Raw genomic sequence first — 57671 nt, 5'->3', positions numbered from 1 at the left:
TGCTGCGTCTCACTTAACGGTAGACTTAGCTCATTAATCGCTTGTGCCAAGGTATTAGCTAGCGCTGGCAATTGCGCGCCAAGCTTTACAAAGCCAGTCGGGTCGATATGGATATTACCCATGTTGGCAGGCGATGAAGTTTTTTTAGCGGAAGCTGACATACAACGAGTTATCCAGTTTTGACATGTGAACCGTCTATTTTATCATGCAGTCTGCCTATTGAATAGTTGCAGATTGCGCCAATGTGAGACATCTTATACTATCTGCGCGGCTATTGAGGCGTTATTCTGCTTTGATGGCATTAAACTGACCCTCTATCTGTTGCTCTTTTATTGATTATTTTCAGTGACGCATCCAATTATGATACAAATCTGCGTTTAATGACTTATTTAAAACACCGCCATATCTTGTAAGATGTCTTATTACCAATTAAAAAATTACTCATTAAAAATTAAGCATAAAGAAACTGTGTAAAAAAATTAATACCTACTCTACCCTTTAAAAACAATTCATTTTTTAAGACGACACACCATACGCCTATGACCGAACAGAAACATGCCCCTATGTCCAAAACATCAAATGACGCTAATATAAAAGACACGACTAATATGGTAACACCCATTGCTGAATTGACCGACCAAACGACAGACGGCACGCAAACAACACTAGATACGCCGCATCCCCTCTTTACTGAGGTAAAACAGCACTGCCTTGTCAGCGCTGAGCAATTAAAGCGCTATAGCAATGCCGATGAGCTGCCGACGGACACACGTACCGCGCCAGATTTGGACGTGGGCTTTGGTCAACAGCGTGCGTTAAAAGCGTTGCAGACGGCTTTGGATATCAAAGCCAGTGGCTATCATGTGTTTGCGGCTGGTGAAAATGGCTTGGGCAAACGCACCGTTATCAGCCGCTTACTGACCCGTATCGCTGCCGATGCGCCGACACCTGATGACTGGGTCTATGTACATAATTTCACCGATCCACGCACACCGCTCGCCTTGCGCCTTCCTGCTGGTCAAGCCTCGCTACTGCAGCAGCAAGTTAATAGTCTATGGCAACAGGCCAAAAAACGCCTGAGCCAGCGCTTTCGTAGCGACCAGTATCAAAGCAAGATTGAAGCCATCAAAAACGACACGCATCAAAAAGAAAGTCAGGCTTATGATGTGCTCAATGCTGAGGGTAAGCAATATGATTTGGCATTGACGTTTCGCTCCTTTGATAACAAAGCCGTGTTTGTCCATCCAAGCCAACTGACAACAGAAACCGATCAAGTCGCGACTGAAAACAATAATGCGGATAATAAAGATGCCAAAACATCTATCAACAGTCAAAACACATCAGTAATCGGAGAAAGTAAGAAAACGACTATTTCTAGCAAAGATGCTACTGACGGTAACGACAACGAATATGGCAATAGTGAATACGAAGCTGAGCTAAGTAACTTCGTGCAAAAGAACCATATGCAAAAACGCTTGAGTCAGCTGACCATCGCCTTAGAGCAGTTAGAAGACGAAGCCAATGACGCCATAGAAGCATTACATCGCAATATTGCACGTCGTGCACTGCAACCTTTGTTTACCCCTATTTATGAGCAGTTTGCCAGTCATCCGCTGGTCGTTGATTATCTCAAAGCGGTATTTGCCGACATGGTTACGCATGTCGAGCGCATCGTAAATGGCGATGATGAAGAGTTTGTGACGGCAGTTCTGGCGACGACTCCGAGCCGTTACGCGGTCAATGTCATTGTCAGTCACACACCAGACAGCGGCGCACCCGTTGTCTTTGAAGATTTGCCGACGCATTTGAACTTATTGGGTCATGTTGAGCAAATCACCCAACTGGGCACGGTGACCACCGATGTCAGTATGATTCGAGCGGGCGCCCTGCATCGTGCCAATGGCGGCTATTTATTGTTAGAAGCCAGTCATTTACTTGAGCATCCTTATGCATGGCAGGGTCTTAAGCGCGCACTACAATCGCGTAAAATCAAACTCTCAAGTCTTGAGCAGATGCTAACCTTAACAGGAAGCTTATCATTAGCACCTGCGCCCATTGACCTTGATACTAAGGTGATTTTGCTTGGCGAAGCAGACTTGTATTATGAGCTATTAGAGCTTGAGCCTGAGTTTGATGCGGTATTTAAAGTACGTGCTGACTTTCATGATGATGTGCCTCGCAGCAGTGAGCACGAATTGGCACTGGTCGCAAAAATGGCCGACATTATTGATTATGCCGACCTCTACCCGTTTGATCGTAGTGCACAAGCCGCCCTACTCGAGCATTTAAGCCTGCAAGCAGAAGACCAAGATCGCTTAAGTTTGCACAGTGATTTACTGATTAAGCTATTGCATGAGTCCAACCGTCATGCACGTTTGAGCGGTAACAACATTGTCAATGCTCATCATGTCACGCAAGCCATCGATGATATGGACGAGCGCTCAGGATACCTGCGTGACCTCTATTGGGATGAGCTCAAAAACGGTCAACAGCTTATCCAAACCACAGGCAGCGCTGTCGGACAAGTCAATGCGCTGACAGTGGTCAGCTATGCCGATAGTGAGTTTGGCATGCCCGCCCGCCTGACTGCCGTTATTCAACCAAATATCGGTACGGGTGAGATTCTCGACATTGAGCGCGACGTGGATTTGGGTGGTAGCTTACACGCCAAAGGCATGCTGATTATGACCAGCTATTTGCGCGCCTTATTTAGCCAACATCATGCGCTCAACTTTAGTGCCTCACTTGCTTTTGAGCAAAGCTACGCGCATATCGATGGCGATAGTGCCACCGTTAGCGAAGGCTGTGCGCTATTGTCCGCTTTAGCAAATGTGCCGATTGATCAGTCATTTGCCATTACTGGCTCTATGAACCAATTGGGCGAAGTGCAAGCGGTTGGTGGCATCAATTCCAAAATTGCCGGATTCTTTGATGCATGCCGCGAGCAAGAATTGACTGGGCAGCAAGGCGTGGTCATTCCGATGGCCAATGTTAAACAGCTCATGCTGCGCGACGATATCATTGCCGCTGTCAAAGCAGGCGAATTTCATATTTATGGTGTGCATACTCTAAGTGAAGCACTGACGTTAATGACTGGTCTACCTATCGATACCGTGAATAAAAAAGGTCGCTATCGTAAAGAGACATTGTTTGGCAAAGTCCTAAGCCGTTTGATGTTATGGGATGAAAATCAAGATAACAATGACGATGACATTGACGAAAAAAAATCCAAAAAGAAAGATAAAAAGCAGCAGAAAGCAAAACGTCAGAAAAAAGCAGACAAGAGAAAAAAACAGAAACGTAAAAACAAGAAAGACAATAATGAAGCTGTGATGGATGATGATCCTAGTATCAATCAAAGCATCGATCAGAGTGTGGATACTGATGATACCAAAATGTCCATTAATGCCATATAGGCTGATGTATAGCGAAATTTAGCCATTTAAAACCACTTAATGAATCAATAGGTTAATTGATGGGATGCCCTAGACGCTACGATGCTTTTCTGCGATGATAAACGGCTAGTGACTCGATAAAGATACCTAAAAACTGACTCGTGACTTCATAAAGGTTATCGCTTAATGACTGTACATCCTGCTAATGCCAACCTACTCCAAACTCAAACAGATGCTATTGAGCAAGCCAATAGCGTAGCGGCTGCGGGCAACAATGTCTCAGAAGACAGCAGCGATAATCGCCACGGCGCAGCAACGACGGCGCGGCAGTGGCAAGTGTTATCACAACTACAGCGCAATCGCTGGGTGGGTACCACGCATATTTATGAGCAGTTGATGATGGCAGGCTTTGATATTAGCCTGCGCACGGTACAGCGCGACCTAAATGCGCTGGCGAAACGTTTCCCTATCGAAAAAAACAATGCCAATCCGCAAGGCTGGCGCTGGCGTGATGATGCACCATTACAAAGCTTACCGCACATGAATCTCTCACAAGCGGTTGCCTTTAATATGGTTGAGGCCAATCTGACCCAGCTATTACCGCCTGTTATTTTAGATGAGTTATTTCCGTGGTTTGACCTAGCACGGCGGCAGCTAAAAAACAGCAAAGTCACCCATTCATGGATAGACAGAGTGCGCATCGAGCCTGCCACTCAGCCATTAATCGCCCCACATATTGACTTGGATAGCAAAGACAATATTTACCACGCGCTGTTTTATCAATTACAAATTAAAGCCTGCTATACCCGTAGCAATAAATCGCAAGCCGGTGAATACATCCTAAATCCCATCGCTATCATTCAACGCGGCGTCATCATTTACCTACTGGCAACTCGCACGGATGATCCAGAGACTGTCATTCGCACATTTGCCTTGCATCGATTTGCCAGCGTCGAGATTTTAGAAACTGCCGCAAAGACTCCCGATAATTTTCACCTTGACAGTTATTTGGACGCCGGTGGTATGGGCTTTAGCCATCCATTATTTCGTGAGCTGTCCGATCATGGCAAAAATATGCCTATTGAGCTACAATTCACCAAACAAGCGGGCAAAAGCCTAACTGAAAGCAAGCTTAGCGATGATCAAACGGTTACCTTGAATGACGATGACACACTGACCATTCAGGCAACGGTGAATTTGACCTCCCAGCTGGTCTGGTGGTTGCGCGGTTTTGGCAATGGTCTCTTAAATGCCAAACCTGAGCTGCTATATCAAGCTGTCTTGGATAAAGCCTTGGATAATCAATGACGCGGATAAAGCACACTTTTTAATTTGAACCTTCTTTATTTTGAGTTCTCTTTATCCGGAGCAATACTCAGTTAATATCAAATCATTTAAATCATCAAAAAATAACAAGGAATATTATGTCGACCACTGCCCCGTCACCACTACTATCAGACAGTTTAAAAGGATTAGGTTTGGATGCGGGCACGTTATTTTTTGCGCTCAACTACGAGTTTACCAAGACTGAACCCAAAGGTATGTTGAAGCGTTTTAAAAAGAATGAAGGGGCGATTGATATCGACTTAGCGTGCGCCTTGTATGACGATAACTGTACTATTAGCGATATCGTCTGGTTCAAACAGCTACGCGATAAGGCCGAATCAGTACGCCATCAAGGGGACAGTCTGAACGGCAAAGACCGTGGCGACCAAGCAATGTACCTAGCCCCACTTGACCAAGAGCAAATCAGACTCTACTTGGACAAGATTCCAGCACATATCACCCATATTGCCTTGCTTGCTAACTCTTACCACGGTCATGCTTTTTTTCGAGTCAAAAAAGGTGAGATTCATTTAAGTGATGATGAAGGCAACCGCTGTTTTGAGGTTAATCTAAAGCAACTGCCGCGAGATTGCTCTACGCTTTGGGTCGCCCATTTGCGCCGAGAAGTAGATGATTGGCATCTGACATTGCAAAACCTACCGCTTGCCGCCGAAGACTTAGCCACAGCAGCGCAGCAAGTCGCTCATGAATTGGCACGTGCGCTGCCTATTCCACAAGGCGTGTAACATCAAATCAGGTATAATGGACACAATCTCATGTGATAAAAAAGGGTGCGACGTTCTCTAAACGTTGCACCCTTTTTGTAAACTCTGATTTTTGCAAATTCAAAATAATTACTACGAATATAGTGAGTGAAAAGTAATATCAATATATCACGCACTGCTGATATCCATTTTTCTTACTTGCTATGCCTGAGCAGACAGAGGCTACAAAAAATTGATATCAGCAATACCGTCACATTTTTAAGATATCCTAACTATATTACTTACAAAGCCTCACCGCAATGCGGACAAAAATTCTTTTGCCGCTCATCGACTTCATTTTCACGGCGTTCCAGTTCTTTTTCGCGCAATACCTGTAGTACGATGTTTTGCGCCTGCTCCTTATCTAGCCCAAGCTCACGACGTATTTTCTCTACCATCATCTGGTTCTGTATCAAATCAAAATCGCTATCGACCAGTTGCTCACGAAAGTGCTGCTCTAGCTCTTCACGGCGCTGGTTCAGCTCATTTGCCAAACCCGTGGCTAGAATACCTGCAGGCAATGCGGCCAGACCGACACCCAGTATCGTAATGATCGCGCCCAATATTTTACCGGCATTGGTAATAGGTGTCACATCACCATAACCCACTGTCGTCAGCGTCACTACCGCCCACCACATGGCTTTAGGGATAGACTCAAACTCTTCTGGCTGGGCATGGTTCTCCACCAGATAAATACCACTAGAAGCGGTCACAATCATGATGATTAGAATAAAAATAACGGCTTGAAATGAGCCTTTCTCTTTACTGATTACCACCAATAAAATACGCATCGACGCAAAATAACGCGTTAGTTTAAGAATACGGAAGAGGCGCAAAATACGTAAGAAGCGTAAATCAATTGTGACAAAGAAGTTCAAGAACGCCGGCACAATAGCAACCAAATCAATCAATGCCGAGGGGCTTTTTAGCCATTGCCAACGCTGACGCCAAGTGGTGTGATCGGGCTTCGCTTCGGCAACACTCCACAAACGTAGCAGATACTCAATAGAGAACACTACGATGGAGAAGTTTTCAAACCATGTAAAATAATCTTGATAAGGGTAGTACCAACTGTCTACAGACTCCGCAATCACGGCTGCCACGTTGGTCATGATTAGAAATATCAGAAAATAATCGACGTAGCGGCTAAAAAGCGTGTCATGCTCATCATTTTGCAAAATGTTATAAACGAAAGTACGCAAGCGCCGTATATGTTGGAATTGCATGCGGTCCCTATACGGTGTAACACCGATCTTATGATAATGAAATAAAAGTATTAAAGCCTGATTATCGCGCTAAATGACATAATGAAAAGCAGTATCATTATACAAAATTTACGTAATAAATGTAGACGCAAGCCAGCAACATTAACCCCGTCGTAAGAAAGGTGTATTGTAAAAATCGCTCATCGGCACGTAATTGACGACTGAGATTTTGAGCAGGCAATAAAAAAACACCGCATTCTGGGCAACAAGAATCCACTTGGTTTAATAAAGTCATTGAACGTGCTTGTCCGCAGCGCAGCGGCGAGTTACTACAGTAGCCCAGCATAATACACCCTATCCGTCGTCGTTAATTGTCCCTTTATATTAATTTATACCAGCCGTATAAAACTGACTACTAACTTACAGTAACGAGAACTGTTTAACAAATATGTTTTGATGAACCTGTCATTTACACCATAACCTTTCATTCCCTTAAAATTATTAAGGGTTTTTTAGTTAAAAACCTTACTGTTAAAATGGTTTTAATGCTACAATAGCGTTACAATGTTACAAGGCAATCTATAATGATAACATTGTGTATCAGCACTTAATGCCATCCCTCATTAAATGCTTATCGATAACCTATTATTGCGTTGAGGAATCAAACGATGAAACTACAATCCCTAGTTTTAGCTGCTACAACTTTTTTAGCCATGACCACTGCTTTTGCCGTACCTGCGGGCACATGGTCTGTGGCTGCTGGCGCTCATATGGTCGACCCTAAAAGCAATAACGGCACACTTGCAGATGGTACACTTTCTGTAGAAGTTGATGATGATATCCGTCCAACTATCAGCGGTGAGTACTTCTTTGCTGATAACGTCGGTGTCGAACTGCTAGCGGCGATTCCATTCCATCACGACATCACTCTAACCGATGCTGATGGCAATAAAATTGATGCAAAAACTCAGCATCTCCCACCTACTTTATCTATACAATACCACTTTGATGGCTATAACATGCCAATGAACGTCAAGCCGTTCGTTGGTGTTGGTGTGAACTATACGACTTTTTTCAAAGAAAAAATCTATAGCGACGCTTTTGAGAACTTGAAGCTTGATGACAGCGTGGGCATTGCAGGCCATATTGGTCTTGATATCCCGTTTGCCCCAACTGAATACTTCCGTATTGATGCTCGTTATATGGACATCAAAACAGACGCAAGTGTTGAGTCTAATGGTAATACTGTTGAGCTTGGCGAGGTCGACATCAGCCCTTGGGTATATGGCGTCGCTTTCATTAAACAGTTTTAATTTATAGTCAAAATATCGCCAATAAAAAAGCCAGATTAATCGCTGGTTTTTTTATGCTTAAAATTTAAGCACAAAAAAAGACCATCCGTAGACAGTCTTTTTATTGTTTATACAGGTTAAAAACCAAAAATCTCTACAGTAAAATACGGCGTGGATCAGCAAGCAAGGTCGCAATATATCGGGTGAATACTGCTGCATCTGCACCATTAATCACGCGGTGATCATAAGATAAAGATAATGGCAGCATGAGGCGTGGCTCAAAGCTCTGGCTACTCTCATTCCAACGTGGCTGCATACTGGCTTCAGACACACCCAAGATACCTACTTGTGGCCAATTTACCAATGGTGTAAATGCCGTCCCACCTAAATTACCTTGGCTTGATATGGTAAAGCTTGCGCCTTGTAAATCTTTGGTGCTCAGTTTTTTATCACGGGCTTTGACTGCCAGCTCGCCAATTTCAATCGCGATTTGCTTCAGACCTTTGTCTTGCACATTTTTAATAACGGGAACGATTAAGCCATCATCAGTCGCTACCGCAATGCCCATATTCACACTTTTACGCAGGATAATTTGGCTATTGTCATCGCTTAAGTGACTATTGAAGCGAGGATGCTGGGTCAAGGCATAGGCGGTTGCTTTTACCACAAATGCCAAGATAGTGAAGCCGATACCTTCCGCCTTCATACCGCCTTTTAGCTCACCGCGTAGCTTTTCTGTCTCAGTGATATCGGACAAGTCAAACTGCGTCACTTGTGGTAGATAGGTATTGTAATTGAGCTGCGGTATCGAGACTTTTTGTAGACGGCTCAGATCCTGCACTTCTGTCTCGCCCCAGATTTCTGCATTACTCATATCAGGTAAGCTTGGTAGGCTTGCTCTGGACGCAGTGCCACTACTAGCAGGTGCAGCTTGCTTATTGGTCAGGCTTTGCTTCACATGGGCAAATAAGTCTTCTTTTAAGATACGTTCATTGATTGCAGAACCCGTCACTTGACTGATATCTACACCTAGCTGCCTTGCCAACTTACGCACGGCAGGACCAGCATAAACATCGACCAACTTCTCATTCACCTGAGTTTCAGTCAGCTTGTTGTCCGCTGATTGAGTCGGTGTACTGGTTGACGTCTCTTTTACAGATGCTTGCTTTGGCTCAGCCGCCGCCTGCTTTTGGTCATTTGAGCTGGTTTGTTTGTCGGTTTTTGATTCATTTGCTGATTTATTGGCACTATCCGCCTCTGAGCCACTACTACTAATGACGATAAAATCTTGACCATTGGCAACCATATCACCAGCTTCGACCAGTATTTTCTCAATTTTCCCTGCTTCTGGTGCCGGTACTTCAACCGATGCCTTATCAGACTCAATCAGCAAAATAGATTGGTCAGCGCTAACCATGTCACCGACACTCACCATGATCTCAGAAACTTGCGCTTCATCCACACCTAAATCAGGCAGTGCATGAGTGGTCGCTTTCCCTGAGCTTGGCGCAGAGTCAGCAGCGCTATCGGAGACAGAAGATGCTTGCTCGTCTTCCTGTGCTTTTTCTTTATCGTCGTTTTCGGCATCTACACTATCCGCACTTGCCGCATTATTTTCAGGAGCTTGCTGATCGTCTGCCTCAGCATCATTGCTCTCATTACCGCTGTCTTCACTATCAGTGCCAGTATCACTATCTAACTCAATCAGTACCATGCCTTCACTGACTTGATCGCCAACTGCAACGCTGATTTTAGTGACTGTACCAGCGGCAGAGCTAGGTACTTCGACTGAGGCTTTGTCAGATTCTAATAAAATAATGTTGTCGTCTTTTTCGATGACGTCGCCAACTTCTACCATAATTTCGCTGACTTCGGCGCTATCAACACCCAAATCGGGGGCTTTAATGTCCATGATTTATCTCCTTGTCTTATGGTTATTATTCTTTGACATCACCATCATTGAGTAAAGTCGCATCGGCTTGATCTTCAGAACGGCCTTCACTACTGATTTCGTCATCCTCTTCCCCAACGAACTCAGGAACAGGATGCGGGTTGACATTATCAGGCGCTGGCGCATCTGGGAAATGATCATAATGAGGCTGTTGCTGCCATGCAGGTGGATGATCTACATCGATACCGAAGCTAGAAATGGCATCTTTGACCAAGCGCATTTCGACTTCACCTTCATCAGCCAAGCGTTTTAGCGTCGCTACCACAATGTGAGCGGCATCGACGTTAAAGAAGCTGCGCAATTTCTCACGTGAGTCTGAACGACCATAACCATCTGTTCCTAGCGTGGTATAAGGACGACTGTCAGGTAACCAACCACGAATCTGCTCCGAATAGTTACGCATATAGTCCGTCGCTGCCACTACGATACCTTCGTGCTGGGCCAATTGCTCAGTGACCCAAGGCACCTTTTCTTCATCCATTGGATGCAAGCGATTATAATCATCACAAGCCATACCATCACGAGTTAGCTCGTTAAAGCTGGTCACACTCCAGACGTTGGAGGTGATATTAAACTCATCTTTTAGAATCTGTGCTGCTTTTTGCACTTCACGTAAGATAACGCCCGAACCCAAGAGCTGAACCTGACTTGAGCCATTGTCTTCTAGCAAATACATACCGCGTTTGATACCTTCTTCCACCCCTTCTGGCATGGCAGGCTGCTCATAGTTTTCGTTCATAAGCGTCAAGTAATAATAGACGCGCTCGCCTTCTGCGTACATGCGGCGCAAGCCATCATGCATGATAACGGCCAGCTCATAACCAAAGCAGGGGTCATAGCTGACGCAGTTTGGTACGACGTTGAACAATATCTGCGAATGACCGTCTTGATGCTGCAAGCCTTCGCCATTCAGTGTCGTACGACCAGCGGTCGCACCCAACAAGAAGCCTTGTGCTTGGCAATCCCCTGCCGCCCAAGCCAAATCGCCCACACGTTGGAAACCAAACATAGAATAATAGATATATAGCGGAATCATCGGTAAGGCGTTGATCGAATAACTGGTCGCGAGCGCAATCCAAGCACTCATCGCCCCAGCTTCGTTGATGCCTTCTTCTAGCATGTGACCGTCTTTGGCTTCTTTATAGCCCATCAATGCTTCGCTATCTTCTGGCGTATAGGTTTGACCGATAGCAGAATAAATACCCAACTGACGGAACATACCTTCTAGACCAAAAGTACGTGCTTCGTCAGGGACAATGGGTACTACTCGATCTTGGATGTCTTTGTTTTTTAGCATGGCTGCCAGCAGGCGTACGAACACCATCGTCGTCGATTGCTCTTTGCCATTACTACCTTTTAATACGCGGTCAAAAATGGACAACTCAGGGATATTTAAGGGGATATGCCCACTGCGGCGATTGGGTAAATGACCGCCCAAGGCTTCGCGGCGTCCTTTTAGATATTTCATCTCTGCTGAGTTTTCTTCTGGACGATAAAACGGTAGCGTCTCTAACTGCTCATCCGTAAACGGCAAATCAAAGCGGTCACGAAAATACATCAAGCCATCTTGATCCAGCTTTTTGATCTGATGCGATTTGTTGACCGCTTGTGCTTGATCTGATAAGCCATAGCCTTTTACAGTTTTGGCTAAAATTACGGTTGGCTGACCTTTGGTTTTCATCGCTTCACTAAAGGCGGCGTAGACCTTCACTGGGTCATGCCCACCACGGTTTAGGCGTGCGATATCATCATCAGACAACGCTTTGCCGACTTCTGCTAGCTCAGGGTATTTACCAAAAAACTCTGTACGCACAAATTCAGGATCACGAGCTTCATATAACTGATACTCACCATCAACGACTTCTTCCATGCGGTATTTGAGCGCGCCAGAGTCATCATTGGCTAACAAGGTATCCCAGTTGCCACCCCAAACAACTTTAATAACTCGCCAGCCAGCACCGCGGAACACAGATTCTAACTCTTGAATAATCTTACCATTACCACGGACTGGTCCATCAAGACGCTGTAAGTTACAGTTGACCACCCAAATTAGGTTATCCAGCTTTTCGCGGCCCGCTAGAGAAATAGCCCCTAAGCTTTCTGGCTCATCTGTCTCGCCATCACCCAAGAAAGTCCAAATCTTACGACCTTCATCTTCGAGCAAGCCGCGATTGATCAGATAGTTATGCACGTGCGCATGGTAGATCGACATGATAGGGCCAAGTCCCATTGATACCGTAGGGAACTGCCAATAGTCTGGCATCAAATAAGGATGCGGATAGCTTGATAAACCTTTGCCACCGACTTCACGACGGAAGTTCTCAAGCTGATCCTCTGTCAAGCGACCTTCTAAAAATGAGCGAGCATAGATACCGGGTGCAGAGTGACCTTGATAGTAGATCATATCACCACCGAAGTGATCGCTTGCTGCCCGAAAAAAATGGTTAAAGCCAGTCTCATATAGCGTGGCACTAGAGGCAAATGTCGCTAAGTGACCACCCAAGTCGTCGTCATTCTTATTAGCGCGCATGACCATTGCCAAAGCATTGTAGCGAATCAAGGCACGTATCTTACGCTCCATGCCTAGATCGCCTGGATACATTGGCTCGTCTTCGACGGCAATACTATTAATATAAGCCGTATCCAGTCGATTGAACGGCAGTCCTTCTTGTACCCCCATATTGTATAAGGCTTTTAGCAAAAATTGCGCACGATCCTTGTCTGCGTGTTTGATAACAGACTCAAAGGCGTCCAGCCACTCTTGGGTTTCGGTGCTATCAGCATCCTTGTAATAATTCATCTTTATTCATCCTTTTTTATCAGTCAGCCCTGCACCATGGCAGGGTATTGTTAAATCGACGTGTTATTCAATATAGTAATACGCGAATAGTTTGTTTAATGACTTTCTTATTACTTGTGACAAGATACGCTCAGCCGCCCTACTCTTAGTGCAGCCATATAAGGCTCAGGTGACAATATGACGTAACTACCCTTTAGCATATTGAGGGAAAAGAAGTACAGTAAAATGAAAGGAAAACTCGCGTTCTACGTTCGGTTATCAAATGATAATTACTCTATATTATAGGCGCTTATTGAGTGATTGTTTATAGCGATAAGAAAATGGCAACATGACAAGTATTTCTTAAATAAATAGTGATTATTTTTTTGGAAAAATTTTCAGTTAATACCTAGCTTATAAGTTGTTTTTTATAAATTATCGCTGTAACTGGTCATGATAAAACTGCCATTCATCAGCTTTATATGGTTTTTACTTAATTATTGCTTATTATGTAAATTTACGTAATGTATATATCATTTTGGTGAGTAATACAGCTGGTACTTAAATAAATGTTTATAGCAAGTTTTAGCTTATAGGAACAAGATATGCATAAAGTCCAGTTCACTTCAAATCCAATAAACTTGCAATTATTCAGTAAATATATATATAGAGTGCTGGCGCTTTTGACTATTATGAGTTTGCTATTGATTAGCCATAAAGGCCTTGCGGCAGATCCTAATCCTTTTGAGTCCTCTCCAACTTCTGAATTAGCTAGTTGCCCAGCGAACCACAAGATGTATTACTTAGGGTCTAATCCTCCTACCTCTACTTCTGCTCAATCCGTAGTAGCACTACCCTTGAGCTGGACAGCTGGCAACACCAGTAAGATTTTTACTTTTGCAGACAACAAAATTTTTACCATTGCCTTTCCCATTTTGATAGATGCCAATAATAGTGATGGTACAGTCCCATTTTATGGTTCCAATAATGGCGTTACTTCTGATGCTATTAACTTAGTACACAATTCTACACGGGTGCAGACGGATCACTCTTTAGATCTTAGTGTTAATCGACCCGTCAGTAAGATCGGCTATAAAATACAAGATTTAGACTCAACAATGGTTAATACAATTATTGGGTACGGTAGTTTTTTTGGTATCAGATATCCAATATATGGAGATAGGACTCCTTATATTGAGCAAGTGGATGTTTCAGCTACTAATGGTCAATTAACCTTTAATAATATTTTTCACAATATTAACGCGCAGAGAAACATCGTAACCGCTAAAGAAGGTGAGAATTGCAATGCTGGTCAATGTACTATAGATGCTGCATGGGGATATAAACCCGCAAACAGTGTTGTCACACTACTACATAATAATGCTAAGAGTGAAACTAGCGGAAGCCATGCAACTGGCTACTCTGACTTCTACTTCTGTCTTGCACCGCCCAAAATTATTGTAAAAAAAGCCCTTAACGGTGTACGTATCAATGATACTAATACTAACAAAGATCAGTTTGAGCTTAGTATCAACAGGGGAACAAATGTTGTCAATGCGGTCACTACGACAGGCTCAGGTTCAGCCGTCACTAACAACGATAATCGAAATGCCGTAAGCATAGCTGAAAACACAAGCTATACTATTACTGAACGAGTGATGAATGGAACGATAATTGGCGATATTGCCAATTATGATGCCACCTATACTTGTAATAATGCTACGACAGGTAGTACTACTGTTATGCCTACTACAGCTATGACTTACAACTCAACTGATAAAACACGTTCATTCACTTTATCTAATGCTACTTATGGTGATGAGATCACTTGTACGATTACCAATACACCCAAAGCTTACACCTTCTCGGGTACTGTGTTTAATGACAATGGTGGTATTACCAGTCCTGATCCTCAGCTAATAGGAAGTCCTTATAACAACCCCAATTTTTTTAATGGTATTTTTGATACTAATGAAGCGGGCATAGATGGGATGAATATTGTAAAAGTACGCTTAAGCGATTGCAGTAATAACCCTAGCGCCAACCCTATTATTGCTACTGTTAATACAACAAGCTTAGGGAAGTATAGCTTTTCAGTAACGGCAAAAGATTTAGCAGGTAAGACCGACTTATGTATAGAAGAGCTAGAACCAAACAACTGGCTATATAGTGTCGATACCACGTCCAACATCCGAAAATTCAGCTTTGTTCCTAGTGTATTAACCTATCAAACTGGCGTAAAAATAAACAGTAATACGCTTAACCTTGATTTTGGTAATGTCATTAAAGAAAACACCGCATTAGTCCTAAAAAAAGCTCAATATATAAACAATTGCCCTTCTACCCTCAATTATACCGACCCTGCTATTAATACTTCAAACAATAATGACCCTAGAATAGGCTTTAGCACCGAAAGTATTGATAATATTGACCCAGGGAAATGTATTGCTTACAGGATTACTGCTACCAACCGCGCCAATATTAATATCGATAATTTCGTCATGAAAGATGTGCTACAACAAAAAGGGGTAAGTAATGCCATCGTGACATCTGTGCTTACCAATCCATCATCTGCGTCGGCTGACTACGCTTCTGACAGTGTCGCTATTGGTCAAAACGGTACAGTAAAGACCAAGACTTTTACTTTGGCGCCAAAAACCAAACGCGATTTTTATTTCAACACCAAGTACGGTAGTACTGTGAATGCTCAGTAGCTAATTTCTCTTGTAATTTTAATAGGTTAATGAAACCAATCTCTTAACACATAAAGCCCTATCTCCTCAGATAGGGCTTTTACCGTTTGGCAACCCCAGAATACCATTTGTCGTTTTTATGGTGATTCTTTGTCTATTAATTGTAAAAATATAATAAAGACAGCTTTAGACCTCTATCAGTAACATCGATTCATAACTGACAGCAAGCAAATGGGCTGTTCTTAGTGAAATTAATCGCACACTGATAATAATGATTATAGAAAGGACATAAAATGAAATTCTTCAATTCTCTACGTGCCACCCTATTTATTACCACAATCTCTTTAGGTTTACTAAGTACTGCTCATGCTGATAACGCTCTAAAAATGGAGCTGACTGCCAACAAAGTCATTAAAAATGCTGAAGGCAAGATCAGTTATGTACCAGCCAGCACTGCTCCAGCAGGTACTGTCATTCAGTACAAAGCCACGTATACCAATGCTGTCAATAAAGACATCAATGACTTAGCCGTGACCCTACCTATTCCAGCAAATATGGCTTTCACTGGTGAAGCGTTTCCTGCTAGTGCACAAGCCAGTACCGATGGTAAGAACTATGCTGACATGCCTTTGATGCGCAAGGTTGATGACAAGCTAGTAAAAATCCCTTTATCTGAGTACCGCACGTTACGTTGGGATATAAAGCTATTACCAGCAAATAAATCTGCAGCTGTAGCTCTTAATACAATCGTTAACTAACACGATAACTGATTAAAGCATGCTAATTACAATTCTTGAATCCTAACCTCTATATTTTTTCACTTCGGAGTTATACATGAGATCAAACACTTTTAATTATAGCTTATTGGCAGTAGGTATCGCTGCTGTACTGGGTATCAGTACCACTGCTAACGCAGCCAAAAGTGGCTCAACAACAACAGGCGTAGAAATAACCAACAAAGCAAGCGCTAGCTATAATGTCAGCGGTCAGACTCAGCCTGTCGTTGAATCCAATGAAGTCAAAATCACCGTATCAGAGCAGGTATCATTTTCATTGGTTGCTGAAAATGACGATACCGCTGCGGGTGGTAAGAAAGGCGATGACGTAAATACTAAAGAAGCAGTGGCTCCCAATGGGTTTGCACTGTTTAAGCATACTTTGACCAACACTGGTAACCGTACCGATACTTATACTATAAATCTGACGGGGAATGACCCAAAATATGATTCAGCCAACTCTACCGTCTCCTACGTTATATATAACGCGGATGGGACCGAAAATCGTTCTCTAAATAACGCACCCTATACGATAGCTAATGGTCAGGAATTTCCCTTAGAAAAGGGACAGTATATTAAGTTTACGATCAACGCCAAAACCACTGGCAATAAAGCAGGTAGTACCCAAGATCTAACAATATCTGCTACTAGTAAAGTCTTAGCTGCCAACTCTGCTGCTCCAACGTCAAGCCTTACCAACACGAATAACTCATTCACAAGGCTACCTACCTTTAGTATCGTTAAGACGATTGATAATGCCTTAGATCTTAATAATGATGATGATACTGCCACTTATCGGATCGTAGTGAATAACGATGGTAATACTGCATATAGTGCTGATGCCACTGATATTACTATCACAGATAATCTGCCAGCGGGCTTAGTACTTTCAGAAGCACTAACAGCCACTAATATTACCATTACGGGTCAGGCGACCAAAGGCAACATCGATACTAGCAGTGCAGGTGATAACGGCTTTAATATTACTGGTGTTAATATCCCAGCAGGTCAAAGTATAACCATCCTCTTAAAAGTAAAAAAAGGTGGTACCGGCACGCTTGTCCCTGCCACTGCTATTAACCATGTCAAAGTCACTGATGATCTGGATAACAATCCTGCCACTACTAATACCCTTATCGATAGTACAGATAGTAATGATGAAAACGTTGCTACATTCTATCCTACTGACGATGTGGATAACGTCAATGGTGAAGCCCCAGCTTCTGCAGGTGATGATTCAACTGTAGCGCTACTGACTATCAAACGCGCTTTAACTCTAACTGGTGTAACTACTAGAGAAATCGCTCCTACTTCAGGTACTGCCGGTCAAGTTACCCATCAAACGGTCATTACTAACGATGGTAAAGACGTTGAGGGCGATACTGCTGGCGAGTTGACTTTCACCATCAAAGATAATGACGGCAACACGCCAGATGCAGTTAATATCGTATTTGATACTGTCACCATAACTTATGATGCAGACGGTGTTGGAAGTGGTGCACCTGGATCGCCGATTGCTATCACCCCTACTCTCGTAGGTGGTGTAAACGTATATGATATTAAAACAGCTTTGCCTAACGGCATAGCACCTACTGGTACCGTTACGATTAACTATAAAGTGTCATCGACCAATGCACCATTCTTCACACCAATAAATTCTACTACTCCTACAGTAGAAAATACACTAGTTACCTTAAAGCCGGCTAATGAAGGCGCCCCTGCATCAGCTACAGTAACAGACTCTACGACTGTCCGCGGCTTACTTTTAGTCAAAAAACAAGCGATAGATGCTGATTGTACTGGCACTTCAGTAGGAACATTCGTTACTACAGATATTACTGGCGCATCTCCTGGTGAATGTATTATCTACCAAATCGAAGCTCAAAACACATCTACTTCAGGAGTAGGATTTAATATTACTGACGTAGTGATTTTAGATGAGTTGGCTAAATTCTCAGACGACGCTGACTATGTAGATGGTAGTGCAACAACGACTGCCAGTGCTGGTGGCACCTATACGGCTTCTAACAATGGAACCGCGATTACGACTACGGTTGCTACGTTGGCGCCTCAAGGGACTGCAACCATGAAGTTTAAAGTCAAAATCAAAACCGCTCGCACCCTATAGCTTTTTTTTAAAACTGCAATTACTGACCTAATTTCAATACCTAGATTAAGGTCTATAACTATCTACAGATACTTATAGACCTTCTCTAATCTGAATTTACTTAGGCTCAGAGAATCTAAGCTACTCATTTATGTTTTATTGGATAAGCGACATATGACAGCTCGTTTAATGACATCGTCTAAACACATGCCATTGCGCACCGCTAAGGTCTCTGCGTTGACGTTAGCTATGTTTCTTATGCAATCAAATACTGCTCTAGCAGCACCTAACCCTCTGCTACACTTTATCGAGAACACTGCTAACGCCAGTTATATTGTTAATAATGGTACTAACCTTAATCTAAATAGTACTTCTAACCAAGTAAGTGTCCAGTCGTCTGCTTTTCCTAAGTATGGTATCAACTTAACCCAGCCTGCCACACAAACTGTGGAGACAGACACAACCGTCAGCTGGGTAAACGTACTTTCAAATATTAGCTACAGCGAACAGACCATCGATTTGACGCTAGTCATACCCAACAGTTTATCGAATATTAAAGTCTATCAAGACTTGAATAACAACGGTATTTTCGATAATGAAGATCAAGAAATCAAGTTGGATGAGAATCTAACCACCCAAATTACTTTAGGTCAAAGTGAAAGCATTGAGCTTACGCTACAAGCGCTATCTGACTCTAATGGTAATGACGGTGACACTGCTGATATCAAACTCGGTGCGGTAGTCGTCGAAGATAAATCAGTAATGGCAGCAGCCACTGATAGCCTAGTCATTGTTACCCCAAGTCTTGACTTTAACGCCTTTAACTTTGATGGCAGTAAAAGTACCTCGCAAATTGGTGAGGACGTTTATATCGAAGCCAGCTACGCGCAATGTAATGTTCAGCTAGATAAGCCTGACCAAGTATGGGTCACTATCAATGCACCAATAACGGCCGATACCTATTCACTAAAAGCGATAGAGACCGGCAATAATACTGGTAAATATCGTCTATCAGCCCCTACACAAAATAACGCTAACGCCATTAATGACAATATCATCCAGACCCTAGATGGCGATACTCTGACTGCCACTTTGGATGCTTGTGTTGTACCTTCTGTTGGACTGGATCAACAGCCTAACCCATCAGACCTAACCGCTATCGACCGTAATATTAATGCCACTATTGCCATTAACGATACCTCTCCTAGTCTACAAGTGACTAAAGAGAGTGATGTCAAAACAGCAGAGCTTGGTGACTATGTCAACTACAACATTAGTGTTAAGAACGATGGTAAATCCACTGCTTATGACGTACAACTAAAAGACGCCTTACCACGTGGTTTTGACTATGTCGATGGTAGTGTACGTGTTGGTAAAACTGCTGATACTAATATCAGTCAAACGCAAACTACTGAGTTTAAAGCTGATGGTAAATATCAGGTTTTAAATTTAGGTAACATGACGGTTGGCGAAACTAAGAACATCACTTATCGCGTATTAATCGGTGCCTCATCTTTAGGTGGTGACGGTATCAACCGTGCGACTGCCGTAGCTAATAATAAGCAAGGTCAAAGCTTAGTATCAAGAGAAGCACAGTGGAAAATCGAGGTTGAGCGCGGCGTGATGAATACAGATGGTATCATCGTCGGTAAGGTGTACCACGATATTAACCGTGATGGCATCCAACAAAAAGGTGATGGCGAGCTGGGTGTTGCAGGCGTACGTATTTATATGGAAAACGGTAACTTTATCGTTACCGATCCCGAAGGTAAATATAACTTTTATGGGGTTAGCGCCAAAACTCACGTATTAAAAGTTGATCGCACGACTATTCCTAACGCGACCGAAATGGTTATCCAAAGCAACCGTAACGCTGGCGATGCCGGTAGCCGTTTTGTTGACTTAAAGTATGGTGAGCTGCATCGTGCTGACTTCGCTATTGTCGGTGGTATGGGCGATAGCACTGAGCGCTTGAACGCAGAGCTGGTTGCTCGTAGCAAATCAGTGAGCGCTAAGAATGATTCCCTTGAGCAAGCCGTAAAAACGGAGCTGACCTTAGAGCCCGACTACAACCGCGACTACGATGATAATGTGGAAGCCAGCGGCTGCAACATCAATGGTGATTTAGACCTTGGTAGTAACTGCGACTCTGCTATCGTTAATGAGATGGTCAATCCAGCTGCCAACCGTGTCGAGATGGCTATAACCACAGTAGCACCCCCAGTAGAAAAAGAATTAGAAGAGTATCTAAAAGAAGTCGCTACTAATGACGTCGCTTTTATTAATCTAAGTGAAGGCCAGCAGCTCAGTACTTATAAGCAAATGGTACAAATACAAGCGCCACTGGGTAGCAATTTTACGCTATATGCCAACGGTACAGCCGTATCAGAAGAGAAAATCGGTAAAACTGCTGAGCAAGAAAAGCAGAATGTAACTGCGTTTGATTATTATGCCGTTGATTTACAGCGCGGTAATAACACCCTACGCGGCGTCGCTACTGACGTGAATGGCAAAGTCATCTCTGAACAAACCATTAAAGTGACGACGCCTGATAGCTTGCAAGCTATTAATTATCGTACTCAAGAACAGCTAGTGCCTGCTGATGGCGTGAGCGAATATCAGATAGTTATTAGTCTAAAAGACCGTGACAACCGTCCCTATATTGGTACTACTTCGCTTACGCTTGATACCAATATTGGTCGCATTAGTACTGATGACGGCAGTAAAGATACAGCAGGCACTCAAGTGACTGTGAATGGTGGCGAGCTTTTAGTTTCGATTATCGCGCCAAGTGTACCGGGTAAAGGCGAGCTGGTAATTGACACTGGTAGTAGCAAGCAAGTGATTCCGTTACAGTTCACTGCTAAGCTACGTCCACTAATCGCAGTCGGTATCGTCGAAGGGGCTATCTCACTTAAAGACTTTGATGGCAGTAATATTACCGATGCTCAAGGGGCTTTTGAGCAAGAATTGAATGAGATTGCTGGCGGTGACGATTATTCAGCCACTGGTCGTGCGGCGATGTTCCTAAAAGGCAAAGTACGCGGTGATTATCTATTAACCCTTGCCTATGACAGTGACAAAAAAGGCGAACGCTTATTCCGTGATATCGATCCGGGTGAATACTATCCCGTTTATGGCGATTCATCGGCAAAAGGCTTCGACGCCCAGTCTACTAGCAAGCTCTACGTACGGGTAGATAAAGGTCGCTCATTCGCCATGTACGGTGATCTCAAGACTCAAATAGATAACGACGAAGGTATCGAGCTTGGCCAGTACAACCGTACGTTGACTGGTGCCAAAGCGCAATACGAAGACAACAACACCCGTATCACCACCTTTATCGCTGAAACCAGCTCATCACAACGCGTCAACGAAACTCGTGGGCTTGGCATTTCCGGTCCTTATCCACTGGCTAACGACTTCGATGCGGTACTAGAGAATTCCGAAACCATTGAGGTCATTACTCGCGATGCGAATAACCCTGGACTTATCGTACGCCGTGAGACGCTGACACGATTCGCTGATTATGAAATCGACCCTATCAGCCGCAGTTTATACCTAAAAGCGCCAATTGCCAGTCAAGATTTGGAAGGCAACCCTATTTATCTACGCGTTACCGTAGAAGTAGATGAAGGCGGCGAAAAATATTGGGTGGGCGGTATTGCAGCCAAGCAACAACTGACCACTAAAATCGCTGTCGGTGGCAGCTATGTCAATAGTGATGACCCACTAAATAAAGAAGAGCTCGCGAGTGTTAACAGCGTTATCAAGTTCAACGATAAGCTAAAACTGGTCGCAGAATATGCCAAAAACAAAGCAGAAAATCCAAACTTTCAACCAAGTAACCAGATTAATGCGGATCTCTTAGAAGGCCGCGATGCCAAAGGTGATGCGCTACGTATAGAATTAGATTACGACAATAAATTAAACACCCGTGCCAAAGCTTATTACAACGATGCTGAAGAAGGTTTTGTCACTGGTGCTTCTCCATTAACCGCTGGACGTACGGAATCAGGTGTAGAAGTCACTCACACTCTGAATGATAAAAAGACAGCGCTTAAACTTGAAGGCGTACGTACTGAAGATCATACGACAGAGGCCAGTCGCGAGGGTGTAGAAGCAAGTATTGAGCAGCGTCTCAGTCAGAATATCGTTGGTGAGATTGGTGTGCGCTATTACAAGCAGGATGCAACCGCAGCCTCACGTAATACCCAAGCGGCCACTGATGTGCTAGATATTACTGATGATACAATATTCAATGATGACATTATCAATCAATCAGCACTCAATGGCGTCAGTAACGCTGACAAAGATATCGAGGGAACGACTGCCCGCGCTCGTCTGACAGCGCGTTTGCCAAAACTAAATAACTCTTTGGTATTTGCCGAATATGAGCAAGATATTGACAATAGCGAGCGTAATGCAACCTCTATCGGTGGCGAAACACCACTAGGTAACTTAGGTCGCTTATATGCGCGTCATGACTTAATTAATAGCTTATCAGGTAGCTACGGTTTAGATGATACCGAAGAACGTCAGCGTACCGTCGTAGGCTTCGATGCCACTTATATGAAAGACGGTAAAGTCTACAGCGAATACCGTATGCGTGATGCGATCAGTGCCCGCGAAGCAGAAGCCGCTATCGGTCTAAAAAACAAATGGTATGTGCAAGAAGGTCTGACCTTAAGCACACTATTTGAGCGTGTCGAGTCTCTAGAAGGTGATGAAGACAGTACCGCAACTGCAGCGGGCGTCGGTGTTGAATACCTAGCCAAAGAAAACTACAAAGCTTCAGGGCGTCTAGAAAAACGCTGGGGCGACACCAGTGATACCCTACTCGGTAGCGCTGGCATTGCTTATCGTTACACCGATGACATTACTCTATTAGCAAAAGATATCTACTCGCAAGTGGATTATGACGATGGTCATCGCACTATCAATCGTTTCCAGCTTGGTGCCGCTTACCGTGATTATGATAGCAATCAGCTCGATATGCTTGCCAAGCTTGAGTACCGTTTAGATGATAACGCTACCGGTAACGATCCCTATCAAAAAGATGCGATTGTCTGGTCATGGAGCGGCAACTATCATCCGACGCGCCCATTAACGTTATCAGGTCGCTATGCGGGTAAATATACAGAATATGATGCTGACAATATCGTAAGCGATAACACGGCTCACGCGGTCTATGCACGCGGCTTATATGACATTAGCGAGCGTTGGGATATTGGTCTACAAGCAGGTACTTACTGGAATAAACAAGCGGATGACTTGGCTTATCTGGTTGGTGCAGAAGTTGGCTACAGCCCGATGACTAACCTGTGGTTATCACTCGGCTACAACTTTATGGGCTTTGAAGATGAAGACATCGCTTATGATGACAGCACGCAAGAAGGCGCTTATTTTAGACTACGCTTCAAATTTGATGAAGATTTATTCAAACGTGAAGATCCACGCAAAAATAAACGTTTAACCAGCGATTCTACGTTATAATTTAGCCAAATTATCATAGGCATGGCTTATGATAATTTGCTCGCCGATTTACAGTCCTTTATCGATTAAGGGCTTATAAAGTCAGTGCTAATAAAAACCAATATCCACACTCATTACCTTAACACAAGGTTCGCATTATGTTGTACTCTGCGATCAAAGCTGTAACCAATAAACAGCCTATCTATACTACGCTCGCAGCAGTCTTGCTCCTGACGACTGCTTCATCAGCGCTGGCAGTAGCCAAAGAGGCTCCAGCTATTACTCTACAAGCTTCTAACTATTGCCATGGTAATTTGCAGACACAACCCTCTGCTTATAAATACCAAAGTACGCAGCAACGAGCGCTGAGTTGCCTGTTGACGCAACTACAAGCTTATCAGCAAAAAGACATGACAGCGCAGCAGCAGTATCTAGCGTATAAAGCGCAAGCGTGGATTAACTATGCTATTCATCAAGACAGTATTAATAGCCGCTCACCGGCTGGTACATACGCAGCGCAGTCGGCAGAGACGATATTGCAAGCGCTAAAAAATGATACCGCACAAGACATAAGCCTATATCAGGATATCCCGTCTGAATCTGCTTTGATGCGTCCTGATCTTTGGGCAACTTTGAGTGCTTTAAAAGACAGCGACGGTATTGGTACTGCGCCACGTGAAATGGCATTTAGTGAAGTGGCTTTAATATGGGCAGCAACCAATCAGTGTGAGCGTGGCTCAAAAGAGTCAGGCAGTCACTTCCGCATGGCAGATCGCTGGCTAGAGCAAGCGCGTGAGGCCTATGTGAACGCCCATGATTCGCAAGCTAACGTCGCCTTAGAGAATCTGATCGTGCGTTATTACAAGCAATATGCCCCTTTGGATCCGAGTGAGGATGTTTGCCAAGGGCAAAAACTGTTTTCTATCGCTCAATAACCTAGCAATCGCAAAAATGAGCAAGGTGTTTTTGGCACCAAATGTCGCTCATCTTAGATATTTTCTGACAGCTACTTGTCAATATTTTCGTTATTATTGAACCTAGGCAAACAAAAGACCGTCACAAAAATAGAAATTAAAAAAGCCGACTCATAAATAGTCGGCTTTTTTGTATTAAAATTTCAGTTAACTTTTATAATATCATCCACGTTTAGCACAAAATAAATTAGCGGTTTTTACGTGGTAGCTTTTCTGGTAAATAACAGCGCAGATAAGCAATTGACGCAGTATTTGCTTCTTGCAGATACTTCTCTGTAATGCTCTCATGACGGCGGTAAGAAACCGTAAAGATAGCGTTGATAATACTATAAGTGACCAAAAGAACATCTTGGATATCTTCAAATTTTGGCACTTCATACCGTTCTGCTAAACGTTTATATACCAGTTCAACCACTTGATGATCCATATCTTCACCGAAACTATCACCTTCAAAATCAGGTGTATTCGTACCATAGATCAATTTTGCTTTGGTCTGATCTTCATGAAAGATATGCACACAGCGATCGATAAGTGCTGTTAAATATCCCTGCCATCTGTCGTAATCAACCGTTTCTACAGTTGTCAAAATCTCTAAAATCTCGATAGCATTCAAAAAGCGCAATGCTAAAAATATGGCTTCGATATTCGGAAAGAAATGATAAGCAGATGCTCTTGGAATGCCAGCTTCTTCGCAAACAGCAGCCAAGGTAATATCATTGATAGACTGCGTTTCACTCAGTTTTTTGGCACCCATCAATAGCTTTTGACGGCGCGCGCGACCTTGCTGACTGGTAAATTTAAATTTATTAGGTACCAGCTTCTTTGCCAGTTCCGAATCTACCAGTACATCTTCAATTTTGTCGTCTCTATTTTCACTCATTGTAAGTCTCTTAATGTTGTGCCCTATCTTTATAAATATGGTCTTCATTGGACAGTATTCATTCTAAATTTAAGAACGACTGTTTGTTAGTTGGTAATACGGGCTAATATTACCGCTCTATGCTCAATGAAGAGGCATCATAAACGCTTGTACACTATCAAGCAAGGGACGTGCATGGGTTAAAAAATAATGTATCGATTAACAGTATATTAGGGTTAATAATGAAGTTTTATTTTCGCCCTTATAATACCATGATCGATGACTCTATCGGCATAATCCCACTTTAAATGGTCATTAAAATAGTCAACTCGCTCAACCTGACCGATTGCAAACTTGCTATCAGGCAAAAATTCCTCTGAAACGAACAGCTGATCAATTACTTCTGGCATACCTTGATAAATGTGGGTATATGCCACGTCTTTCATCCAACCATAACGCGCTTGAATGCGAGCGGCGTCGAACAAGGCAACATCACGCATGCTTTTATCATAATTGACTTCGCCAGTCTCGGTCATTAGTTGCGTGGTCACACTACCGGTGACGTCGTTCATATCACCAAGTAAGATTAAGGGCTCACGAGTATGCTTCAAGCGTTCGATGATAAACATTCGAATAGATGCCGCTTCTGCTGCCCGCATACATAAGCTACGAAGCTTGGCACGAATGCGAATATTGGGGTCATCCATATCTTCTAACAAATTGCCGGCTTCATCTCGTAAGAAAAAAGCGCGCTTACTTTTAAGGTGAGCTGTAATAATAGTAATGGGCTGCCCGAATGCATCTACTCGCAATACCAAGGGTGGACGATTAAAACGCTCATAAGGACCAATATCAGGAATATCAATCACCGCCTTTGGCGCCACTTGCTCTAATAAAGTCGTCTCTAATTGCTCAAAGCGACTAATAATACCTACGGCAGGTGTATTTTGCGCCCCTCTACCTTGAGTATAAGCACTCGAACTGTCATTGCTTGCTAGCGGAATAACCACATGTTCGGGCTTAAATCCTAACGATACTGCCAATGCCTCTAGCGCCTCGCTGTCCCATACTTCTTGTACGGCAATAATGTCGGCATGGGCTTTTGCTAATAAGTCGCTGATGCCACGCAATTTACTTTCATACTCTTTATTACTGTACGGCTCAGCATTTTCATAATACATGCGATTAGGATTGGCAAAATTTAGCAAATTGGCAGTAGCGATATAAAATTGTTTATCGCTACCTTTATTGGCAGAGTAACTCATAAAACTCCTAGTGCTATTTGGATAGTATGCATTATTATGAATAAACAACGCAAGCTGTTCATAATAATAGACCGCCTCCACTAAATCTGTAGTGTTTCGTATTATTTTATCCTACTATTTCATAGCTAGAAAAACTGGGTTCATTGATAATGTAGAGAACGCTTGCTCTATTAACGCGCACTCTATCAAAGCCCTTGTACTAAATATTGGTTGATCATACTCGTTTATGAGCCAGTACAAAGGCGGCGCTGCCAATCATAGAAGCGATGACACACAATACTAACAGCTGCACGTATTTGTGCTCTGCGCCAAACACTGGCGCCATCACTGCAATATAGCCACCGTTTTCTAACATATAAATAATACCTGCCATGAGCGCTGATACAAAGCTGACTACAATGGCCCAAGGTTTGACTTCCCAACTTGACCAAATGCTAAAAAATACGACAGGTGCTAAAAACAGGGAAGCGGTACCACTAATAGCGACCGCATCGAATAGGTCTTTGCTGCCAGTTGCAATGAAGGCCAAGCCTGCCAGCAAAAACCCTAGCATAATCAGCCTGCCATTTTTTACAGTTGGTTTGACAAGTTTCATATCAATGGCTATCAATTTTGCGGCACTGGCGTAGGTAGAATCTAAGGTCGATATCGCTGAAATAATCAGCGCGAAGCTAAACAACATCATTACCGCTGGTGAAAATAGAGTGTTCAGCGTTTGCGTCACTTCAGTGACCCCTTCCGCGTTGTTCAGCTGTGCAAACACACCTAGCAAACCAAATAACAAGATGCAAGCCATCGAAATAGGCGCGGCATAGTAAAATGACTTTTTAGTAGTCGCCCTATCTGCTAAAAATCCTCGGTCAGTCATGACAGGATCATGAGCGGGATAGCTCCATATTTGGATAAATGCAACTATCATTAATATCCATCCCTTGTTGTCAGCGGAATTGGAGGAGCTAATGATGGCATTAAAAGAAAACAAGGGATGTGCAAACATGGCAACCGCTAAAACAATAATGGCGAAGATCGTAAATAGCGCTTGAGCCACATCTGTCTTCAGCGCAGTGTGTAGCCCACCAATTGAAGAATAAATTAAGGTAGCGACCGCTATAATCAGTATTAAATAATTCTCATTAAAGCCCACGAACAAGGTTGTGATAAACCCAAACACCAGTAAGTTGCTGAATACCTCGCTCACTAATCGAAAACCAATCACTGCATTATAAAGATGCTCACCAGTTGCCCCAAACTTGACTTGCATGAACGTCTGTATGTTATTAAAACCATGTTGGAATCGTAAGCTATCAACAATATGTGCGCCAGTGATAAAACTAAAATAGTACATCCCATAAGCCAAAGTACCAGCGATACCGTAGAAAAAACCTAAAACGGCCGCATTCATGAGCGACCGTGCAAATATCCAAGTAGTAACCTGAGACAATACCAATGTCCAAAGACTGGGTGGCTGACCTTGTAAAGACTTGCCTTGATAAAATCTGGCGATATCAGGGGCAAGTTCATACGTTTCAGAAGAAGAGTCAGTCATGGTCGCTCTATGGGTTATTGAGACATCGTTAAGATTACCACAACTATCAAAGGTGCAACATGTAAAAAAGCCTCTAGAGCATACTCTAGAGGCTTTTATATAACTGCAATTATCAAGGGTAAGAACTCGGCTATAAAAATACTGTATCGTTAATCAGTCATACTATCGATGATACTGACTAAGCTATCAATACAAATGATGGTACTGATTAAGATGCCGAAATTCTCTATTTCCCAATATTACGATACACGATTCCATGCATCACGTGATGCTCGACGTGCCTCATTCCACTCCATACGTGACTCACCTTTTACTTCATGCCATGAGTTTTCTAAGTCTGCTTCATGATCTTCAAAGCGAGCATCTGCAGGATAACGGGCACGGTTGGCGTAACCGACTGCGTAGGCAGGATGTAAATCACGGTCAAAATCATGGCCTTCTTTATAATAGTCTGCATTCGCATACTCTGCGCGCCAGTAAGCTTCTTCGCGCGTTGGGTCAATAGCTTCAGCGGCCGCATGACCTGCACCGCCACCGACGATAGCGCCAATAGCACCACCAATGAGTGTGCCGAGTGGTCCTGCCATCGTACCGATAGCCGCACCTGCTGCTGCGCCGCCTATGCCGCCTATGCCTGTACCTACTGGATGTGATCCTGGCTCACCAGTGATGATGTCAGCATTTAGGTCATGCTTAGTCTCTTTAGACATGTGCTTTACTTCACTACGATCAATACCGTCATGGTTACTCATAATATTTTCCTTAAATTATTTGTTATATATTAGATTTATGATTGAAAGTTAGCAGTGTTGCTCCATTCATCTAAAGTATAGAAACTTAAGGACAAAGACAGATAGGCAGATTATGTAAACTGTGTCCAAATCTCGATTGTCTTGCGTTACAGCCTGTATCTTTATGACGATTGTGTACACTGGCCTAGGCATTTCAGTAATTTTAAACAAACTTATTAATAAAACAGACTGAATGCAAGAATTGAATCGACGCTTTATTGCCGCTCTTTTTAGACCTTCATTAATGCTCTTTCAAGCGCTTGTTGCCATTTGTGCAGGTGTTGCTCGCGCTCGTCAGCAGACATGCTTGGCTCAAAAATGCGATCGACTTGCCAAGATGCTTTCATAGTGGCCGCATCGTATAACCCCGTTTTTAGACCAGCAAGCAGCGCAGCACCTTTGGCAGTAATTTCTGTATCTCTAGGACGCAGTACGGGGACGCCCAATAAGTCTGCCTGAAACTGCATGAGCAAATCATTATTGGCAGCGCCGCCATCGACCCTCAATTCGGTTAAAGGGTGCGGGCTGTCTTTTTGCATAGCGATTAAGACATCATAGGTTTGATAGGCGACCGCTTCTAACGCCGCTCGGGCGATATGCGCTTTGGTCGTGCCGCGACTCATACCTGTAATACTTGCACTGATGTCCGAGCGCCAATATGGTGCGCCAAGTCCCGTAAATGCAGGGAGCAATACCACGCCTTCGCTACTATCAACCTGCCGCGCTAAGTCTTCGACTTCACCGCTCTGTTGAATCATTCCCAGATTATCACGCAGCCACTGGACGATTGCCCCTGCCATAAATACGCTACCCTCTAGCGCGTAGGTGACTTCTTTTTTGGGCGGCTGTAGCATACGCTTGCCAGACTGCACGATTTGATCAAAGGATAAATTGTCTGGGCGCAGTGTTGCCGATTTGCGTTGCCACGCTATCGTCGTCAACAGCTGATGCTCGCTAAGTTTGGGCTGTTGACCGATATTCATCAGCATAAAACAGCCCGTCCCATAGGTATTTTTGGCCATACCAGCATCGAGGCAGCCTTGGCCAAAAAGTGCCGCTTGCTGATCGCCTAATACCGCCTGAATAGGAATCTGCTTGGCAAACAAGCCTTTTTTAGTCTTACCAAAATCCCCATCAGAGGGCAAAACTTTAGGTAAGATATTCATCGGAATAGCAAAGCGGGCGCACAGCTCCTCTGACCATTCCAGCTTATGAATATCGTATAACAGGGTGCGGGAAGCATTGGTAATATCGATGACATGCTCGCCGCCTGTCAATTTATAGATAAGCCAACTATCAATAGTGCCAACAGCTATCTCACCCTTGCTCGCACGCACGCTAAGCTTTGGATGGTTTTCCAGCAACCATGCGATTTTACTGGCGCTAAAATAAGCATCTAAACGTAACCCGGTGATACCTTGCACTCGATGTGCCATATCATCACCGTCATCCGTCTCATCGCTATGAACACCAGTACTCGCACTTTCAGCTGCAAGGGTTTTGCAATAGTTTGCGGTACGGCGATCTTGCCAAATAATCGCAGGCGCTAAGGGTTTGCCCGTTTTTTTGTCCCACATGACAATAGATTCACGCTGATTGGTGATGGCGATACTAGTCACATCGGTAGCGAGCAGCCCTGCTTGGTTAATGACGTCATGCGCACAGCTAATCTGAGTTTGCCAAATCTGCTGGGCATCTTGCTCCACAAAACCAGCTTTGGGTGTCTGTAATGTGGTTGGCTGTTGCGCCATTTTTATCGGTCGGGCATGATCGTCGTATAATATCGCGCGACTCGAAGTGGTGCCTTGATCTAAAGCCAAAATATATCCTGCCATCACTCATATCCTTTACTGGTCTTATTTATTCTATGGTTGATAGTTTATATCACTCTCATATTTTTATAGTCAGCGGTTTCTTTTTATTTTCAGCGGCTTCTATAACTAAATTAACGCGCTTAATTAAGCACCGATTCATCGGGTTAATAGTCAAAACATGGCGCTCATTATGATTCGTCAGCAATAAAATCGAAATATCAAAGTACAAAAAATCCCTGCAATATCAAGGCACTCACAGCTCAAAAACTCAGTATATGATGACGACAATGTTCTTGTTGGAAAATAAATAATAACGCTATGATAAAAGTCGAAATCATTTCTTTATCACATCAGCACTGATTATACAATAGACGACGGCAAGATACTGAGGCTTGACCCGTCACGGTTGTGGCTCTAAAGTGTGCTTCGTATTACGTACAACAATATTTCAGTTATTATTTATCCTCATCTTTTTTCTCGTATTTTATTCATGTTTTTTGCTTAAAATTTATTCGAGCGCTATTAATTTGCTGGCTGCCGGATAGTTTATAATAGCGTAACGACGCTATTGTGTGATCGATCAAAATGCTGAATATAGCGCGTTGTTTTAAAAAACTTTGCATTCTAATTAATGGCTTATGTGACTTATGAAATTTGCATTATCAACTCTGTCTACTGCTGTGATTACGGTTATGCTCATGGGGATGTCCGTCGCCACCTCAGTAAGCGCTAACGTGGATGACGTTGAGCCACAGAATGACGTGCCAGCAGTCACGGTAACCCAAATCGTTGACGCTGACAATCCATTGCAGACTGGCCATACGGCAGCCGTCCAGACCAATACCATCGCGCCAGCAGATAATAAATCTGTAGTCAATAACACTGCGACGACTATTCATAACCAAAGCATTGAGCTAAAAGGCATTGAGCAGAAAAGCAATTTAACCACACTGATAGATCCCATCACGCACAAAGCGGTTGATAATAGCTACCCTTTAGAAGTCTCTAGCTTTTTAAGTCTTGAGCAGGCGCAAAACATCTTATTACAAGTCTCGCCAAAGCTTGCGGCCAATGAAGCCGCTATTGCTGCCAGTCAATTTCAAACTGATGCCCTCAAGACCATAGACAACCCATTGGTGTTCGCCCGCGTATCGGCCAGTGCCTACCATGTAGAAGAAGACATTGACTTATCATCGCTCAAAAACGGCATCGTCAATGAGATCAATAATGGCGTCGATGACGTTATCCCCGCTCCGCCAACCACAGATTTGCCAAATTTTGGTGAATTGGTCGGTGAACGCCTCCCAAATTCTTATGATTTTAATCGTTCAGGCTCAACGACGGGCGCAGGTATTGGCGTTGTTTGGCCTATTTATACTGCTGGGCGGACAACAGCGTTAACAGGCGCGTCCGATGCCCGCACCCAAGAAGCAGTCGCAGATAGCCTACTCGATAAGAACGAGCTTTATAACACCTTGATTGAGCGCTATTTTAAGGCGCAGCTCGCCATCATTGCCGCCTACTTGCGTGAAGACGCTTATGATACCTTGCAGCAGACCGACCATATGGCGCAGCGCCTGTTTGAAGAAGGTTTTATCTCACGTGTGGATCGCCTAGAAGCGCAGTCTGCCTTAGCCGATGCCAAAAGCGAATCGGTCAATGCCAATAACGATGCTCGCCTTGCGATGATTGCTTTGCAGCGGTTATTGCGTACCGACTATCGTATCAAACCGACGACGCCTTTGTTTGTTTCCAGTCGCCCCCTACCTGATGTGAGCTACTTCCAAGACTTGGCACTTAGCAATCATCCGGGGTTACAAAAAGTCGCCGCCAAACGCGCACAGGCTCAGCAACTGCATGCGCTATCAGATACCGGTTACAAGCCGACCGTCATGCTATACGGCTACGGACAAGTCGAAAAAGATCCCAGTTGGGTCGCTGGTATTTCTGCCACTTGGAAGCTATGGGGCGGACTCGATAAAACAGCATCATTGGCATCAAGCAATGCACAAATACGCCAAGCAGATCTTTCTGAAATTGAAGTCAGTGACAATCTACTACTGCTGGTCGAAAAAAACTGGCACGATGTCAATAATGCCCAGTCACGTTATCAGGCATTACAGAGCAATGTTGACTTGGCAGCAGAAGTATTGCGCTTGCGTCAGTTAGGTCTTCAAGAAGGCGTAAATACAACGGTTGACGTGGTGCAGGCACAAACCCAGTCTCTCAAAGCACGAACTGAACAAGCTCAGGCAGCCAACAGTTATGTGCAAGCGCTTGCCGCCCTTATGCAAAGTTGCGGGACGCCACTGGCCTTTAACGCCTATCTTAATGCAGCAGATATTCAGTTACCTACCTTATATAGTGAATAATAATCTCGTGTGATGAGTAATAGAGCGTTTTGATAAGCGCTTATGCTGATGATGATTAAATGGCTAATGGCTATATTGTTACTGACCTTACGATACTACTAACCCTAGCTCTACTGTGAATAAGCGTTTTATGAAAAAACTGACTTCTAAAGTAACCCATTGGCTACCGCACTTGCTTCAAACATGGCGTATAGCAAACAATTCTAATGTTTGGGCACATTGCGCGAACGTAGGATTTTTTGGTTTTTTATCTATTTTTCCAGCAATGGCCGTGTTTGTACTGCTTTATGGTCTCGCTTTTTCACCTGCTGAGATGCAAGAGCAGATTTCACTTTTACGTCCGTTTATCCCTGAGTCTGTCTATGAGATTCTTAATTCACGCTTAAGCGAGCTGGCTTCGAACACCGCATCCAAACTGACTTTTGGTTTGATTGTATCGACGCTACTAGCCCTGTATGCAGGCTCCAAAGGCATAAAATCCTTAATTATCCTAGTTAATATTGCCTTTCATATCACTCAAGAGCGCAGCTTTATACAGGGCACCATTCGAGCACTTAGTTTAACCTTTGCTGCCGTTGTGGTCTTGATTATAGCCATCTCCTCTATCGCTATTATTCCTTTGGCGGCGGCTTATTTTCCTTTTCCGCAAATCGCTAAGACCATTGCGCTTTGGAGTAGATGGCCGATATTGGCTAGTATTATATTCTTAAGCTTCTTAAGCCTATATCGTTTTGCGCCAAACCGTGACGCCGTAGCGCTAAAAAATCTAGTGCCAGGCGCTGCCTTAGCTACCGTTCTCTGGATTCTATTGTCTGTGTTATTTTCGATTTATGTGCAAAACTTTAATAACTATAGCGCTGAATTTGGTGCACTTTCAGCAGCGGTAGTCATTATGCTGTGGCTTTATTACTCAGCATTTATTGTCGCTTTTGGTGCTATTTTTAATTTTGAAACCATAGAAAACGCCAAGCCTTATGCTATTCGAGTGTACTAGGTCAAAACGAATTTACCCTACCCTTTTCACTCTCAACTTTATTGCTTTAGGAATCTCACTGTCATGACTGAATTTCCAAACGAATCAGACGACTCACGCAAATCAACTGGTTCGACTGATGAGTCAACGCTGTCTCATAATGATCAGCCGTCAGTCGATTCTGCAGAAGACATACCTGACGTGGAACCAGAACAGGCAACGCCTACTTATCGTGATAATCCTAAATCTGATAAGTCGGCCATGATAAAAAAGGCGTTGCTTGCCTTATTCGTGCTGATTGCCTTAGGCGTTATCGCTTATGGTTTGTATAAAAGTAACCAAAGCAGCGAACCTGACATCATTACCCTACAAGGGCAAATGCAAATGCAGCAAACCTCCATCGCTGCAAAAGTACCAGGGCGTATCGCTCAGATTATGGTCACTGAAGGGGATGAGGTGACGGTTGGCCAGCAATTGATTGAGATGGATTCGCCTGAGATTAATGCAAAGATTAATCAGGCTGAGGCTGGTAAGCAGATGGCACAAAGTCAGCTGGACAAAGCCGAAAATGGCGCACGTCCGCAAGAGATTGCCCAAGCAAAGGCGGCGTGGCAAGCCAATAAAGCGGCCTCTGACTTGGCAGAAAATACCTATCAGCGTGTCAATCGCCTTTATGAAGAAGGTCTCATGGCAAGACAGAAGCGCGATGAAGCTTATGCCCAGTATCTTGCAACCCAAGATCAAACCGAGGCCGCACGTTTGCAGTACGACTTGGCAATGGAAGGTGCGCGCAGTGAAGACAAATCTGCCGCTAGCGCCCAAGTGGCGCAAGTCGATGCTCAGTTAGACGAGGCACTGGCTGCAAAAAAAGAAGCCAACTTAAAAAGTCCGATTGCTGGTATCGTGGATAACGTAATAGTCAGTGCCGGTGAAGTTATTGGTCAAGGTGTACCGCTATTAACGTTGGTCAATACCAACGATCAATGGGTGGTACTGAATGTCACTGAAACCTATTTGAACCAGTTTGCCATTGGTCAGCAATTTACCGGTACTATTCCCGCATTATCATCAGCGGACAAGCCTTACAGCAAACAGTTTACTGTCTATGCAACGTCTACATTGTCTGACTTTGCAACGTGGCGACCCACCAATAATGATGATGGCTTTGATGTACGTACCTTTGAGGTCAAGGCGCGACCGAGCAAACCTGATGCGCGGATTCGTTCGGGAATGAGTGTCATCGTCCGTATCAATCCAACCGCTGCCAATCAGAGCCAAGAGTAAGCCATGCGTAAAGCTCAGCTCAGGGATGCTTTTGTACGTAGTGCCGTGTACGAGCGGCGATTTTTAGCCAAAAATCCTTGGGATTTTGCCATGGTGATTTGGATACCCTTGGTCACGGTGCTGCTGATTTGGTGGATTTTTTCGCAAACGCAAATTACCAACTTGCCGATTGGGGTAATTGATCAAGACAATAGCCCGATTGCCAATACCGCTGTGCGCTACCTTGAGGCCAGTCCTGATATCACTGTCAGACAACTTTATCACTCGCCCGCCGCTGCTGAAGCGGCAATCCTGCAACGAGATATTTATGCAGTCGTGATTATCCCTGAGGATTTTTCGCGTAATATTTTGTCTAGCAAACCAGCACCGCTGATTTTACAAGTAAATGCCCAGTATGGTACACACTCGGGTATCATTCAAAAAAGCGTTCAGTCTGTCGCTGGTACCTTATCTGCTGGCGTTGAGATACAGCGGTTGGTTAAACAAGGCATGGCACCCTCGCAAGCGGCGATTGCTTACTCACCAATCAGTATTCAGCGCATCAGTTTGTTTAATGCGGCAACCGATTATCAGCAGTTCTTAGCCTCCACCGTGATTCCTGCGCTGCTTCATATTTTGGCGATGGTTATTGGCGCAACGACGATTGGACGCGAGTTGCGGGATAGACGCATCGGACGCTGGTACACTTTTATTGATACCGGTCGACCCGATTTGACGGCACTCGTAGACAGTGACACAGTCTCTACACTAGACCATAAGCAAAGCCGTAGCGATGCAACCAAACCATTAGCAGCGATCAAAAAAACTCAGCAAGTGAGTATTGCCGTCCTAGTATTTGGCTTATTAGGCAAATATTTTTGGCCGATGTTGGCTTACAGTATTTGGTCCGCATTGGCGCTATGGCTCGCCACGCCGCAACAAGCGGTCGCTCTCGCTTCAATTATTGTCACTTATATCGGTCTAGTATTACTGATGATGCTGTCATTTTGGCTGGGAGCCATATTTACCTTAGGCTCATTTTCGTTGCGCATGGGCTTGTCATCTACAGGCTTTATTTCGGCACCTTCTTACGCTTTTGCAGGCGTCACTTTTCCTTATATCGCCATTAGTGATAGCGCCCAGCACTGGTCAAATGCCCTACCGCTCACCCATTATTTAAAACTACATATCGCCCAATTACAGATGAACGCCCCTGTTGCCATATCGCTGCCAATCATTTACGGACTAACACTAGCGACCATTATTGCTATGGGTCTGACTGCTGTGTTAAGCAAACGCGCACTGGCACATCCTGAACGTTGGGGAGCACGCTAATGTCATCATTACCGAAAAACAAGCCACTAAAGACGCCTGCGCAATCAGCCACGTTGTCATCGTCACAGAGCTTCTTGGGCAGTTTTTTACAGACTCTCAAAGACATCTTTACCGATAAAGGCGTGGTTTTGATGTTGATTATCGCCCCTATTATTTATGGCTTCTTTTATCCATGGCCGTATTCCACTGAAGTAGTCAATCACGTACCCGTTGGTATTATCGATAAAGACAATAGCAACTTATCTCGGACAATTGTCCGTTATGCGAGTGCCAGCCCGCAATTAAATACCCAGCGCTTTGTCAATGAGCAAGATGCCATTGAGGCCATATGGTCGGATCAAATCGCCGGTTACATGGTTATACCCAGTGGCCTTGAACAGCAAGTGCTATCGGGTAAAGCGGCTAGCGTGAGCGTACTGGGTAATGGTGGTTATTTTATTTTAAATAAAAACGTACAGTTAGGATTTTTAAAAGCGGTCAGTACAGTATCCGCTGGCATTGAAGTGAAAAAAAACGTGGCAAAAGGCGCGTATTCGCCTACCGCTGCCAAAAACACCCAAGCCGTACCGCTACAGATTATTCCTTTATATAACCAAACCGAAGGTTATGGTGCTTACGTAGTGCCAGCGGTATCCATTATTATCTTGCAGCAGACGTTACTCATGGCCACTGCGATGCTGATCGGTACTTGGTATGAGCAGCGCCGCCACAGGACTACGATACGCGGCTGGCTTGGACGTATTGCTGCGCTCAGCACGCTAAGCTTTATCATCGGCTGCTTTTATTATGGCTGGGCGTTTGAGCTACATCATTATGCACGCGGACAAAACATGGCTGGCAGTTTGTTATTCTTGCTATTATTTTGTCCGACCGTCGCGACGCTTGGCTGCTTGCTCGGACTATGGTTCCGGCAACGTGAGCGCAGTTTGCAAATTTTAATCTTTAGCTCGCTACCGTTATTTTTTATCAGTGGCTATCCTTGGCCTGCCGACCAACTACCAGAAATACTGCAGTTTGTACGTTGGTTGATACCGACTACCCCCGCTATCAATACCTCTGTGCAGCTTAATCAAATGGGCGCGAGTATCGCTCAAGTCGCTATGAGCTTTTATGCGCTGGCAGGCTTGTGGGCATTTTACTTTGCATTACTGCTGCTATTTCGCTGGCGCACCTCACAAAAAATAAGTGCCTTATAGCTTTATACAGTCAAAATATCCTAAAAACACAACGGTATTGCTGATATCAATTTTTTGCAGCCTCTGTCTGCGCAGGCACAGCAAGCAAGAAAAATGGATATCAGCAATGCATCATGTATCGATATTATCTGCACTATTTTCCTTGTTTGACTGCAACTTACCTCATTTTTATCACCATTTCTAAAATGAGGACACGCCCTAACACATAAAAAAAGCGCCTACATTATAGTTAGGCGCTTTCTTACTTATGAACTCAGTCTTTATTACCGCTTAGAAAACGCGGTTAAGACCATTGAGTGCCGCGACGCGATAAGCCTCTGCCATCGTTGGATAGTTAAAGGTCGTATTAACGAAATACTCAAGAGTATTATTACATTTCATGACCGCCTGCCCAATATGGATAATCTCTGAGGCATGGTTGCCGTAGCAATGAATCCCCAATATCTCAAGGGTCTCACGGTGGAATAGTATCTTTAATACACCTGTGCGCTCACCGATGATCTGAGCACGGGCTAGATGCTTAAAGAAAGCCTGTCCTACTTCATAAGGGACTTGCTCATCCGTTAGCTCCTGCTCGGTCTTACCGATACTAGAGATTTCTGGAATGGTATAAATACCAGTAGGGACGCTCGAGACTGGCTCTGCGTCACTATCACCAACCATAAAGGCTGCCGCACAGCGACCTTGGTCATAAGCGGCAGAAGCCAGAGATGGCCAGCCAATCACATCGCCAGCCGCATAGATATTTTCGATATCAGTACGGTAGGTATCATCCACTTTTAGCTGACCACGACTATTGGCTTCTAAGCCGATAGCTTCTAAGTTTAAGCCTTCCGTATTCCCTGAGCGACCATTGGACCAAAGGATCGCATCAGACTTGATTTTCTTACCACTTTTTAAGTGCAAAATGACACAATCATCGTGAGTTTCAAGATGATCGATCTCTTCATTGTTGCGAATCAGAACGCCAAATTGTCTAAAGTCATGCGCTAGCGCATCACTGATTTCACTGTCTAAGTAGCTGAGTAGCTTGCTCTGATTGTTGATCAAGTCGACTTTATAGCCCAGACCAGTAAAGATAGAGGCGTACTCACAGCCAATGACCCCAGCACCATAGATGATGATTTTTTTGACCACATAATCCATTTGCAGGATTTTATCTGAGTCAAAAACGCGTGGATGATTGAAGTCTAAAATCTCTGGCCGATAAGGACGGCTACCGACCGTAATAATGGCTTTATTAAAAGTAACGGTTTCAAAGACATTTTCGTCGAGTTCGACACGGATGGTATGCGCGTCGGTAAAGCTTGCCCAGCCATGAATCACTTCAATCTGATTGCGCTCATAAAAGCGGGTATGGGTACTGACTTGATTGCGTATCACTTTGCGGGCGTTGGCGAGCACCTTATTTAGCGGTACTTGATGATACTCCATCGCTTTGGTAAACATCGGATCACGGCGAAAGTTAATCAAGTTAAATACCGATTGGCGTAAGGCTTTACTCGGAATCGTGCCGACATGAGTAGAGTTGCCCCCGACTTGCTCACGTGGATCGATGACTACAACTTTTTTGCCTGATTTAGCAAGCTTCATGGCAGCCGCTTCACCAGCGGGACCTGCGCCCAATACCACCGCATCATATTCAAACTGATGCTTATCACCCTTGATACGCTCAGAGTCTTTGGTAAAGCCTGACTTTACATCAATACGAGTATCATCTAGCGGGTTGACTAAGTCAGGATGGTGCATGATGTCATCGTTGACTTGCTCATGCGTTTGTTCGATTTTTTCTTTTTTGTTTTGCCCTTCTGTGCGTTCAGGCGTCGGCGCTGTGCCGCTCTCTTTATTAGACACTTCAGTATGAATGTCTTCACCGATATCATTGGTAGCGTCGTTTGGTTTTTTGCTTCCCATCGTGTCCTCTTTATTTCTTTATTTATCTGTCTTTAGGCTATGAGTGAATCACTGCTTAGATGAGCCATGGTCATGCTGCTAAGGAGTGCCCACCATACGTTGTGATAGGATGTTTTGCAATGTCCAATGCCCTGTCAAGCTTTGCTTGCCTTCATCTATTTGTGGACGCACGCTAATCACATACTCAGTGCCAAGGCTTGGTTTAAAATCATCGATCCAATCATAAGGAATCTGAAACACGCTACCATCTTTGCTCGATTTAGCCAGCAGGCACTGCATCGGTAAGGCCGAAGCACATGCCACACGATTTGGCGTCACGGTAAGCGTTTGCGCTTCACCCAACACGATAGTTGGAATATAACGTGGCTCAGGTACCGGCTCGCGTGCAAATAGTGACGTCTGACAAGCACTAAGCAAAGTAGCCGCGCTTAACAACAGGCTAGTAAGTAATAAAGGTGTCTTTCTAGACTTATAAGGTGAACTCATAATATTCTCTATATGATAAAGGCATGGTTTTAAGTGAAATGGTTTTAGATGAGACTGTCATATATAAAGTGGTACAAATTTTTTTGGTCAACGCTGACGTATGACCAGCCGCTAGCGTTAGCCAATGCGGCGTTTAAGACCCGTCATCTGTAAGATACGCGTGGCAATCTCTTCCACCGACATCTCTGAGACATCTAGGCTCGGAATACCGTGAGTAATATAAATCCCTTGTATCGCCCGTTGCTCTTGCTGGCACTGCTGATAGCTTGAGTAACGACTACCAGCACGGCGCTCTTGACGAATTTTGACCAAACGATCGGTATCAATAAGCAGACCGAACAATTTGTCTTTGTGCTCACGCAATGCTTTTGGCAATTGGTTGTCGTACAAGTCATCTTCGGTCAACGGATAATTGGCCGCACGGATACCGAATTGTAAGGCTAAGTATAATGACGTTGGGGTTTTACCCGAGCGTGACACGCCCACCAAAATGATGTCAGCAGCATTATAATGACGCGTACGTGCGCCATCATCATTATCCAAGGCAAAATGAACCGCGTCGATACGTTCTTTATAAGTCTCAGAGTCGACATCATCGTGTGCATGACCTGAATGTCCGTCTGGCTCTACCCCAGTCTCTTCAGCGACACGCCCAATCAAACCCTCATACATGTCTAGATTACAGCTGGTTGCTGAGTTAATTTTTTCGCGAATCTCAGGGCTGACAATGGTATCGAACACCAAAGGCAGCACACCATCGCGCTGATAAGCCATGTTGATTTGCTCAACGGCATCTTCAGCCCGCTCTAAGCTATCAACATAGGGCAGCACGCGGGTCTCAAAAGGCACTGAAGCAAACTGACTTAAAATAGCGCGTCCAAGGGTCTCAGCCGTAATAGCCGTACCATCAGAGATAAAAAACGCACTTCTTATGGTTTGTGAATTGTCTAAGTTTAACGCATCATGATTTTGAATCGTGGGCTTATCTTGTTCGGATAGATTGCTCGAGTACATAACTTTAACACCTCTTTAACACCTCGGTTAAAACCCTAATAGTGGCCTAGAGTTAGCTTGTCGCTTTTTGCTCGTCTTTTAATCAATATTACTATTTTAATTATTTGTTAGGTTATTTATGCAAGTCATTGCACGCTTCATTATACGCATAATAGCGGCTCAATAGAAATCAATGTTGTCGGCAAACAGTGACACACCCGCGCCTTTACGGTCTGTATTGCGCTGCATGATTTTATTCATCGACTATATAAAACCTAACTTTATATTTTATGGATTGTGTTTTATATTTTATAGATTGTGTCTTATATATAGGTATGAAAAATATAAGTATGAAAACGGTAAAAGCGATTTTGGCCAGCATTTACTCATTTTTAGACATTTAAATAACCATAATGACACCCTGCTATGCTAGTAATATTAAAATTTTAGAGGGATCTCAAAAATAAAATACTCAGGCGGCTGCCATAAATTATGTAGCAATCCCGACAATTTGTATCTTTTTGACGAATTTTTTGGTTCAAGGTCTCGAAATTCTTTAAATATAGGGGTATAATCGACCGTTATAATCTTTACTAAATAACCTTATTTTCTGGAGTTATCATGGCAGCGCAATCTACAGCACTTGTAATCAATCTTGATCAGCTAGGAAAAGACGACATTGAGATGGTCGGTGGCAAGAATGCCTCGCTTGGCGAGATGATCAGCCATTTATCTGATTTGGGTGTCAGCGTTCCAGGCGGCTTTGCCACCACATCAAATGCGTTCAATCGCTTTTTGACAGAAACAGGCTTACTTGACAAAATCAATAGCGAGCTAAAAACATTAGATGTGAATGATGTGAATAAGCTGGCTGCTACGGGTAAAAAAATCCGTACGTGGATTATTGAGCAAGAGCTGCCAAGCGATCTAGAGCAAGAAGTGCGTCAGTCATTCGAAACCATGAGTGGCGGCGAAGACATCGCCGTTGCTGTACGTTCTTCTGCGACTGCCGAAGATTTGCCAGATGCCTCATTTGCCGGTCAGCAAGAGACTTTTTTAAACATTCGCGGCATTGATAACGTCCTAATCGCGATTAAAGAAGTTTTTGCGTCTCTTTATAACGACCGTGCTATCTCTTATCGCGTGCACAAAGGCTTTGAGCATGAAGGCGTCGCTCTATCTGCTGCTGTACAACGCATGGTACGTTCAGAAACTGGCGCCGCTGGTGTGATGTTCACCCTAGATACCGAGAGTGGCTTTGATCAAGTCGTCTTTATCACTTCAAGCTATGGCCTAGGTGAAATGGTCGTACAGGGTGCGGTGAACCCAGATGAATTCTATATCTCTAAGAAATTGCTAGCCAATGGCAAGCCTTCGGTTATTCGCCGTAACCTAGGCAGCAAACATAAGAAAATGATCTATGGTGACGAAGGCAGCACGACTAAATCTGTCAAAACCGTCGATGTCGAAAAACAAGATCGTATGCAGTTCTCATTATCTACCGAAGAGCTGACCTCACTTGCCAAGCAAGCAATGACCATTGAAAAGCATTATGGTCAAGCAATGGACATCGAATGGGCCAAAGATGGCGATACCAATGAAATCTTTATCGTTCAAGCCCGTCCAGAAACCGTAAAAAGCCGCCAAGACAGCAATGTCATGGAACGCTATATCATTAATACAACTGATGCAAAAATCTTGTGTGAAGGCCGCTCAATTGGTCAACGCATTGGTGCGGGCAAAGTACGTATCGTTAGCAACTTAAATGAGATGGACAAAGTCCAAGATGGCGATGTCTTAGTTTCAGATATGACTGATCCTGATTGGGAACCAGTCATGAAGCGTGCCTCTGCCATCATCACCAACCGTGGTGGTCGTACTTGTCACGCCGCTATTATTGCGCGTGAGCTTGGTGTTCCAGCTATCGTTGGTTGTGGTAATGCCACTGAACTGTTGGTTGATGGTCAAGACGTCACCGTTTCTTGTGCTGAGGGTGACACCGGCTTTATCTACGAGAGTCAGATTGATTTTGAAATACAGACCAACTCTGTTGAATCTATGCCAGAGCTTGCCTTTAAGATTATGATGAACGTTGGTAACCCAGATCGCGCCTTCTCTTTCACCCAAATGCCGAACGAAGGTATTGGTCTTGCACGTCTAGAATTCATCATCAACCGTATGATTGGTGTGCATCCAAAAGCCTTGCTAAATATGAACAGCTTGCCACGTGAAATATCACAAGCAATCAATGAGCGTATCGCAGGTTATGCCTCACCAGTTGATTTCTATGTTGATAAATTGGTCGAAGGCATCTCAACGCTAGCTGTAGCATTTATGGATCAGCCCGTTATCGTTCGTATGTCAGATTTTAAGTCAAACGAATACGCTAACTTGTTGGGTGGTAAGTTATACGAGCCATCAGAAGAAAACCCAATGCTTGGTTTCCGTGGTGCTAGCCGCTACGTCTCTGACAACTTCCGCGATTGCTTTGAGCTTGAGTGTAAAGCCCTTAAGCGCGTACGTGACGAGATGGGTCTGACCCACGTCGAGATTATGATTCCATTCGTGCGTACCGTTGATGAAGCCGCTCAAGTGATTGAGTTGCTCGAGAAAAATGGTCTGAAACGTGGTGAAAACGGTCTACGCATTATCATGATGTGTGAGCTACCAACCAACGCGCTATTGGCAGAAGAGTTCTTAGAACACTTCGATGGTTTCTCAATCGGCTCAAACGATTTGACCCAGTTAACGCTTGGTCTTGACCGTGACTCAGGTATCGTCTCGCATCTATTTGATGAGCGTGACCCTGCTGTTAAGAAACTACTGTCTATGGCGATTGATGCTTGCCGCAAAGCTGATAAGTATATCGGTATCTGCGGTCAAGGCCCATCAGACCATCCAGATCTTGCGTTCTGGCTCATGGAGCAAGGTATCAGCTCAGTGTCATTGAACCCTGATTCAGTATTAGATACGTGGTTCTTCTTAGCTGGTGAAGAAGCAAAGTAAGCCGTAACTTAAGTCACAGCGGTAATTCACACAGTCATTGAAGATACAACCATTAGGGTCTATTTGAAAAATCTTGAATAGACCCTAATACTATGTCTTACAGTAGCGACTTAATATATGACTAACTATGCAGGCAATTATGCAGATTTTCCTAGCTCGAAATAACGTACAAGCCGGTCCATACACTTTGGATCAGCTCAATATTATGCTGACATCTGGTGAGGTTTTGCTGGATGATTTGATCTGGCACGACGGCTTAGACCAATGGCAGCGAGTTGGCAATTTAACCAATAACCAACGGGCGTATCGACCTGCCAATATCAGCAGCCCTGAAGTTAATGACTCTATTATCAATAATGTCACCGTGTTTCCCGAAGATGCTGAAACCAGCAGCGCTAAAGACGGAAAAAGCGTGTCATTAGACAGACTATATGGCAAGCCTGAACGTCCAAAAGATAACGCTAAAAATGTGAAAGTAGATATGACAAGCAACCGTCATCATACACCGCATAATAACGTGTCATTAGATAAAACGGCTACCAATAAGAAAAGTACAGCCAAAGACAAAGTCGTTGGCAATGTGGTGCTTGCGCCTATTATGTCGCGCGTATTGGCGACTGCACTCAATGGCTTATTATACCTATTAGCTATCTTTCCACTGGTGTTGGCATTGACCAAAATGGATGTGGATTATAGCAAATTCCAAAATATTCAAGATATGGACACCGCTTATCAATATTCGATGACGCTGATGGAGAGTCTTCCTAGTAGCACATTGATGATATCGCAAGTCATGGTCTTTGGTTTGTTTGCGCTACAATTGATATTTATCACTTTGCGTGGTCAATCATTAGGTAAGCTGATTACGGGTATTCGGGTAGTGGATCAGAACACGCACCGCTTGCCTTCTTTTCTTAAGCTTATCGGTACGCGTACTTTGCTGTTGTTTATCATTTACAACTTATTGTTTTCATTCACCAGCTTCTTAGGCTTTGTGATTGTTGCCATTCATTATTATATGGCGTCTAAAAGCCCGCAAAACATCGGTTGGCATGACAAACTTGCCAAAACCTTAGTGGTAAAAGCGGATAGCAGTCAATTGGTCAAACAACCAAAAGTAAAATAGTCAAAAATATCGCACCTTAAAAACACAGATGCTATGAGAAAAGCAGCGCTTAGCCGTTGCTTTTTTCGTTTATTAGCAGTAGTCGCGTATTAACCTTTGTTTTAGTGCCTGACTACTGCTATAATATGGCGCTTTATAACCTAAGCTTACCCTCTCTCTATGAGACTGAGTTTACCTTATAAATCTCCTTGCTATTAACATAGGGTTAATAGCTACTAATCCGTAAGGAGTCCAAATGAGACATTACGAGCTGGTGTTAATTGTACACCCAGACCAAAGCGACCAAGTGGTCGGCATGGTCGAACGCTATATCAAATTGGTTCAAGACAATGGTGGTGTTATCCATCGTCTAGAAGATTGGGGCCGTCGTCAACTGGCTTACCCGATCAACAAAATCCACAAAGCTCATTACGTTCTTTTCAACGTTGAAACTGACGGTGAGACTTTAGCTGAACTTGAAGAATTATTCCGTTATAACGACGCGATCATTCGTAGCCTAGTTATGCGCCGTGACGACGCTGTCACTGAAGAGTCGCAGTTAGCCAAGAATGCCGATGAAAAACGCGCACGCAAAGCAACTACTCGTCGTCCAGACAGTCGTGAAAACGATAATGACGACAACGACAACAGTGAAGACTAATTAAAGGAGAATACTCATGGCACGTTTCTATCGCCGTCGCAAATTCTGCCGTTTCACTGCTGAAGGCATCACTCACATCGATTATAAAGATGTTGAATTGCTAAAACAGTACATCAGTGATAATGGCAAAATCGTACCAAGCCGCATTACCGGTACGTCTACTAAATACCAGCGTCAGCTGGCGACTGCTATCAAGCAAGCTCGCTATCTTGCGCTACTTCCGTACACTGACAACCATCAGGGTTAACCGTTAACTAGGAGTGACTCATGCAAATTATTTTGTTACAGCGTATCGTCAACCTTGGTAAACTCGGTGAAACTGTCGATGTAAAACCAGGTTACGGACGTAACTTTCTTATCCCTTTGGGCAAAGCACTACCTGCTACTAAAGCTAACATTGAAAAGTTCGAAGCACGTCGTGCTGAGCTTGAAGCTGAAGAAGCTAAAGAAGTCGCTATCGCTCAAGAACGTGCTGATGCATTGACTGATGTTAATGTTATCATGCGTGCTAAATCAGGTGACGAAGGCAAGCTATTTGGCTCTATCGGTACTCGCGATATCGCTGAAGCATTGACTAACTCAGGTCTAGAAGTAGACCGTGCTGAAATCAAGCTACCTGAAGGCACTTTACGTCAAATTGGTGAATATAATGTTGATATTCAACTACACCATGACGTTACTGCTAGCATCTTAGTGACCATTCTTTCTGAAGATGGTGATAACGAAGATTCAGCTGAAGAAGACGAAGCACAAGACGAGAACGAAAACTATTCTGAAGAGTAATCTTCAAAATATCTAGGGCGTGTCTTCATTTCAAAAATGGCGATAAAAATGAGATAAATTGCCGTCAAACAAGAAAAATAGCGTAGATAATATCAGGATATTAACCAGTTATTTGACGATGTTTGGCAAGATTTAGCCATTTTTAGCCCATTTAGATGACTATCGAGTGAATTGAAGACACACCCTAGTTCAAGTCTAAAAAAGAGCCAGTAACTTATGTTGCTGGCTTTTTTTGTCCTTTCCTTTGTTTTCTTAATAGTATAGAGATGAAGCAACCATAACGATGCGATCCTCATACAGCTGATATCTGACTAAAACCCGCATTCAAATCTTCTTTGTCATACCAAAGTCTATGTTGATAGTATTCAGCAACAAATAACCTAAAAACATATACTTAACAATAAGATACTCCCTATGAAAGCCTCTTTATTGTCACTGATTAAGTTGATATTATAATTCTATCTTTTTTATAGATAAGACAGGATCATATGATAAGCACTAACGATAAGTTACTTTGCACACAAGGTAATGACTTTTATTTAGAAGGTGAAACCTATACGGTAGGTCGGATCGTTAATGATAAATACTTTCAATTATTAACGGGTAGCAATGACGATCATTGGTATGCGACTTTAGATGATAAAGGTATTTATGTCAGCTTCGATTCTATGACTGCTCAAAGCAAAAAAGCTTGGTTCGATAAGATAGCTTAATAAAACGCTCATTTATGAGTACATATCATAGCTTTTTACAAGGACTGGTCATCATATATGGCCAGTTTTTTTGGATGAAAATCTAATCTACTACGTTGCTGATAGCTTACAGGTTGAGACCAATCAGCTGCTATCTTTGGCACACTCTGTCCAGCTTCAATCATCTTAGCTGCTGTTATCCAGCCAGCATGACCGACAGCTAGTATTGATGTGTGGTCTTGTACGGCTGAAGCTTTATTTAACCAGCCTTCAACACGGTCAAATAACTCCTGCAAACTTTCCCCATTATCGGGCGCAAAGTCTGCAAAATTATCACACCAGTCATCAATCTCTTGCTTTGCGATTTGCTCCCAAGGTCGGCCATCCCATTCGCCAAAATCAATCTCAGCAAGCTCAGGCGCGACTCGACAGTGAAAACCTCGTTGCACTAATATCTGCCCAACTTTCAATGAGCGTTGTAATGGGCTTACCCAAATGACTTTAGGCAACTGATGCAAACGGGCAAAGCGCTGTATTTTATTAGCCAGACGCTTAATTTTGCGTTTATCGACATTGATATCCGTCTGTCCGATGCAAAACCCATTAGCTGCAATAGGCTTTGGATGACGCCAGATATAAAGAACCATTGATTGATTAGCCTTTTCTAAAGATTTCTTTTGAATTATAAAAAAGGTATAGCCGCTGCCAACCCAGCATATATCGCAACTTCGCTAAGCTGTTGTGTCGCCCCTAGTCCATCACCCGTATAGCCCTCCAGACGCCTACGTAATAAGCGCCGCATATACTCAGTGGCAACTAAAGCCAACACTAAGGCCAATAGCCATTGAGCGATGCCAATCTGCTGTATGGCATTAGGAAATATAACCATCATTAAAACGCCTGCCACCAGTAACCAGCCGCTACTGAACAATCCTTGTAACGCTGTCAGCTGCTGCGCCATAGGTTTGGCCTTGGCATGCTCTATCTCACCGCCATAAGGCAATAGAGCAAGCAGGCTAATACATAGCAAACGTGAAGCCGTATGTCCGATAATCAGTGCGACGATAGCCACCGATAATGACATGCTGGCTAATAAGGAAATCTTTAGCAGTAATGCTGACACCAAACCTAACACGCCATAGGTGCCCAAGCGCGAGTCTTTCATAATAGTCAGCGTGCGCTCGCGAGTCAGACCACCGCCCAAACCATCGCAGCTATCTGCAAGACCATCTTCGTGAAAAGCGCCCGTAAGCTTAATCCCAAAAGCCGTACTCAGTACTGCAGCAACTAGAGGCGTAAATAAAATACTACCGAGCCAAAACACGCCAGCGCAAAGTAACCCAACCAACAAACCGACTGCGGGGAAATGACGGCTGCTCTCGTGTAGCCACTGCGGATTATAGTTTTTGAATGACGGTACAGGCAATCGTGTCAAAAACTGAGTGGCAACCAGTAATAATAGCCATTCATGCTTTATAAATTGCCCAACACTTAGTTTAGACAATGACTGCTGTGAAGGCTCTGGTTGATTTGATAGCTTTTTTGATTCTTGCTTTAGTGGCTTTGACATTAGTTATTTTGCTCACTAATACCCGCCTCACTAAAGCTTGCCATCTCATTGATAATGGCACAAGCTGACTGCAATAGCGGGTATGCAAGCGCGGCCCCACTACCCTCGCCCAAGCGCATACCCATATTGAGTAATGGCTCAGCATTCAGCAGCTTTAATAAATGCGCATGCCCCGGTTCAACCGAATGATGGGCAAAGATAGCATATTGAGCAACACCGGGCGCTAGGCGCTCAGCAGCCAACAACGCGCTACTAGCAATGAAACCATCGATTAATAAAATGCGGCGCTCACTGGCGGCCTGAATCAGCGCCCCTGCCATCATAGCAATCTCAAGCCCGCCTAATGCCGCAAGTATATCAAATGGCGCTTGCACTTCACTGTGCCGCGCTAATACTTGCGTTAAAATATCTGTCTTATGCTGTAGCCCTGCATCATCAAGACCAGTACCACGACCAATACAATCAGCAATTGCTACATTACCCAATCGTGCCAATAAAAGACTCGCCGCTGAAGTATTACCGATACCCATCTCACCGACAATTAATAGGTTGCCAACCATATCCTTTACTACGTTCATACCGTTTTCTAGCGCAGCTAAGCATTCCTGCTCTGTCATGGCAGGTTCTGTTAGCGCATCTCGGCTACCATGACGGACTTTGTAATCGAGCAATTGTGGATGGTCTTTAAAAGGAGAACTGGCAAAGTCTGCATCTACACCAGCGTCGACTACCTTTAGCTCGATATTGTGCTGACGCGCCAAAACGTTGATAGCAGCACCGCCCTGCAAAAAGTTATAAACCATCTGCGCAGTGACCGCACTAGGATACGCGGATGTGCCATGCTTGGTTAGACCGTGATCGGCGGCAAACACTCGAATCTGTGGTTGGGTAATATTCGGTGTAAGCGTCCCTTGGATCATGCCCAATTGCAGTGCCAGTGTCTCTAAGCGACCCAGTGCGCCAAGTGGTTTGGTTTTTAGATCTATAATTTGTTGTAGCTGCTGACGTAGGTCATTGTTTTCTATATTGGCAATAGTGGGCGCAGTAAATGTGATCAAGGCAATCATCCTAAAGGTTATAAATGAAACAGGAGACTATGGTAGCAGATTATCCAATTTATAATGATATGATTGGCCTAATTGCACAATTCCAACTCGCATAATCGTAGAGTATTTCATGAAAATTTTAATCGCCCCTGACTCATTTAAAGAAAGCCTAGAAGCATTGGATGTCTGCCACGCTATCCAGTCTGGATTCAGTCAAGTGTTTCCTGACGCTGACTATAAGCTGCTACCCATGGCAGATGGCGGTGAAGGAACTTCTGCAGTATTGTCTTATGTACTAGGTGGGCGCTGGAAAAACGTGGTGGTGAACGATCCACTCATGCGACCAATTACTGCCAAGTACCTGCTATTAAAAAATGAGACAGCCGTAATTGAAATCGCTCAAGCCTGTGGTCTGCATTTATTAACGACTGAAGAAAGAAATCCATTAATTACGAGTAGTTACGGCGTTGGCGAACTTATTGCGGATGCTTTAGATGAAGGCGTTAAACGCATCATTATCGGTCTGGGCGGTAGTGCCACCAACGATGCCGGTCTTGGTATGTTGATGGCGCTTGGCATGACGTTTCATGATAGTGACGACAATACGTTAGCCCAAGGCGGCGGCGCGCTGGCCAACTTGCAACGATTAGATGCGACAAACTTCCATACTAGTGTGCTGGAGACAGTATTTGAAGTAGCCTGTGATGTCACCAACCCTTTATGTGGCGAGTTGGGTGCCAGTGCAATATTTGGCCCTCAAAAAGGCGCCAGCCCGCAACAAATCAATGATTTGGATAAAGCGCTAACGCATTTTTCGAGTGTATGTGAGCAACATGGCTATCAGAATTACCAAGACATAGCGGGTGCTGGTGCTGCAGGTGGTCTTGGCTATGCGTTAATGAGCTTTTGCCAAGCTGAGTTAAAATCAGGCTTTGATGCAGTGGCAAAAGTTACCAACTTATCACAGCATATTGCAAATGCTGATCTGATTATTACTGGCGAAGGTAAGCTTGACGTGCAGTCTGCTATGGGCAAAGTAGCTAGCGGTATTAGTCAACTCGCCAAGTCTAGTCACAAACCTGTGATTGCTATTTGTGGTAGCGTTGACGGACTCAACCCTGCTCAGACCAGCCAATTCGATGTTGTCATGCCTAGTATTCAAAAATTAGATTCTATTGATAAGGTATTTAAAAACGCTTATAAAAATATCGAAACGACTGCGGTCAATATTGCCGCAGCGATACGCTTGGGTCAAAGTATGAAGTAGCTGTTAATACGTCTCAATTACTACTCGATGATAACCGCAAGCAACAATATAAAGCCAATTTCTTGACTATCAATCAATGGGCGCTACTCATTCCAAAGCGCGCCCATTTAGAGCCCTATCGGTTTAATTGAGGACGTGCTCTAATATCCAACAGCTGACTGCATTGGCATTAGCATAGCGCCTATAATCAATAACGGGATGGCGATTAAGGTTTTCAAAAATGGATACTTGGTCTTTTCCCATCTGGTAAAAACGAAATACAAATTAGCAAAAGGTACAAATAAGTACATGAGTCCCCAAGCAGTCGACTCTTGAAAGGCAATGATAATCAACTTAATCCCGTAAATTATACATATAATTAAAGCGATAAAAAATAAAGCAATTCCTACGATTCCCATACTGCACTCCTCAAAGACATCTTTATGTAAAGTAAACTATCAGATTTATTGCTGAAACATAATAACAGCTGACTTAGAGAATGTATAATAATATTAGACATATGTGCAACAAATTTAATCGAGCTTACTTATCGATATTACTTTTCACTGACTATATATTCTTTGACTTTGGCGTCGTACAGGTTGCAAGCATTAAGCACAAAACAATAGATATTAAGAAATCCGCTAAAAAAGCGGCTTATTCATACTACTGAATGTTAGAAAGTACGGTTAACTTTAGCGATCTGACAAATAAAAAAGGACACAATATTGCTATCATGCCCTCTTTATTCATACCTATATTACAATCAGTCTATTACTCAGCCGCGATGGCTATCATCTCAACCAGTAGTTCAGGACGCGCCAATGCTGACTCGCCACAAGCACGCGCGGGCGGCTGGATACCCTCAAACCAGTTATCCCATACTTCGTTCATTTCGGCAAAGTCCGACATGTCTTTTATCCAGACTGTCACTGATAGCAGTTTTGACTTGTCGCTACCCACTTCTTCTAACAACGTTTGGATCTTTTCCAAACAAGTCAAGGTTTGTGCTTTGATGTCATCTTCCGCATTGCCTACTTGACCACACAAATAAACGGTCTGATTATGAACGACAATTTTACTCATACGCTGATTGCTATGTAGCTTTTTTATCATATTGTATACCTTCAATTTATGAATTTAAGTCTTTGTTGAGCTATTCAGATATGCTGTTAATCTGATATGAGCTTAGTTAGAAAAACGTTGAGCGCTAAAGGGCGCTACATCTACCAGTACCGGCTTGTCATGAATCATCTCTTCAACCAAACGACCTGTCATCGGCCCTAATGTAAAGCCTTGATGACTGTGACCAAACGCAAACCATAGTTTGTCATGCTTGTCTGCAGGCCCAATAACTGGCTTCATATCCGGCATACAAGGACGTGATCCTGCCCACGCTTCGCTCTCAACCGCATCTTCTAATGGTAAGATTTTGCGAGCAAACTTCAATACCGTTTTTAATTGACCGAAGTTCTTTGGTGCATCCATTGTGGTCATCTCAGCACCGGTCGTGATGCGAATCCCTTGCTGCATTGGCCCCATGACAAAGCCTTTATCCATATCAAACATACTGTGATTGATATTGTTTTTATCCGTCACTTTAAAGTGCTGATGATAGCCACGCATCGGGAACAAGGGTAAATTGTAGCCAAGTGGTTTGATCAAGTCATTAGACCAAGGGCCTGCTGCAATCACCAACTTATCACTATAGTAAGTGTCATTATCAGTGATGACTTTCCAACCTTCACCGTCTTGCACGATTTCTTTTACATCACTCTCTTTTATCGTGCCCTGCATGTCTTGGAAGTTTTTCGCATAGGCTTTTACAAGCGAGCTTGGGTTTGACACTTGCCAAGAGTTTTTCCAATGAATTGCACCAACGAAACCTTCAAAATTGGCGCTAGGCTCCATGGCTTTTAATGCTTCAACGTCTAATACGTTATGCTCAACGCCTTGGTTACGAGCATCAATAGCAGAGGCAATCGCTTCTTTAAAGGTCTCCTCCGAGCGATGCAATTGCAACCAACCATCACGAGTAACTAGCTCATCAGCACCAGAGGCGCTAATCATGGTTTGATGCTCGCTGGTGCAATGCTCAATCAACGTCTGCCACTCTGCTTCTATTTTTTTGACAGAGGCGGGCGTAGAGTATTTCCAGTATTGTAAAAGCGCCTGATGATAACGCAAGATAGCTGGGATACGATAGCGAATATCCGTCCCTTGGTTGGGTAATACTCTGATCATCTCAGTCAACTGACGCGGAAATGGATGCGTATGAATCGCTTCGCGCTGGATGAGGCCTGCATTGCCATATGAGGTCTCTGACCCGGGTAGCTTTTTGTCTAACAACAACACCTGCGAACCGTTCTTTTGTAGATGCCACGCAATCGATGTGCCAACCATACCAGCACCAATAACAATAACCTCATAGCGCATAGAATATCCTTTCCTGATAGGTAGTAGAGTCTTGCTTAATAGGGGGTGATAATAACGCGAACCTGACAATTAATAAACCCATATCTAACGGATTTTTTTGTTATCAGATACTTTTGGTTATAGGATTTTATACAAAGTATTTTGGAATGGAATAAGGTTAGTAGTGAGTAGTGAAGAAATCGTCATCGTTTCAAGAAAAAACGTATTTAGATAATCAGTTATACCTTTAATGAAATAGATACCTTCTTATCATTTGATTCGTATTTTTCTCATTAATATAGTCAATTAGACCATATAACTCTAGGTAAAATAGACTTAAAAAATAATTTTAAAGTAATTAGAAAACAACTTCATTTTACGGCTCGTTTTTAGCAAATAGCTGCAACCAGTCACTGAGACCATTAATATCAAAGGCTTTTGCACCATAACCAATACTTAGTAAATCCTCAGGCAGATATTCATCAAACTTCTCGATTATCTTATTGGGTACATTCTCGGAAAGTTCAGTCGCAATTGGCAAAGGTTTATGAGTTAACGCTTGTAAGAATTTCATAACTTGCACTGAATCGGTTTTATTAACACATATCACGCCCGCATACCTCTCAGTAGAGAAATTATGTTGCATCAGCAGGGCTGCTAAGGTGTTGACAATTTTATCACCGCGCCACATAAAGATATAAGTATTACCATCTTGGTCTATAAGTGGTCGATGACGCAGTTGACACCTATCAAAAGTATCAAGGCTTTCTGCGAACAGCTCGCGTGCTATTTTATCAGCGAAATCGACTTTTTTATCACCGACTGCAATACGATAATCGCCACTAATTAATATGTCATACATTTCTTGACGCACTCGGTCATGTATCGACATACCGCCGCTGTCAAAAGCGGGAGGCACACCGCCACCTTTAGCGGCAACGACATAGACGACTTTTTTATCCATATCTATATCTGCTACTTGCCAGCGCCTACCGCCAAAAATAATGTACTGTTTAGGTATGAGCACAGTTGTAACAGGTAGCGTGCCTAGCGTTTTACTACCAGCCACAAGACGATATTCCTCTGGCGTTTTAAACACCGCATAATCATATAGTAGCGTGGTGCAAATATAATCGTAGTCCAATTGATTTTTTTATCTCTCATAAATAAAGACCTAAAATAGTTTGGGAGTGATCTAACGTGACGGATTAAGATATTGTTCATATCCTATCAACGATGGCACCTACTTTATAAATATAATTAGGTAAGTCTAGGATCTTTAGGCACACCACTACTACAGTTGAATTTTTTTAAACCAACAGGTAAGTCATATTTTTTCCAATAGCTCCGAAGCTCAGGAGTTGTCAGTGATTTACCTTGACAGTCCCTAGGGAGCACTGCTTTATCACCCTCACAGACATAATATAAAGTGCCCTTAGGTAAGTTATTTTCTTTCCAAAAAAAGTTTGCTTGCGATTTAGGCACTGGATTGAAACGACGTTCTCCTGTTTTCCAACTTGTTTGAGTTGTACACTCGCTTAACACACCTATATCGTTAGTGAGATATTCAGTCTGTTCTCCTGAAAAGACTCCAGAAGGAGGTAGACATGCCGATAACCAAACTATGTTTGCTGACAACAATGCTAACTTAAATGATTTCACAACTAATTCCCTTTTAATAGTTAACCAGAGATAACTGTACGGTAAAATTGACAGGTATACGGATTGATTCTTAGGATACCAACTGGTATGAGCTCCTCCTTGAAACTTTTTGCCCGACTTTATTTTATCATTGTACGTAGATTTTTTAGTCTGATTCACGCCATTCGTTAAATATCTAAAAAAAAGCACCTCTTAATAAAAGAAGTGCTGTTGTCTTTAGACATAATTTATTTAAACCAAGGATATTCATCATCCTTAAGTACCCGATAGTCACTATCGTATAGGGGTAGATCTCTTTTAGTTATACCATTGTCCAGATAGGCGACGATTTGACCGTCTATTATATCTATAACCAAAGCGGCAGGTCTTTTATCTTCTGCAAAATACTGTCTAAAGATATTAAATATCTCTACATCACCCTCAGGTTGTTCTCTTTGATCTGGATCGTTTTGAGTAACAATGATGTTGCCTCTATAACGCTTGCCCTCTCTTTTAAAGTATATTCGATACCATGCAGGGACTGTTTGTTTGTCAGTATAGACTGATAAATCAAGTTCAGGTTTTGCTATGAACGACATATTCCCATTTATTAAAAACTCAGTATAACCATGTAAGTCAAGCGTAGTGGCTAAATGCCAAGGAAACTTTTGGGTGTTAAACGCCTTCCATCTATCGTACGGAACAGTGCCATCAGCTCTTTGCACTTGAATATGCTCAGGTAGCTTGTCAGTAAAGCCTGCTAAATATTTTTCTTCACTTAATCCCTCAGGATTGAAGTGATTAGCCTCTGCGAAGTACTCCCATGAGATGTCCACTTCTTTAGCCTGAAACTGTGCCACTTCTTCTACTTGTGCCCAGCCAAGGCGCATAGAGACAAAACCACCAGGAGCTAAGGCGAAATGAATCTCCTTAAATTTTTCTGTTTTTAACTTGTTTTCTATATCCATACTTAATTTTCGATTAAACTCTCGTAGAATTATTTCTTTAGGTATTCTCGCTCTGACATGATAGTACTTACCTTCGGTAGGCGACAGCCAAGTTAGATTAATACCGTCAGGTAGCATCGATCCACCACCTGCTTGTGCCCCTGCTGATCGCCAACCGCCATTTGCGTGAGCTGTAAATCCTATTCTTGCGCCATTGTCGTACATCCAAAAGGATTCACCTGCCACCAGCTCTACTGGATAATGACGCGGTGCAAATATAAAGGTTTCCCATGGGGTCTTTTGCTCATTCATAAACTTATCCTTTATAGAGGTGGCTAAGGTTTTGCCCTGCGATGATAGACACGCCGATAATAAGAGAACGACAGCGGAGAGCGCGATTAATAGGATTGATTTCATGTGCTGTCTCTTTAGACTTCATATCGGTTACGATTAATTTGATAAACCTAGCTATCATTTGCTACTTTTGGCACACCGCTACTACAATTAAATTCAGTTGTTCCTACTGGTAGATTGTATTTCTTCCAGTAGCGACGTATCTCAGGTGTGGTCAGTGGTTTACCCTGACAGTCTTTAGGCAGGACTGTTTGAGCACCTTCGCATACATAGTATAAAGTACCCTTAGGCAAATTGTTTCTTATCCAAAATGCATTAGCTTTACTTTTAGCAACGCCATTAAAAGTTATTTCTCCAGTCATAGGATTTATCTCGTCAGTGCATTCGTTGACAATTTGACCTAGATCATTTTTTAGATAGTCTTTTTGCTCGCCAAAGAGTTGACCTGTAGGCGTAAAACACGCGGTTAAGCTTAAGGTGCAAATAGAGAGTGTAAATAGTTTTATTGATTTCATAGTAGCTCCTAGTTGTGAAAATTAACCATCAATGACTTCACGATAAAATTGGTTAGTTTCTGGATTAATTCTATAGTCAAAGAACCAATAAACAGTTACACTAAAGTCTATGGCATACTCTAAAGATTACAGACAAATGATACTAG

43 protein-coding genes (1 of these 43 running past the window's edge) are annotated in these 57671 nt (G+C 43.4%); 21 read left to right on the top strand and 22 right to left on the bottom strand.

The window, feature by feature from the left end:
* Window positions 1-122, bottom strand: partial view of a 16S rRNA (guanine(527)-N(7))-methyltransferase RsmG gene (gene rsmG / locus AAEY80_RS07825; RefSeq protein ID WP_374190023.1) — the beginning only. Its footprint begins 556 nt before the window's first position; 122 of the gene's 678 nt are visible here — the first part of the coding sequence; it begins with the start codon at window positions 120-122; its stop codon lies off the left edge, out of view.
* Window positions 123-563: 441 nt separating this feature from the next.
* On the opposite strand from rsmG, the gene AAEY80_RS07820 reads away from it, so the two are divergent.
* From AAEY80_RS07820 to AAEY80_RS07810, 3 genes are all read left to right on the top strand, one after another.
* Window positions 564-3416 carry an ATP-binding protein gene (locus AAEY80_RS07820; protein ID WP_227693153.1) on the top strand — a complete coding sequence of 951 codons (2853 nt, stop codon included), beginning with the start codon at window positions 564-566 and terminating at the stop codon, window positions 3414-3416.
* 165 nt (window positions 3417-3581) lie between these two features.
* On the top strand, window positions 3582-4703 hold the full coding sequence (locus tag AAEY80_RS07815) for a helix-turn-helix transcriptional regulator (RefSeq protein ID WP_201566224.1): 1122 nt from the start codon (window positions 3582-3584) through the stop codon (window positions 4701-4703).
* A 116-nt stretch (window positions 4704-4819) separates the two neighbouring features.
* On the top strand, window positions 4820-5467 hold the full coding sequence (locus tag AAEY80_RS07810; protein ID WP_025651789.1) for a TerD family protein: 648 nt from the start codon (window positions 4820-4822) through the stop codon (window positions 5465-5467).
* A 260-nt stretch (window positions 5468-5727) separates the two neighbouring features.
* On the opposite strand, the gene AAEY80_RS07805 is transcribed toward AAEY80_RS07810, so the two are convergent.
* Entirely contained in the window at window positions 5728-6711 is a 984-nt protein-coding gene (locus AAEY80_RS07805; protein ID WP_025651788.1) for an ion transporter, read from the bottom strand.
* 647 nt (window positions 6712-7358) lie between these two features.
* On the opposite strand from AAEY80_RS07805, the gene AAEY80_RS07800 reads away from it, so the two are divergent.
* Window positions 7359-8003, top strand: a complete 645-nt coding sequence (locus AAEY80_RS07800; protein ID WP_101211439.1) for an OmpW/AlkL family protein — start codon at window positions 7359-7361, stop codon at window positions 8001-8003.
* 133 nt (window positions 8004-8136) lie between these two features.
* Here AAEY80_RS07800 and AAEY80_RS07795 read toward each other — a convergent pair whose 3' ends face one another.
* A complete protein-coding gene (locus AAEY80_RS07795) occupies window positions 8137-9894 on the bottom strand; it encodes a 2-oxo acid dehydrogenase subunit E2 (protein ID WP_101211440.1) in 1758 nt (585 codons plus the stop codon).
* A 25-nt stretch (window positions 9895-9919) separates the two neighbouring features.
* On the bottom strand, window positions 9920-12733 hold the full coding sequence (gene aceE, locus AAEY80_RS07790) for a pyruvate dehydrogenase (acetyl-transferring), homodimeric type (protein WP_350588149.1): 2814 nt from the start codon (window positions 12731-12733) through the stop codon (window positions 9920-9922).
* A gap of 584 nt (window positions 12734-13317) precedes the next feature.
* On the opposite strand from aceE, the gene AAEY80_RS07785 reads away from it, so the two are divergent.
* From AAEY80_RS07785 to AAEY80_RS07765, 5 genes are all read left to right on the top strand, one after another.
* Entirely contained in the window at window positions 13318-15426 is a 2109-nt protein-coding gene (locus tag AAEY80_RS07785; protein ID WP_025651784.1) for a hypothetical protein, read from the top strand.
* A 272-nt stretch (window positions 15427-15698) separates the two neighbouring features.
* Window positions 15699-16163 (top strand): hypothetical protein, encoded by a 465-nt coding sequence (locus AAEY80_RS07780; RefSeq protein ID WP_350588148.1) that lies wholly within the window; start codon window positions 15699-15701, stop codon window positions 16161-16163.
* Window positions 16164-16239: 76 nt separating this feature from the next.
* The gene (locus AAEY80_RS07775) at window positions 16240-18309 is read left to right on the top strand and encodes a hypothetical protein (RefSeq protein ID WP_025651782.1); all 2070 of its coding nucleotides are present in this window, start codon (window positions 16240-16242) and stop codon (window positions 18307-18309) included.
* 153 nt (window positions 18310-18462) lie between these two features.
* On the top strand, window positions 18463-23784 hold the full coding sequence (locus tag AAEY80_RS07770) for a hypothetical protein (protein WP_350588147.1): 5322 nt from the start codon (window positions 18463-18465) through the stop codon (window positions 23782-23784).
* Window positions 23785-23921: 137 nt separating this feature from the next.
* The gene (locus AAEY80_RS07765; protein WP_201575799.1) at window positions 23922-24698 is read left to right on the top strand and encodes a hypothetical protein; all 777 of its coding nucleotides are present in this window, start codon (window positions 23922-23924) and stop codon (window positions 24696-24698) included.
* Window positions 24699-24924: 226 nt separating this feature from the next.
* On the opposite strand, the gene AAEY80_RS07760 is transcribed toward AAEY80_RS07765, so the two are convergent.
* The 5 genes from AAEY80_RS07760 to glpK form a co-directional block, all read right to left on the bottom strand.
* Window positions 24925-25617, bottom strand: coding sequence for a TetR/AcrR family transcriptional regulator (locus tag AAEY80_RS07760; protein ID WP_025651779.1), 693 nt, complete (start codon window positions 25615-25617; stop codon window positions 24925-24927).
* Window positions 25618-25832: 215 nt separating this feature from the next.
* Window positions 25833-26861 (bottom strand): endonuclease/exonuclease/phosphatase family protein, encoded by a 1029-nt coding sequence (locus tag AAEY80_RS07755; protein WP_025651778.1) that lies wholly within the window; start codon window positions 26859-26861, stop codon window positions 25833-25835.
* A gap of 214 nt (window positions 26862-27075) precedes the next feature.
* On the bottom strand, window positions 27076-28407 hold the full coding sequence (locus AAEY80_RS07750) for a hypothetical protein (RefSeq protein WP_350588146.1): 1332 nt from the start codon (window positions 28405-28407) through the stop codon (window positions 27076-27078).
* Between the two features lie 239 nt (window positions 28408-28646).
* On the bottom strand, window positions 28647-29159 hold the full coding sequence (locus AAEY80_RS07745) for a hypothetical protein (protein WP_025651776.1): 513 nt from the start codon (window positions 29157-29159) through the stop codon (window positions 28647-28649).
* Window positions 29160-29428: 269 nt separating this feature from the next.
* Window positions 29429-31033: a glycerol kinase GlpK gene (gene glpK / locus AAEY80_RS07740; RefSeq protein WP_350588145.1), complete on the bottom strand. Its 1605-nt coding sequence runs from the start codon at window positions 31031-31033 to the stop codon at window positions 29429-29431.
* Between the two features lie 626 nt (window positions 31034-31659).
* Here glpK and AAEY80_RS07735 point away from each other — a divergent pair.
* From AAEY80_RS07735 to AAEY80_RS07715, 5 genes are all read left to right on the top strand, one after another.
* On the top strand, window positions 31660-33384 hold the full coding sequence (locus AAEY80_RS07735) for a TolC family protein (RefSeq protein WP_025653354.1): 1725 nt from the start codon (window positions 31660-31662) through the stop codon (window positions 33382-33384).
* A gap of 130 nt (window positions 33385-33514) precedes the next feature.
* Complete coding sequence (locus AAEY80_RS07730; RefSeq protein ID WP_201566234.1) at window positions 33515-34378, top strand: YihY/virulence factor BrkB family protein; 864 nt, start codon at window positions 33515-33517, stop codon at window positions 34376-34378.
* Window positions 34379-34441: 63 nt separating this feature from the next.
* Complete coding sequence (locus tag AAEY80_RS07725) at window positions 34442-35641, top strand: HlyD family secretion protein (protein ID WP_025653352.1); 1200 nt, start codon at window positions 34442-34444, stop codon at window positions 35639-35641.
* A 3-nt stretch (window positions 35642-35644) separates the two neighbouring features.
* Window positions 35645-36955: an ABC transporter permease gene (locus tag AAEY80_RS07720; protein WP_025653351.1), complete on the top strand. Its 1311-nt coding sequence runs from the start codon at window positions 35645-35647 to the stop codon at window positions 36953-36955.
* A complete protein-coding gene (locus AAEY80_RS07715; RefSeq protein WP_025653350.1) occupies window positions 36955-38151 on the top strand; it encodes an ABC transporter permease in 1197 nt (398 codons plus the stop codon). The genes AAEY80_RS07720 and AAEY80_RS07715 overlap by 1 nt, the downstream gene beginning before the upstream one ends.
* A 270-nt stretch (window positions 38152-38421) precedes the next feature.
* Here the strand turns inward: AAEY80_RS07715 and sthA are convergent, their stop codons facing one another.
* The 3 genes from sthA to ppsR all read right to left on the bottom strand — a co-directional run bounded on the left by sthA (window position 38422) and on the right by ppsR (window position 41565).
* The gene (gene sthA, locus AAEY80_RS07710; protein ID WP_217271548.1) at window positions 38422-40065 is read right to left on the bottom strand and encodes a Si-specific NAD(P)(+) transhydrogenase; all 1644 of its coding nucleotides are present in this window, start codon (window positions 40063-40065) and stop codon (window positions 38422-38424) included.
* Between the two features lie 78 nt (window positions 40066-40143).
* Window positions 40144-40551, bottom strand: a complete 408-nt coding sequence (locus AAEY80_RS07705) for a DUF4377 domain-containing protein (RefSeq protein WP_201566235.1) — start codon at window positions 40549-40551, stop codon at window positions 40144-40146.
* 117 nt (window positions 40552-40668) lie between these two features.
* On the bottom strand, window positions 40669-41565 hold the full coding sequence (ppsR, locus tag AAEY80_RS07700; RefSeq protein ID WP_025653347.1) for a posphoenolpyruvate synthetase regulatory kinase/phosphorylase PpsR: 897 nt from the start codon (window positions 41563-41565) through the stop codon (window positions 40669-40671).
* Window positions 41566-42165: 600 nt separating this feature from the next.
* Here ppsR and ppsA point away from each other — a divergent pair.
* From ppsA to AAEY80_RS07670, 6 genes are all read left to right on the top strand, one after another.
* Window positions 42166-44550 (top strand): phosphoenolpyruvate synthase, encoded by a 2385-nt coding sequence (gene ppsA, locus AAEY80_RS07695; RefSeq protein ID WP_025653345.1) that lies wholly within the window; start codon window positions 42166-42168, stop codon window positions 44548-44550.
* 139 nt (window positions 44551-44689) lie between these two features.
* Complete coding sequence (locus AAEY80_RS07690; protein WP_227502416.1) at window positions 44690-45676, top strand: RDD family protein; 987 nt, start codon at window positions 44690-44692, stop codon at window positions 45674-45676.
* Window positions 45677-45911: 235 nt separating this feature from the next.
* A complete protein-coding gene (gene rpsF, locus AAEY80_RS07685; protein ID WP_025653341.1) occupies window positions 45912-46316 on the top strand; it encodes a 30S ribosomal protein S6 in 405 nt (134 codons plus the stop codon).
* A gap of 16 nt (window positions 46317-46332) precedes the next feature.
* Window positions 46333-46563: a 30S ribosomal protein S18 gene (gene rpsR / locus AAEY80_RS07680; protein ID WP_025653340.1), complete on the top strand. Its 231-nt coding sequence runs from the start codon at window positions 46333-46335 to the stop codon at window positions 46561-46563.
* A gap of 20 nt (window positions 46564-46583) precedes the next feature.
* Window positions 46584-47099, top strand: coding sequence for a 50S ribosomal protein L9 (gene rplI / locus AAEY80_RS07675; protein ID WP_101210960.1), 516 nt, complete (start codon window positions 46584-46586; stop codon window positions 47097-47099).
* 488 nt (window positions 47100-47587) lie between these two features.
* Window positions 47588-47812, top strand: a complete 225-nt coding sequence (locus AAEY80_RS07670) for a hypothetical protein (RefSeq protein WP_025653335.1) — start codon at window positions 47588-47590, stop codon at window positions 47810-47812.
* 35 nt (window positions 47813-47847) lie between these two features.
* Here the strand turns inward: AAEY80_RS07670 and AAEY80_RS07665 are convergent, their stop codons facing one another.
* The 3 genes from AAEY80_RS07665 to cobT are packed head-to-tail and all read right to left on the bottom strand — an operon-like array spanning window position 47848 to window position 50428.
* Entirely contained in the window at window positions 47848-48438 is a 591-nt protein-coding gene (locus AAEY80_RS07665; protein ID WP_201566237.1) for a histidine phosphatase family protein, read from the bottom strand.
* Window positions 48439-48473: 35 nt separating this feature from the next.
* Window positions 48474-49361 carry an adenosylcobinamide-GDP ribazoletransferase gene (gene cobS, locus AAEY80_RS07660; RefSeq protein ID WP_201566238.1) on the bottom strand — a complete coding sequence of 296 codons (888 nt, stop codon included), beginning with the start codon at window positions 49359-49361 and terminating at the stop codon, window positions 48474-48476.
* Window positions 49361-50428 carry a nicotinate-nucleotide--dimethylbenzimidazole phosphoribosyltransferase gene (cobT, locus tag AAEY80_RS07655; RefSeq protein WP_173239522.1) on the bottom strand — a complete coding sequence of 356 codons (1068 nt, stop codon included), beginning with the start codon at window positions 50426-50428 and terminating at the stop codon, window positions 49361-49363. Before cobT ends, cobS begins: the two co-directional genes overlap by 1 nt.
* 109 nt (window positions 50429-50537) lie before the next feature.
* Here cobT and AAEY80_RS07650 point away from each other — a divergent pair, with 109 nt between their 5' ends.
* Window positions 50538-51674 (top strand): glycerate kinase, encoded by a 1137-nt coding sequence (locus AAEY80_RS07650; protein WP_025653331.1) that lies wholly within the window; start codon window positions 50538-50540, stop codon window positions 51672-51674.
* 140 nt (window positions 51675-51814) lie between these two features.
* Here the strand turns inward: AAEY80_RS07650 and AAEY80_RS07645 are convergent, their stop codons facing one another.
* The 7 genes from AAEY80_RS07645 to AAEY80_RS07615 form a co-directional block, all read right to left on the bottom strand.
* Complete coding sequence (locus tag AAEY80_RS07645; protein WP_350588144.1) at window positions 51815-52072, bottom strand: hypothetical protein; 258 nt, start codon at window positions 52070-52072, stop codon at window positions 51815-51817.
* Between the two features lie 355 nt (window positions 52073-52427).
* Complete coding sequence (locus AAEY80_RS07640) at window positions 52428-52766, bottom strand: RidA family protein (RefSeq protein ID WP_025653328.1); 339 nt, start codon at window positions 52764-52766, stop codon at window positions 52428-52430.
* A 75-nt stretch (window positions 52767-52841) separates the two neighbouring features.
* On the bottom strand, window positions 52842-54089 hold the full coding sequence (locus tag AAEY80_RS07635) for an NAD(P)/FAD-dependent oxidoreductase (RefSeq protein ID WP_350588143.1): 1248 nt from the start codon (window positions 54087-54089) through the stop codon (window positions 52842-52844).
* 355 nt (window positions 54090-54444) lie between these two features.
* Window positions 54445-55167, bottom strand: a complete 723-nt coding sequence (locus AAEY80_RS07630; protein WP_156915679.1) for a hypothetical protein — start codon at window positions 55165-55167, stop codon at window positions 54445-54447.
* 161 nt (window positions 55168-55328) lie between these two features.
* Window positions 55329-55730: a hypothetical protein gene (locus tag AAEY80_RS07625; protein WP_156915678.1), complete on the bottom strand. Its 402-nt coding sequence runs from the start codon at window positions 55728-55730 to the stop codon at window positions 55329-55331.
* Between the two features lie 227 nt (window positions 55731-55957).
* Window positions 55958-56968: a DUF2931 family protein gene (locus AAEY80_RS07620; RefSeq protein WP_227693146.1), complete on the bottom strand. Its 1011-nt coding sequence runs from the start codon at window positions 56966-56968 to the stop codon at window positions 55958-55960.
* Between the two features lie 152 nt (window positions 56969-57120).
* Window positions 57121-57525 carry a hypothetical protein gene (locus AAEY80_RS07615; RefSeq protein WP_025653323.1) on the bottom strand — a complete coding sequence of 135 codons (405 nt, stop codon included), beginning with the start codon at window positions 57523-57525 and terminating at the stop codon, window positions 57121-57123.
* Between the last annotated feature and the right edge of the window lie 146 nt (window positions 57526-57671).

The organism is Psychrobacter sp. 78a-MNA-CIBAN-0178 (genome assembly GCF_040309625.1).
Taxonomy (GTDB): Bacteria; Pseudomonadota; Gammaproteobacteria; order Pseudomonadales; family Moraxellaceae; genus Psychrobacter; species Psychrobacter okhotskensis.
Note: the sequence above shows the minus strand (reverse complement) of the source record. Positions and strands in the feature narration are given on the sequence as shown.

Bases quoted from the DNA above. Each gene is read 5' to 3' on its own strand.
- AAEY80_RS07820 (WP_227693153.1), top strand. From the start codon at position 564: ATGTCCAAAACATCAAATGACGCTAATATAAAAGACACGACTAATATG.
- AAEY80_RS07815 (WP_201566224.1), top strand. From the start codon at position 3,582: ATGACTGTACATCCTGCTAATGCCAACCTACTCCAAACTCAAACAGAT.
- AAEY80_RS07810 (WP_025651789.1), top strand. From the start codon at position 4,820: ATGTCGACCACTGCCCCGTCACCACTACTATCAGACAGTTTAAAAGGA.
- AAEY80_RS07805 (WP_025651788.1), bottom strand. From the start codon at position 6,711: ATGCAATTCCAACATATACGGCGCTTGCGTACTTTCGTTTATAACATT.
- AAEY80_RS07800 (WP_101211439.1), top strand. From the start codon at position 7,359: ATGAAACTACAATCCCTAGTTTTAGCTGCTACAACTTTTTTAGCCATG.
- AAEY80_RS07795 (WP_101211440.1), bottom strand. From the start codon at position 9,894: ATGGACATTAAAGCCCCCGATTTGGGTGTTGATAGCGCCGAAGTCAGC.
- aceE (WP_350588149.1), bottom strand. From the start codon at position 12,733: ATGAATTATTACAAGGATGCTGATAGCACCGAAACCCAAGAGTGGCTG.
- AAEY80_RS07785 (WP_025651784.1), top strand. From the start codon at position 13,318: ATGCATAAAGTCCAGTTCACTTCAAATCCAATAAACTTGCAATTATTC.
- AAEY80_RS07780 (WP_350588148.1), top strand. From the start codon at position 15,699: ATGAAATTCTTCAATTCTCTACGTGCCACCCTATTTATTACCACAATC.
- AAEY80_RS07775 (WP_025651782.1), top strand. From the start codon at position 16,240: ATGAGATCAAACACTTTTAATTATAGCTTATTGGCAGTAGGTATCGCT.
- AAEY80_RS07770 (WP_350588147.1), top strand. From the start codon at position 18,463: ATGACAGCTCGTTTAATGACATCGTCTAAACACATGCCATTGCGCACC.
- AAEY80_RS07765 (WP_201575799.1), top strand. From the start codon at position 23,922: ATGTTGTACTCTGCGATCAAAGCTGTAACCAATAAACAGCCTATCTAT.
- AAEY80_RS07760 (WP_025651779.1), bottom strand. From the start codon at position 25,617: ATGAGTGAAAATAGAGACGACAAAATTGAAGATGTACTGGTAGATTCG.
- AAEY80_RS07755 (WP_025651778.1), bottom strand. From the start codon at position 26,861: ATGAGTTACTCTGCCAATAAAGGTAGCGATAAACAATTTTATATCGCT.
- AAEY80_RS07750 (WP_350588146.1), bottom strand. From the start codon at position 28,407: ATGACTGACTCTTCTTCTGAAACGTATGAACTTGCCCCTGATATCGCC.
- AAEY80_RS07745 (WP_025651776.1), bottom strand. From the start codon at position 29,159: ATGAGTAACCATGACGGTATTGATCGTAGTGAAGTAAAGCACATGTCT.
- glpK (WP_350588145.1), bottom strand. From the start codon at position 31,033: ATGGCAGGATATATTTTGGCTTTAGATCAAGGCACCACTTCGAGTCGC.
- AAEY80_RS07735 (WP_025653354.1), top strand. From the start codon at position 31,660: ATGAAATTTGCATTATCAACTCTGTCTACTGCTGTGATTACGGTTATG.
- AAEY80_RS07730 (WP_201566234.1), top strand. From the start codon at position 33,515: ATGAAAAAACTGACTTCTAAAGTAACCCATTGGCTACCGCACTTGCTT.
- AAEY80_RS07725 (WP_025653352.1), top strand. From the start codon at position 34,442: ATGACTGAATTTCCAAACGAATCAGACGACTCACGCAAATCAACTGGT.
- AAEY80_RS07720 (WP_025653351.1), top strand. From the start codon at position 35,645: ATGCGTAAAGCTCAGCTCAGGGATGCTTTTGTACGTAGTGCCGTGTAC.
- AAEY80_RS07715 (WP_025653350.1), top strand. From the start codon at position 36,955: ATGTCATCATTACCGAAAAACAAGCCACTAAAGACGCCTGCGCAATCA.
- sthA (WP_217271548.1), bottom strand. From the start codon at position 40,065: ATGGGAAGCAAAAAACCAAACGACGCTACCAATGATATCGGTGAAGAC.
- AAEY80_RS07705 (WP_201566235.1), bottom strand. From the start codon at position 40,551: ATGAGTTCACCTTATAAGTCTAGAAAGACACCTTTATTACTTACTAGC.
- ppsR (WP_025653347.1), bottom strand. From the start codon at position 41,565: ATGTACTCGAGCAATCTATCCGAACAAGATAAGCCCACGATTCAAAAT.
- ppsA (WP_025653345.1), top strand. From the start codon at position 42,166: ATGGCAGCGCAATCTACAGCACTTGTAATCAATCTTGATCAGCTAGGA.
- AAEY80_RS07690 (WP_227502416.1), top strand. From the start codon at position 44,690: ATGCAGATTTTCCTAGCTCGAAATAACGTACAAGCCGGTCCATACACT.
- rpsF (WP_025653341.1), top strand. From the start codon at position 45,912: ATGAGACATTACGAGCTGGTGTTAATTGTACACCCAGACCAAAGCGAC.
- rpsR (WP_025653340.1), top strand. From the start codon at position 46,333: ATGGCACGTTTCTATCGCCGTCGCAAATTCTGCCGTTTCACTGCTGAA.
- rplI (WP_101210960.1), top strand. From the start codon at position 46,584: ATGCAAATTATTTTGTTACAGCGTATCGTCAACCTTGGTAAACTCGGT.
- AAEY80_RS07670 (WP_025653335.1), top strand. From the start codon at position 47,588: ATGATAAGCACTAACGATAAGTTACTTTGCACACAAGGTAATGACTTT.
- AAEY80_RS07665 (WP_201566237.1), bottom strand. From the start codon at position 48,438: ATGGTTCTTTATATCTGGCGTCATCCAAAGCCTATTGCAGCTAATGGG.
- cobS (WP_201566238.1), bottom strand. From the start codon at position 49,361: ATGTCAAAGCCACTAAAGCAAGAATCAAAAAAGCTATCAAATCAACCA.
- cobT (WP_173239522.1), bottom strand. From the start codon at position 50,428: ATGATTGCCTTGATCACATTTACTGCGCCCACTATTGCCAATATAGAA.
- AAEY80_RS07650 (WP_025653331.1), top strand. From the start codon at position 50,538: ATGAAAATTTTAATCGCCCCTGACTCATTTAAAGAAAGCCTAGAAGCA.
- AAEY80_RS07645 (WP_350588144.1), bottom strand. From the start codon at position 52,072: ATGGGAATCGTAGGAATTGCTTTATTTTTTATCGCTTTAATTATATGT.
- AAEY80_RS07635 (WP_350588143.1), bottom strand. From the start codon at position 54,089: ATGCGCTATGAGGTTATTGTTATTGGTGCTGGTATGGTTGGCACATCG.
- AAEY80_RS07620 (WP_227693146.1), bottom strand. From the start codon at position 56,968: ATGAATGAGCAAAAGACCCCATGGGAAACCTTTATATTTGCACCGCGT.
- AAEY80_RS07615 (WP_025653323.1), bottom strand. From the start codon at position 57,525: ATGAAATCAATAAAACTATTTACACTCTCTATTTGCACCTTAAGCTTA.